Consider the following 56437-nt stretch of genomic DNA (forward strand, 5'->3'; position numbering starts at 1 on the left):
GCGGCCGGAAACCGGCGTTTGCGCTTAACCCGTGCGCCTGCCTGGGTCAATGCGCGCTATTGATCGCATTTGGGCGACAGAATATATGTCGGGTGGTGTCCAGTTCTTGGCATTGACGTCTTTTTGCCATTCTGGACCTGTCTATGGGGCTGGCTGCAAGCTTCGATGGGATAGATGGATTCGGGCTGCCGGAAGGAAAATGTCGCTGTGGACAAGCGGGTTCGCGAAGCCGGCCTGAGGCCGACGCGCCAGCGCATTGCGTTGGCCGATCTGCTTTTCGCCAAGGGCGACCGCCACCTCTCGGCCGAGGAACTGCATGAAGAGGCGATCGCCGCCGGCGTGCCGGTTTCGCTGGCGACCGTCTACAATGCGCTGCATCAGTTCACCCAGGCCGGCCTGCTTCGCATCCTGGCGGTCGAAGGGTCGAAAACCTATTTCGACACCAACACTTCGGACCACCATCACTTCTATGTCGAGGGCGAGAACCGGATCTTCGATATCGCCAGCGGCCCGGTGAGCGTCTCCAACCTGCCGGAACCTCCGGAAGGCATGGAGATCGCCAATGTGGATATCGTGGTGAGACTGCGCCCCAAGAGCCGCGGCTGATCTGCCCCGCGATGAGACCCCCCGCGATGAGACCCGTCGATCTGGCGGTCCGGCTCGAATGGGTCGCGGCCGCCGTGGCGGCCATCGTCTTCTACAAAATGACCGGCGTGTCCTGGTGGCTATTGGCGCTGCTCATCCTGGCGCCGGATCTGTCGATGCTCGGCTATCTCGCCGGGCCGCGTGTCGGCGCTGTCGCCTACAACGCCCTGCACATGCTGATCGTCCCGCTCGTCCTTGCGCTTGCCGGAGTGTTGTTTGCCGGCCCAATCACGACCGCGGTGGCGCTCATCTGGATCGCCCACATCGCCATCGACCGCGCCCTCGGCTACGGCCTGAAACTGTCAACCGGTTTTCAGGATACGCATCTCGGCCGCATCGGACGCGCTAGACCATGATCCCGAACCGAAGGACCGCGGCAGCGAAAAGTGGGCACCGGTTTTCGGATGAGATCATGGTGCACAGAAGAAAGATCAGTTCTTAACCTTTTCGCCCGGATAGGCGCCCCAGACCTGCGACTGGGCGACCCAGCCGCTATGGCCGTCGAAGGTCATCTCGCACCACTGGCCGTCGCATTTCTTGATCGAGCCCATGACGCCGGGCTCGAGGATGGCGACGACGTTGGCGTCCTTGTCGGGATCGTCGAGGAGACTGATTCGCCCGCCCTTGCCGCGCTGCCAGGGGGCGACGATCGCGGTGCGGCGGCCCGAAAGCAGCGACTGGTTGATCCAGCCCTCGGAGCCGTCGGCATCGCGGACGCGTCGCCAGGTGTCGAATTCCTGGATGATTTCCATCGGCAGGCCGGCCTTCATGTACATCCAGTCGACGGAATAGTTGGCGCCCGGGCCGACGCGCGAGTTGACGCGTCCGGATTTCAGGCTGACGAAGCGCGGCAGCGGCAGACCGCTCGGTCCCAGCGTCACCGTCTGCGCCGGCGCGGCGGCGCTTTGCGCGGACGCCTGCGGCGCGCAAAGCAGGGCGCCGAGAACGGCTGAGCTGAAAGCCAGGCGAAGCGACGCGAAACCAGACACTTTCATTCCTTTCGGCGCCGGTCCGTTGGGATGAGCGCCCCTTTTTCTTTGTCTTCGGCGGCACCGCTTGTTACAGGAGTGGGCTGATACCGCGACTGGCTTCAAGTTTCGCTTGTCTTGGTTAAAGAGGTCTCAACGAGATCGGTTTCGAGGAAGCTTCGGGGATACAATGGCAGGCAAAAAACGGCCCCTCGTAGTCATCACGCGCAAGCTGCCCGATCCGGTCGAGACCCGCATGCGCGAGCTATTCGACGCGCGCCTCAATGTCGAGGACCGGCCGATGACCCAGCCGGAACTGGTCGCGGCCGTCAAGGAGGCCGACGTGCTGGTCCCGACCATCACCGACCACATCGATGCCGCGCTGATCGCCCAGGCCGGCGAGAACCTCAAGCTGATCGCCAATTTCGGCAATGGCGTCGACAAGATCGATGTCGCGGCGGCGGCCAAGAAGGGCATCACCGTCACCAACACGCCGAATGTGCTCACCGAAGACACCGCCGACATGACCATGGCGCTGATGCTCGCCGTGCCGCGCAGGCTCGCCGAAGGCGCCAATGTGCTCACCGGCGAGAAGAAATGGGCCGGCTGGTCGCCGACCTGGATGCTCGGCCGCCGCATCTGGGGCAAGCGCCTCGGCATCGTCGGCATGGGCCGTATCGGCACGGCCGTTGCCAGGCGCGCCAAGGCGTTCGGCCTGTCCATCCACTACCACAACCGCCATCGCGTGCTGCCGGCGGTCGAGGACGAACTGGAAGCGACCTATTGGGAAAGCCTCGACCAGATGCTCGCCCGCATGGACATCATTTCGGTCAACTGCCCGTCGACTCCGGCGACCTTCCATCTCTTGTCCGCCCGGCGCCTGGCGCTGATGCAGCCGGCGGCCTACATCGTCAACACCGCGCGCGGCGACATCATCGACGAAGAGTCCCTGATCAAGCTCATTCAGGACGGCAAGATCGCCGGCGCCGGCCTCGACGTCTACGAGCATGAGCCGGCGCTGAACAGCAAGCTGTTGAAGCTCGCCCACAAGGGCAAGGTCGTGCTTTTGCCGCATATGGGCTCGGCGACGCTCGAAGGCCGCATCGACATGGGCGAGAAGGTGATCATCAACATCCGCGCCTTCTTCGACGGCCACCGCCCGCCGGACCGCGTGCTGCCACTCAGGACCTGAAAAACCACGGCTGCTCAGGCGACGACGCCAGAGCTGTTCACCGTTTCACGGAAACGCCGAACCGCTCTATCTCTTTGTTTTGACGCAATTCCGGGCGGAAGGCTACGGCGAAGTCGCCGAGCCTAACCGCTTCACAATTTTCCTGGAATTGCTCTAACGGCGCCGTCTTCGGCGACTTTCACCGTGGTTCCGCGATAGGTCTCGAACACGCCGCGCCCGAGCCGCACCGCCGTCGGCGTTTCCCAGCCCATTTCCCGCGCAACGATCAGGCCGAGCAGAAGGATGGCGTCCGGCTCGTGCAGCACCAGCGCCGCCGGCGCGCGGCCGTTGTGGACAAGCTCCATCAGCACGGCGGAAGCCGACGACGAGCCGATCGTGCCCGGCAGGAACAGCACCCGGCCGGAGATGATCTCGCCATGCTGCGGATGGCGGACATCGGCGATTCGGCCCGTCTTGGGGTCGACGCCGCCCCAGAAGCTGATCGGCGCCGTCAGCACCAGCGCTTCGCCTTCGCCAGCCTTGCCCGGAACCAGGATTTCGGCTGCGGCGCTCATGCCGCGATGTCCGTGAATCGCGGCTTTCCGGCGATCGCGCTTTCGACGCAGTCGGCGAGCGAGGCATAGAGCACTGCATAGCCAGTGTTGCCTGGAGCGTAATGCGCGAACTTCCCCGAATTGGTCATCAGCACGCCGCCCGCAAGCTCAGGCATGATCGGCGTCACCACCACGCAAGTGTCGGCGACGATGACCACCCCGCTTGCTACGAGCCTCTTGCGACGGCCGTCCTGTTCCAGCGAAGCAAGCACGTGACGGCCGGTGCAGGCATAGATCGGCACGGCCAGCCGTCTTCCGGCGATCAGCCGCTCCAGCATGTCGAGCTCGGCTTGCGACAGATGCGGACTGCCGATCGCGACCGCATCGATGGTCTTTGGCGCCGCCGCCGTCGACAGGCCGGCGCGTGCCTTCGCCGCCATCTGCGGCGTGACATGGACCACCGCCTCGGGTTCCGACCCGGCCAGAACGGTTTCGACGTTGGGGGCCTCGGGCGTCACACCGGCGATGTGGAACAGGCCGACCGCGCCGGATGAAGCGGCGGCGGCGCCGAAGGCCTTCAGCGCATCCTCGCCGGGATGGTCGCCGATGCCGGTAACGACGCCGATCGCATTGCCGACCTCGCGGCCGTAGAGGCTGCCCAGCACCGGCCAGGCGATCTCGGAAGCGAGGAAGGAAGCGGAAAGGCCCGAGACGTCGAACACCAGCCGTGCCCGCCTGTTCTCGGGGCGGTGCAGGCCGTATTCCGGCGCGCGGCCGGTGATTGCGCAGGCAATGTCGAGGAAGTCGCCATAGCGGTTGGTGCGGGCGCCCAGCACCGAGTTGCAGAACACCACCGCGTTGGACTCGCCCCAGGCGACGTCGCTGCCCTGCGCCGGCCTGTGCCCGGCCTGATAGGGCGCGCAGGTCCAGCTCTGCTCGCAGCCGAGCTTGCGGTAGGCCTCCATCATCCGCCGCGCCATGCCGCGCTGCGGCTCTTCCAGGCGAACGCGCGAGCAGCCCATCAGGTCGAGCGCCCCGACATTGAGCGTCGAGCGCACCGCCACCCTGGCGCCACCTTCGATCAGCCGCTCGGCGAACAGCGTGCCGGAATCGCCATGGTAGAGCGCCCCGTCGATATGCGCCGAGGCGATCGGGATCAGCCGCGGCGCCCCGAGCAGGCGCGCGCTCTCGGCAACGATGCGCATTGCCATCCCGGCGCCGTCCTTGCCGGCGGCGATTGCCTGTTCTTCTTGGCTGAGCGCGAGGCTCAAGACAGCACCTTGCGCATGGTGATCGAGGTCGGCCGGTCGTAGCCCTTATGCGCCGTGAACTCGGTCTCGCGAAAGCCGAGCCGGGCGAAGGCGGCGTGGTTCGCGGTGAGTTCGACGCGTGTCTGCAGCTCGATGGCGTATTTGCCGTGCCGACGGGCAAGGTCCTCCACGGCCAGCATCAGCCGTCCGCCTATCCCCCGCCCATGAAGGCTGGGCTCGACGGCAAGCTTGCCGACATAGAAATCCTTCGCCCTCTCCAGCGCGAAGACGCAACCGACGATCTGGCCGTTCTCCAAGGCCAGGAACGCCGTCTCCAGCGCTGTCTTGCTCTTGAGGTTTTCCGGCGTCAACCGATGCGCCGAGGACGGCGGGTCGATGACGCCGTCCATATAGGCGAAGGCGCGCAGGATCAGCGCCAGCAATTCGTCCCACCGCGCGAAGTCCGGCGGAAGCTCGGTGACCAAGGGAGTGGCCGGCCGGTCCATGCGCTCAGACTGCCTTGTAGCGAACTGTGTCGAAACGCGCGGTGAGCCCGTCGTAAAGCAGCAGCCGGCCGACCAGCGGCTCGCCGATACCGGCAATCAGCTTGATCGCCTCCATCGCTTCCAGCGTGCCGATGACGCCCGTCAGCGCGCCGACGATGCCGGCAACGGCGCAGGATGGCACCAGCCCTTCGGGCGGCGCTTCCGGAAAAAGGTCGCGGTAGCCTGGATTGCGCCTGCCGTCGGCGCCCGTTTCAAACGGCTTCAGCACCGTCACCGAGCCGTCGAAGCGGCCGACGGCGGCGGTGACCAGAGGCTTCTTTTCCAGGGCGCAGGCATCGGCCAGCGCATAGCGTGTCTCGAAATTGTCGGAGCCGTCGACGACGACATCGTAGCGGGCGACGAGGGCAGGGGCGTTTTGCTCCGTCAGCCTGAGGCGATGCAGTTCCACCCCGACATTGGGGTTGATTCGCATGATGGCCGCCGAGGCGCTGTCGGTCTTCGCCATGCCGATCGTGTCGCTGCCATGGATCACCTGCCGCTGCAGGTTGGACAACGAGACGGTATCGTCGTCGACGATGCCGAGCGTGCCGACGCCGGCCGCGGCAAGATATTCAAGCACAGGCGCGCCCAGTCCGCCGGCGCCGACCACTAGCACCCGCGCCCGCTTCAACTTCTGCTGGCCGGGGCCGCCGATTTCGGGCAGCACGATGTGGCGGGCATAGCGTTCGAGCTCTTCGTCGGTCAGGGCGGCATTGGTCATGGCCGGACCTTATAGCTGGTGCAAAGCCTTGTCATGCACATGCAAGGCAAAGCCTTGTCATGGGCAGATGGCTGCGACGCTCGATCCCTTCAAGAGCTAACCCGTCGGTCCGACGCTGCCGTGGTCGACCGTCAGGAATTGCGCCCGCCCGGCAAGGCTGGAAAACAACGCGGCATCGGTGCCGGTCATGAAGGCCTGGCAGTTCAGTTCCTCGAGGATGGAAAACAGCGCCGCGCGCCGGCCGCTGTCGAGATGCGCGGCGATCTCGTCGAGCAGGAGGATCGGCGTCAGGCCCGACATCTCCCCGGTCAGCCTCGCATGCGACAACACGATGCCGACCAACAGCGCCTTCTGCTCGCCTGTCGAGCACAATTCGGCCGGCATCGACTTCGGCCGGTGACGGACCAGGAGGTCCGACCGGTGCGGACCGTCCAGCGTGCGGCCGGCGGCGCGGTCGCGCTCGCGGCCATTGGCGAGGGTGGCGCGGAACCGCTCCTCGACATCGACGGCCGGCGCGACAGCGATCTCGCTCTCCAATTCGCCGGCGAGGCTGATGTCTGCCTGCGGAAATGGGCCGCTGCCGGGCAGCCTGTCGATCATCGCAGCCAGCAGCCGCACCAGTTCCGCCCGTGCCGCCGCGATCGCCACCCCGGTTTCGGCCATCTGTGTCTCGATCGCGTCGAACCAGCCGCTGTCGCGCGAGCCTTCCGTAAGCAGACGGTTACGGCCACGCATGGCCTTCTCGTAGTCGAGCGCCCGCTGCCCATGGCCGGGGTCGATCGCCAGCACAAGCCGGTCGAGGAAGCGGCGACGGTCGGCGGCCGGACCCGGAAACAGCCCGTCCATCGCCGGGGTCAGCCAGACGACCCGCAGCCATTCCAGCATATCCTCTACCGACTTCGCTGGCGCGCCGTTGATGCGAACGCGCCTGCCGCCTTCTCCGGCGGCATCGCCGCCGGAAATGCCGGTGCCGATTTCAACCTGACCTTCCGGTCCCTCGATCCGGGCGTGCAAGGCAAAGCCGCCATCGCCGCCCTCGCGCGCCACGTCGGCATAGGGCGCGCGGCGGAGCCCGCGCCCCGGCGTCAGCAGCGAGATGGCTTCGAGCAGATTGGTCTTGCCGGCGCCATTGTCGCCGGACAGCACCACGGTGCCGGGACCGAGCTCGAGCGAAAGTCCCGCATAGTTGCGGAAATTTGTAAGCGTCAACTTACTTATATAGTTTTGCTGCCGAAGCTGGTTGGCGTCCGAGGTCACGGCGACATGTCAGGCCCGCTAGAGCATTTTGCAGCCGAGTGGAACCACTTGGCGTCGCAGAAATGCGGCTAAAACAAACAGATAGAGCGGTACTGCGTGAACCGATGAACCGCTCTAAAGCAATTCCAGGAAAAGCGAGACACGGTTTTTGCGTCCGGAATTGCGTCAAGCAAAGAGAGATAGAGTGGTTCGCCGTTTCACACAAACGATGAACCGCTCTCGGGCCTAAAGCATGTCTCCCGAAAGTGTGCAGCGGTTTCGGGGCAAAGACATGCTTGAATTCAAAGACCTAAAGCAGGTGGCGTGAATCCTTTTTCACGCGACCTGCTTTAGACCCGCATCGGCATCAGCACGTAGAGCGCGGTCTCGTCGGCCAAGTCGTGGATCAGCGTCGGAGACCCGGCATCCGCCAGCATGAACTTCGCCTCCGTACCGGTGAGTTGGGCCGCGACATCGAGCAGATATTTGGCGTTGAAGCCGATCTCGATCGGGTCGGACGAGTAATCGGCCGCCAGCTCCTCGGTGGCGCTGCCCGAATCCGGATTGTTGACGGCGAGCGTGAGCAGGCCGTCGTTGATCGACAGTTTCACTGCCCGGCCGCGTTCGGACGAAATGGTCGAGACGCGGTCGACGGCGGCGGCGAAGCTCTGGCGGTCGATGATAAGCTTCTTGTCGTTGCCGGTCGGAATGACCCGCTGATAGTCCGGGAAGGTGCCGTCGATCAGCTTCGAGGTCAAAATGACGCTGCCGATGGTAAAGCGGATCTTGGTGTCCGACAGTTCCGTCGTCACCGCCACATCCGGGTCGTCGACCAGCTTCTGCAGCTCGCTCACCGTCTTGCGCGGAATGATGATGCCGGGCATGCCTTCAGAGCCTGCCGGCGCGTCGATCTCGGCGCGTGCCAGGCGATGGCCGTCGGTCGCGACCGAGCGCAGCTTCAGCTTGCCGCCCGCCTCATGCGTGTGCAGGAAGATGCCGTTGAGATAGTAGCGCGTTTCCTCGGTCGAGATGGCGAACTGCGTCTTCTCGATCAGGCCCTTGAGCGCCACCGAGTCGAGCCGGAAGATGTGCGAGAAGGAGCCGGCCGAAAGCTCCGGGAAATCGGACTGCGGCAGGCACTGCAGGCGGAAGCTGGAGCGCCCGGAAGTGACGGTCATCGCGTTGCCGTCCTCGTCGGTCTTCAGCATCACCTCGGCGCCGTCGGCGAGCTTGCGCACGATATCGTAGAGCAGATGCGCCGGCACCGTCGTCGCGCCGCCGCGCTCGACCTTGGCGGGCGTGGCTTCCGTCACTTCGAGGTCGAGGTCGGTCGCTTTCATCTCCAGGCTGGCGCCTTCGGCGCTGAGCAGCACATTCGACAGGATCGGTATGGTGTTGCGCCGCTCCACCACGCGATGAACGTGGTTGAGGGACTTCAGGAGATTGGACCGTTCCAGGATAACACGCATGACGAAACAGGCTCGCTTCAATAAATGAGCGGGTCACCGGGGAGCGGCGTCCCGCGAAAGCTCCGAAGAGCTCAGAATCTGTGTAAGCTGACAGTAAAAAGCCTGCAAGCGCAAGCCCACGGCACCGGTTCCGGCCGGTTGCCTGGGCTTTCTGGGGATAAAGCCGGCGAAGCGCGCCGACCCGATGCCTGTCGCCCAAAACTGGGTAGCGGTTTCGGGAAAACGACATGCATGAAAACAAGTGCATGTCGCCTAAAAATGCGCAGCGGTTTTGGGGCAACGACATGTATGAAAACAAACACTTAAAGCGCGTCGCTCGAATCTGTTTCGACGCGACGCGCTTTATCGATTTGCAACCGCTCAGGCCTGCTCGTTGATGAGCCTTCTGAGCAGTTCGAGCTCCTGCGCCAGCGTGTTGTCGGCACCGGAAAGATCTTCGATCTTGCGCACGGCGTGCAGCACCGTCGTGTGGTCGCGGCCGCCGAAACGCCGTCCGATCTCCGGCAGCGAGCGCGGCGTCATCACTTTCGACAGATACATCGCCACCTGTCGCGGCTTGACGATGGTGCGCGTGCGCCGGTTGGAGAGCAGCTCTGTCTTCGACACGTTGTAGTGACGCGCCACGATGCGCTGGATGTCCTCGATGCGCACCCGCTTCGGCTCGCCCGAGCGGTAGATGTGGCCGAGGATCTCGTCGATGCGGTCGATTGTGATCTGCGGCTCGAAGGACTGGCGGAACAGAAGCTGGTTGAAGGCGCCTTCGAGCTCGCGCCCGCTGCCCGTCACCGTGCGGGCGACGTGATCGAGGATCTCGTCCGAAATATCGAGCGAGGCATCGTCGACCTTGGCGGTGGCAAGGCGCAGCTTCAGCATGCCGAGGCGCATGGCGAAGTCCGGCGCCGACATTTCGAGCGCCACGCCGCCATTGAGACGCGAGCGCACGCGCGGCTCCAGCGATTCCAGTTCCGAGGGCGGCCGGTCGGCGGCGACCACCACCTGCTTGGCGCTGTCGAGCAGCATGTTGATGAGATGGCAGAACTCATGCTGGATCGACTTGCCCTGAAGGAACTGCATGTCGTCGATGATCAGAAGATCGATATCGCGCAGCTGCTCCTTGAGGGTGAGCGCATTGTTGTCGCGGATCGCGGTGGCGAAGCGCCACATGAAATATTCCGCCGTCAGATAGACCACGCGCGATTTCGGGTTTTGCCGCAGCGATTCCGCCGCGATCGCCTGCAACAGATGCGTCTTGCCCAATCCGACGGTCGCATGAAGGAAGAGCGGGTTGAAGCGCACCGCGCTCGACTGCGATTCTGCCACCGCCTTGGCCGCCGCGAAGGCCACGCGGTTCGAGGGGCCATCGATGAAAGAAGCGAAAGTGTAGCGCGGATCGAGTGGCGACCCCAGCACATTGTGGCGGAACTCGGTCTCCACCGGCGCGCCCTGGCGGGGCGCCGGCGTCCGTTCCACCCGGCCGGCGCTTGCCGTTCCGGCGGCGAGCACGGTCTGCGCCTGCTTGGTCATCTTGCGCGCAGGCGCGATCTCCGGCTCGACATGGTTGCGGCCCTGCCGCGTGGCGGTCCGCACAATGATCTCGATCTTGAGAAGGTCGGGATCCTCATGTCTCCACAGTTCGGCGATGAGATCGAGATAGTGGCCGTTGATCCACGACCGCAGGAAGGCCGTGGGCACGGAGATGCGGACAATGCCGCGCGACGCCTCGGCAACCTTCATGCGGCCAAACCAGCTCGAATAGACCTCGGCTCCCAGACGCGCCTTCAACTGGGCCTTGACCCGCTCGAACTTCTGTTCAGCGTCGCTGGATGCCGCCATGCCGTCCCCTCCGACGATAGTTGCTGGGAATGGGAGCTCGCCTGCTATCTCCCGTTCGATGCCGCTCTGCATGATCAAGTTCCTTGTCTTGTCGTACCCTTTTCCGCCGGGAGTGCGCCTCCTGCACCCTGGGTCCGGCGAGTTTCCGCTGCGCCATCGCCGCCGCCGGCGATCGTCGCAACGTTGCGCAAGGGACCGATGCCGGCTCTCGCAAGCCGGCTTGATCATGCCAGGGCAATACAACGCCGTCCGGCGAAAACGCCGGTACAATGTCGACCTGCCATGTACAATTACGCCAGTCCCCTACCCGCACCGAAGAGACAGACCAAGCCCCACGCGGAATTGCTCCACGTCATGAATTCCGCCATTTTGTGCTGGCCGATTCAGGCTGGGTCAGGGGGCTAATGCCCTTCCCTTCGATGAATGGACATTACCGAAATCGCTGTGGATAGGGCAAGGCCACGTCTAACCGATTTTTAACGAATCTGCTTAGCGGAGACATGTTCGGAGCGGCTGCCGTCCGGGCACGTTTTGACAAAGCCATTGTGATTCAAACCCTTTTCCGGCGAATATGAAAAAGGCCGGACGATCCGAAATTTTCTGAAATAATTCTCTTGACAGCTACTTGTCCCCCGCCGCTCCTCCGCGACTTGAACAAGCTGTGGATGACCGCCAGTAAGTTACTGAAAAATATATGGAATTTGTGACAGGCTAAATCGGGACCATGTCGCATCCGGCGGGTGTCGACATGACCGATTATGTATATGCCGGCAAAACATCTGCAACTTTGAAATTCGGTCCGAGCGCCGTTGTGCGAGCGTTCTTTTTAAGTACTTGCCGGCAAACGAAAAAACCCGGCCTGTGCGGCCGGGTTCAAGGATAACGGTTCTAAAGGGAAGTCGGTCAGGCCGACAGCACCTTGACCCGCTGGGCCAGCCGCGAAACCTTGCGGGAAGCCGTGTTCTTGTGGATGACACCCTTGGTTGCGGCGCGCATCAATTCCGGCTCCGCGGCCTTGAACGCTTCCAGCGCGGCGGCCTTGTCGCCGGCGGCAAGCGCCTCTTCGACCTGGCGGACGTAGGTGCGGACGCGCGACCGGCGGTTCTTGTTGATCGCCGCGCGGCGGGCGATCTTGCGCGTTGCCTTTTTGGCCGAGGACGTATTGGCCATGATGCCTCTCTTCTGATCTGGTGGGCGCCAGCGGGTGTCGCAGGGCGCAAAAAACAAACGGGCAGCCACGGGGCCGCCTCGGTTGGTGCGGCTTATAGTTCAGCTTTTCCGGCGCGTCAACGCCGCGCCGGCTTCTTTTTGGCCGATCCTAGCGGTTGCTGAAATTCGGCTTCCGCTTCTCGACGAAGGCGGCCATGCCCTCCTTCTGGTCGTCGAGCGCGAACAGCGAATGGAACAGGCGGCGCTCGAAGCGCAGCCCTTCGGCAAGCGTCGTCTCATAGGCCCGGTTGACGGCTTCCTTGGCCATCATCACTGATGGCAGTGAAAACTCGGCGATCTTCGCCGCCGCCTTCCGCGCTTCGTCGACCAGTTCGCCTATCGGCACCACCCGCGATACCAGTCCGCAGCGCTCGGCTTCGGCGGCGTCCATCATCCTCCCGGTCAGGCACATGTCCATCGCCTTCGACTTGCCGACGAAGCGGGTCAGTCGCTGCGATCCGCCCATACCCGGCATGACGCCCAGCGTGATTTCGGGTTGGCCGAATTTTGCATTGTCGGCGGCGATGATGAAATCGCACATCATGGCCAGCTCGCAGCCGCCGCCGAGCGCATAGCCGGCGACCGCCGCGATGATCGGCTTGCGTGCGCGTGTAAGTTCCTCCCAGCCGACGAAGAAGTCCTGGGTATAGGCGTCGGCGAAGGAGATTGCCTGCATTTCCTTGATGTCGGCGCCGGCCGCGAACGCCTTTTCCGAGCCTGTAAGCACCATCGCGCCGATATCGGCATCGGCGCCGAACGCGTTCACGGCCGCCACGATCTCGGCCAGCACCTGCGAATTCAGGGCGTTGAGCGCCTTCGGCCGGTTCAGCGTGATCAGCCCGACCTTGCCGCGTGTCTCCACGAGAATGGTTTCGTAGGTCATGGCATCGTCTCCTCGCTTCGATTGAAGCGACCGGTCTAGCTCACCGCTGACAGGTCCGGCAATAGAAGGTCGAACGGCCGCTCTGCACGACGCGCTCGATGTGGCCGCTGCAGCCCGGTTTCTGACACGGCTCGCCTTCGCGGTCGTAGACCGCGAAGGAATGCTGGAAATAGCCGAGCGACCCGTCTGCCTGGACATAGTCGCGCAGCGAGGATCCGCCGGCGGCGATCGCGTCGGCGATGACCGAGCGGATCGCCGCTGCCAGGCGTTCGCATTGTTGTTTCGCTTTCTTGCCCGAGCCGGCGATGGTGCCGGCTTCGCGCAGCGGCGACAGGCCGGCGCGCCATAGCGCCTCCGACACATATATATTGCCGAGTCCGGCGATCAGCCGCTGGTCGAGCAACGCCGCCTTGAGCGGCGATCTGCGGCCTTCGAGCAGCGCGGCGAGCAAGGGGCCGTCAAGCGCGTTGCCGGTCGGCTCGATGCCCAGCCCCGCCAGCATCGGATGGGTGTCCGGCGCCCCTTCGGCAAACAGCATGAAGCCGAAACGGCGCGGGTCGTTGAAGATGACGCGGGACCGCTCGCCCTTCGGCGAGACGACATCGAACACGACGTGGTCATGTGCCGCGCTCTTCGAGCGTTCGTGATGGAAGGTGCCGGGCATGTCGCCGTTCCCGGCGGTTTCGACGCGGAACGATCCCGACATGCCGAGATGGCAAATCAGCACCGGACCGTCTTCGATGTGCATCGTCAGATATTTGGCGCGCCGGCCAAGCGCCGTCACGGTCTTGCCGGTAAGCCGCTCCGAAAAGCGTTCGGGAAAAGGAAAGCGAAGGTCTGGCCTGCGCGCCTCGACGTTGGCGAGCCGCGCCCCTTCCAGAACCGGCTGCAGCCCGCGCCGGACCGTTTCGACTTCAGGCAGTTCGGGCATGGCCGCCTATCGTCGCTAGGAAGGACGTTCCGTGGCGGCCGGGCGCGAGGCCAAGATGGTCGGCGACGGTTTCGCCGATATCGGCGAAGGTCGGCCTGAGACCGATGTCGCCGCCCGTCAGTCCCGGCCCGATGCCGATCACTGGAATGCGCTCGCGCGTGTGGTCGGTGCCGCGCCAGATCGGATCATTGCCATGGTCTGCGGTGAGGATGAGCAGGTCGCCCGGCTTGATGCGCGACAGCGCTTCCGGCAGCCGGCGGTCGAAGGCCTCGAGCGCTCCGGCATAGCCGGCCACATCGCGCCTGTGGCCGAACTCGGTGTCGAAATCGACGAAATTGGCGAAGACCAGATCGCCTTCGCCGGCGTCGTCCATGGCGCCCAGCGCCTTGTCGAACATCGCCATGTTGCCGCCCGCCTTGCGCACCTCCGAGATGCCGCGATGGGCGAAGATGTCGCCGATCTTGCCGACGGCGATGACCTTGCCGCCGCGCTCCGTCAGACGGTCGAGCAGGGTTGGCTCCGGCGGCGGCACGGCATAGTCGCGGCGGTTGTGGGTGCGCTGGAAGGTGGCTTTCGTCTCGCCCACGAAGGGCCGCGCGATCACCCGTCCGATCTTGAGCGGATCGATCAGTCGGCGCACCGTCCGGCAGAGCTCATACAGTCTTTCCAGGCCGAAATGCGTCTCGTGCGCGGCGATCTGCAACACGGAGTCCACCGAGGTGTAACAGATCGGCTTGCCGGTGCGGACGTGCTCCTCGCCGAAGCGCTCGATGATCTCGGTTCCGGGCGCATGGCAATCGCCGAGGATGCCCGGCACCTTGCCTTCGCGGATGATCGCGCCGGTCAGCTCGGCCGGGAAGGCCGGCACGGTGTCGGGAAAGTAGCCCCAGTCGAAACGCACGGGCAGGCCGGCGATCTCCCAATGGCCCGACGGCGTGTCCTTGCCGCTCGAAATCTCCTGGGCGGCGCCATGGAAGGACGCGGCAAGCAGCGGCATGTCGACGTCGAGCTTCAGCCCGGTTGCCGTGTGTGCCGCGCGGACAAGTCCGAGCGAGATCATGTTGGGCACGGCGAGCGGTCCGCTGCGCAAGCCTTCGCGATCCGCGCGGCCTTCGGCGCAGGCCTGCGCGATATGCCCGAACGTGTTGGCGCCGGCATCGCCGTAGCGTTCGGCATCGGCCGCTCCGCCGACGCCGAAAGAATCGAGAACGAATAGGAAAGCCCGCGCCATTGGGTGCCATTGTTGCCAGTCCAGGCAGCCAGACATAAGGTTCCGCGGCGGCGTTGGCAAATCGGAAACCAACCCGCAACGGCCTGCGCCACAGTCCTGCAATCGGGCGCAGCGTCGGCGGAGCGCGGCAAGGGATGGGCAAGGTCGGGGGATCCGTGGCAAGCCAGGCTTTGGGGATGTGCGCGGCGGCTCTCGCGGTGCTCTGCGCGGCCTCGCCGGCGTACGCCGACTGGCGCGACGAAATCGGCACGTTTCGCATAGGCATCGTCGCCGAGCCCGGAGGCGGCAACACAGTTCCCGGCCGGGCACGCTTGACCGATGCCTATACCAACGCGCTGCATGAAGGTCGAGTTCGTGGTTGCCCGCGACTATGCGGCGTTGATCGAGGCGCAGGCGAGCGGCCGCGTCCAGTACGCGGTCTATTCGGCGCTCGCTTATGCTTCTGCTTCGGAGCGCTGCGGCTGCGTCGAGCCGCTGGTGGCGCCGGTCGATGCCGATGGGGCCGTCGGCATCCGGTCCGTGCTGGTGACGCGCGACGGCAAAGTGCCGGACCTCGCCGCCATGGCATCGCACCGGATCGCGATCGCGCCCGCGGACAATGTCGCCGGTTCTCTGCTGCCACTGACCGGTCTGGCTGGCGAAGGCGTGAAGATCGCGGAGGATTCACCCTTCCTGGCGCGCTCCCCTTCGGCCACCGCGGCCGAGACGATGCTCGGCGACGGCGAAGCCGACGGCCTGTTCGGCTGGGAGCCCGTCGGCGCCGATGGCCAGCCCATCGATACGGGCGGCACGATCATGCGGCTCGAGGCCGCCGGCGTCCCGAAGACGTCGCTTCGGGTGCTATGGACCTCGGCTCCGCTGCGATACGGCCCTCATGCCGTGCGCAGCGATCTCGATGCCGAAGCAAATCGTCGGCTGGCCGTGTTCCTGACCAATCTCAAGTCGCTGACCCCGGACGTCTACGATCTTCTGGAATCGACGCATTCCGGCGGCTTCGAGCTGGCCGTGTCAAAGGACTACGCAACGGCGCTGGCCATCGTGCAGCGGGAATCGGGCGGCCAGCAATGATTTCTCAGCAATCGGTGCAGAGTACCGTGGGGCCGCGGCGCGGCCTCAGATAGTATGTTTCGCCCATGGCTATGTTGTTGAAGGCCGAGGTCAAGCCAAGTGCCTTCGAATCGCCGGCCGACCAGGTGATGATCGGCTTGTAGCCGAGGTCGCTTTCCACCCGGACAAGGAAGGTGTTGCGGATCGTCAGCGTTGACGGAACCGTGGTGATGCTGTCCTTCACCGCGTCGACGCTATAGGTGCTGCCTACAAGCTTGCGCGACCACGCCACCTTCACCTTGGGCGTCGCTTCGTCGGTGATCTGGATCCCGGTAATGATGATCGTCGGCGTAGAGCGGTTGTAGGGCTGCAGCGTCGAGGTGCCGATCCTCATGATCGCATCGAGAGCGGCTTTGTCTACGCTCGTCTGCTGCGTGACGAGGTCCGCCACCATGCTGCCGATGCGGCTGACCTTCTTGCTGGTCTCGATCGCCTGCGAGGCTTCCATCGTGATGAAGTACATGATGAGCAGCACCGGCACGATGAACGCGAACTCGATTGCCGCGATGCCGCGGCGATCGCGGCAAAACCGCGCTGCCTTCGCCACAATAGCCGAATTTCCCCAGTGTGCCCCCGCACGGTACATATCTTACCCCTACGCCGCCGCAGTCCCGGCCGACCGCAATCTCAGTTGTCGAATGGTTCGTTCTGCCAGGTCACCGATGCGAAGTGCAATGTCTTGCCGTCTTTCAGATTGGCCATCTGCTTGGCCAGGAAATCGGTCATGACCGGCCATTTATAGAAAACCCGCAGCATATTTTTCGATTCCGCCAGCCCGGGAGAAACCGTGAAGCTTGTCGAGCCGGCGCCTTGCGTCAGCACGATGTCGCGGTCCACGATCTTGAAGCCCGCCGCAGCGGCGTCGGCGAAGGTGGCATATTCGCGCAGGTCCACCAGCAGTGAAGCGTTTGACCCGGACCCGAGGCAGTTCGTGGCGACCATGATCTCCAGCCTGTCGCAGATCAGCGTCTTGATCGAGGCTTCGGTGACGTCGGCTTTCCTGATCTGGCCCGTTCGCAACTGGCGCGCGATATCGTCGGTGGCGTTGGCCATCACTTCCTGGCCGGCGAACGAGATGCAGCTTTCGAGGATGGCGAAAACGAGCAGCGCGAACGGCATGGCCAGCATCGCGAATTCCAACGCCGTGCTGCCGCGCCTGTCGCTGAAGAAGCCATGGCGGGGCTTTGCCCGTGCCTTGCCGTCCATGCCACCCTCGGATGCCGGATCCTTGCTCATGTCCCGTTCCTGCCGATCCCTTGCAATGTCGGCGGCAACATAGCGAAAACCCATTGAGGTCCGGTTTGGACGAGCGTTAAATTCGCCGGGCGACCTTTAACCCGCCATTAACGTCGCGGGCGCTTCCCGGCATCAGCCTCAGCGGGCTGCGTTCATTTCGGTTTCGGAAGTTCTCTCCGCTTCGCTCTTGAACGAGCTTTCGCAATAGGGCGTGCAGGACATGGTCTGGACGTCGGCGCGCCGGTAGATGCGCACCGAGGATGCGGCTTGGCGGACGACCGTCACCTGCTCATCGATGATCGGGCTGCCATCAGAATCGAGCACGACCAGATTGGTGACGCCGAACCCCTTGCCGGTGAGGACGACCGTCGAGGCATCTTGCACGGCGGCGTCGGCGATTGCCGGATTGCCGATGACGATCGTATCGGCGGCGCGCGACAGTTTGACGATCTTTGCCTGATTCATGGTGACCTCGATGCCGGTGCCGGCGCTGGCCGGCATGAGGAAAGCGGCAACTGCCAGCAGCGCGACGACTGGAAATGGCGATCTCGACAAGGTCATTGAAGCGCTCCGGGCGGCAGACTGTTCAACGGAAGATGAACGAAATTGGTGAACCGACGGTTAAACGCTGCATGGCTGCGATAAGGATTGGTCGCATCGAGGGTCATGAGCCAGCAGCATGCGCTGTTTTAGCAAAATCGCGGGTGGGCCGGATCTCCGCGCTTTTCCTGCCCGCCATGCCGCCTTTCGATATTTAGGCCACGGTTAACCAAGCAACGGGTTCGCCGCCGGAAAGGAATCGGTAAGGGTATTTATTAAGCCGATTGAAAGGGCTTCTCCCTAGATTTGCGGCATCCGATCAACCGCCAAACAGAAGTTGACGGAAGTGCTGTAACACGTGGAGTAGGAGCTCTCGAATGTCTAACCTCATCGCACGTTTCGTGAAGGACGAATCCGGCGCGACCGCCATCGAATACGGCCTGATCGCCGCTCTCATCGCGCTCGCCATCATGGTTGGCGCCGGCCAGCTCGGCACCGCCCTGAACGAGAAGTTCACGGCGATTGCCAGTGCGGTCAAAAACTCCAACTAGTAACAAACCGAGTGACGACGAAGTCGCTCTCGACGGGAAGGGCCGCCTCAAGGCGGCCCTTGTTCGTTGCCGCATCTGGTTGCGCGCGATTTTGATCGCTCGGCACTGACTGACCGTTAATGGGCGTGTTATTTTTGGCATTGTGTTGTCCCATGCTTGAAGCCGTGATCTTCGTTGTCTTTCCTTTCTGCATGCTGTTCGCGGCGATCTCTGACATGCTTTCGATGACGATCGCCAACCGGGTGCCGGTGCTGCTCCTGGCGACGTTTGCCCTGGTAGCTCCCTTGACCGGGATGGACTGGGCAACCTATGGCTGGCACTTCGCGGCTGGTGCCCTGGTGCTGGCGGTGACCTTCGGCCTGTTCGCGCTCGGCGGCATGGGCGGCGGCGATGCCAAGCTCCTGGCGGCGACCGCGGTATGGATGGGGCTCAACATCAATCTCATCGGCTATCTGGTAACCTCGACATTGATCGGTGGCCTGCTGACGATTGCCATTCTGGCCTACCGGAAATCGCCATTCGCGGTCTATACCGGCCATAACCGCTTTCTGCGCCATTTCGCCGACGAGAGCGTGGGCATTCCTTACGGCGTCGCGCTTGGGCTCGGCGGGCTTATCACCTTTCCGGATTCGCCGCTGATGGTCTGGGCGCTGGACAGGCTCACCACCTAGCTGTTTCGCAAGAGAGTTTCTCGAGGCGGCCTGGCCGCCTTTTTCGTTAACGACAAGCGGGTCCATCCAATTTAAGTAAACCTTAAATTAATCACGATCGTAAGCATTACATTAACCTTGTTTTGACGATTGCAGCTGCAAAGTCCGGCCTGGCGAGGTTGTTTGCCTTGAGGGCGAAGGGTTCGGACGAATGCCAGCATCCCGATTGATCATTCTGGGCGTGGCGGTGGCCGCAGCGGGCGGCGCAGGCTATGTCGCAAAGAACATGGTCGTGGCGCCAGCGCCTCGGGTCGTCGTCGACGCCAAGTCGCCGGCGATAGCGCTGCAGGACGTCTTGGTGCTTTCCGGCGATGTCGCGATGGGCAACCAGCTCGGTGACAGCATCAGCTGGGAGCAGTGGCCGGCCAGCGGCGTCAACGCCAATTTCATCACTCGTGCTGCCGAACCGGACGCGGTCGAAAAGCTCAAGGGCTCTGTGGCCCGTGTGGCCATGTATACCGGCGAGCCGTTGCGGCGCTCCAAGCTGGTCGGCGAGGGGCAGAGCTTCATGTCGTCGATCCTGCCGTCCGGCATGCGCGCGGTCGCGACCGCCATATCGGCCGACACATCGGCAGGCGGCTTTATCCTGCCCAATGATTTCGTCGACGTCATCATGACCCGGCGCGCCGACGCCGGTAACGGCGGCAGCGGCTTCAGCACCGAGACCATCCTCAAGAACATCCGTGTCCTGGCCATCGACCAGACCATCCAGGAGGACGAGGAAGGCAAGAAGACCAGGGTCGGCCAGACCGCGACGCTGGAGCTGACGCCGCAGCAAGCGGAGATCATCACCGTGGCGCAGCAGATGGCGGACCGTCTGACCCTGGCGCTGCGTTCGATCACCGACACGAATGAGAAGAATCTGGGCGAGGCCGATTATCTGGTGAACGGCAATGGCCGGCGCGGCACGGTGCGATTGATCAAGTCGGGCGAAGTTTCCGAAGTGGGAGCAAGGAAATGAGGCTAAATGGTAAACTGCCGGGCATCGCGGCGGCAATCGGCCTTTTCCTGCTCGGCACCAATGCGCCCGGCGTCGTCGAGGCCAAGGCCGCGAACAGGGCGGCGGGTGTGACGGCCTCGGTCGCCTCGCAGCGCGTCAAGCTCGGTCTCAACAAGTCGGTGGTCATCGATCTGCCGAGCGACGCCTACGACATCCTCGTCGCCAATCCGGCGGTCGCCGACGCGGTGACGCGCACGGCGCGCCGCATCTATCTGTTCGGCAAGGCGGTCGGCGAGACCAACATCTTCGTCTTCGGTCCCAACGGCGAGCAGATTGCCAGCCTCGACCTGGCGGTCGAACGCGACGTCGCCGGACTGGAAGACTATCTCAAGCGCTTCCTCCCGACGTCGCAGATCAAGGTCGAGCTGCTGAACGACAACGTGATTCTCACCGGCGATGTGGACACTCCGCTCGACGCCAAGCGCGCGGTCGACCTGGCGACCATCTTCGTCACGGGCGGTGAAGCGACGACCGGCCAATATTCCCAGACAGCCGCCGGCGGCTCGGCCAATGGCGGCGTCGACATCAACAATCCCGACCAGGAGCGCCGGGTCTCCAAGATCGTCAATCTGTTGCAGATCATCGGCGACGATCAGGTGACGCTGAAGGTGACGGTGGCGGAAGTCAGCCGCTCGGTGATGAAGCAGCTCGGCGTCAACATGATCGGCAACGGCGGCAGCAACGGCATTTCCTGGGGCGCGCTCAGCGACAATTTCACCGGCCTCGGCAAGCAGCTGTCCAATTCGGGCTTCAATGTCGGGACGTCGTCGATCCAAGCCTACATCAATGCCATGGAATCGGCCGGCGTCATGAAGACGCTGGCTGAGCCGACGCTCACTGCGGTGTCCGGCGAGAAGGCGACCTTCAAGGTCGGCGGCGAATACAACATGGTGAACAGCGTTTCCGCCAACGTCTCGACTGACAACCAGACAGGGCTGAAGACCTATTCGATCGAGAAGATCGAATACGGCATCGGATTGGAGTTCCAGCCGGTGGTGCTGTCACCCGGCCGGATTAGCCTGAAAGTCAGGACCTCCGTCTCCGAGCCGACAACCGAGGCATCGGTTTCGCTCTCCGAGGGCGTCACGAGTCCCGGCATGAACGCCTTGTCGCTGCGCAAGCGCCTGGCCGATACGACGGTGGAGCTGCCTTCCGGTGGTTCGATGATGATCGCAGGCCTCGTGCGCGACGACGTCAGGCAGGCTGTCAACGGATTGCCCGGGCTGACCAAGATCCCCGTGCTCGGCGCGCTCTTCCGCAGCCGCGACTTCGTGCGCAACGAGAGCGAGCTCGTCATCATCATCACGCCCTATCTGGCGCGGCCGGTGGCGCGCAACGAATTGGCCAAGCCCGACGACAATTTCAACGCGCCGAGCGACGGCGCAGGCATGTTCCTTGGCCGCGTCAATCGCGTCTACGGCACCATGCAGACCGACAGGCCACCCGGCCGTTATCACGGCGTCGTTGGCTTCATCTACAAGTGAGCGGGGAAGCGGATATGTCTCAGTCAGCATCAAAGGCCATGACGATCGCGGTGGCAGGATCGGGCCGCGAACGTATCCGCCGGGCTGTCGCTCCCGCCCTGGCGATCATGCTTGCGACGTCGCTCGCCGGCTGCTCCAGCTGGCACCGCGACAGCGTTACGGTTGGCGCCATCCCGGACGACTATCGCACCAATCATCCGATCGTCATCGCCGAGAAGAACCAGAAGATCGACCTTCCGGTCGGCGCCGGTGATCGCGGCATGACGGGCTCGCAGCGCGACACACTGCTCGGCTTCCTCGACGGTTACGACAGGAGCGCTGCGCCGGCGCTGACCATTGCGACGCCGGTCGGTTCCGCGAACCAGGCCGCCGCCCAGGCCGCCAGCCGTGACTTCGCCAGGCTTGCCATGGCGGCCGGCGTCAAGCGCGACCGGATCGTCATGACGTCTTACCAGTCCGCCGTGCCTGAAGCCTCGGCGCCGGTCCGCGTCGCCTTCGTTACCGTGAAGGCCCAGACCGACAAATGCGGGCGCTGGCCGGAAGACCTGCTGCAGACATCGGAAAACAGGCACTACGCAGATTTCGGGTGTTCATATCAGAACAACCTTGCCGCCCAGATGTCCAATCCCAACGATCTACTCGGGCCGCGCAAGCAGTCCGACATCGACGCCGAAAATCGCGGCAGGGTGATCGATGTCTATCGCGGCAGAGGCATTTCGGACGAGTTCCTCGGCAATTCGGAAGTGACTTACTGAGCCGCGCCGGATCACGGAAAGAGCATGACGATGAGCAATCTTGCCTACGACACGCCCTCGGATACCGGCGATCTCTCGCAGCAGGACGTCGCCGCCATGCAGGCGGTGCGCCCGGTGCCGCGCATCTCGATCCAGGCTTTCTGTGAGACCGAGGGCGTCGCCAACCCAATTGAGCGCGCCGGCGAGGATCGCCGTATGGCCAAGGCCCATCTGAAGGTCCATATGGGCGGCATCGCCACCGCGATCGAATTCTACCAGTCGGCGCCGACACCAAACCTGATCCTGCTGGAATCGCGCAGCGAGCCTAAACAGCTGCTGGAGCAGCTCACCCAGCTCGCGGAATATTGCGATCCGACCTCGAAGGTCGTGGTCATCGGCCATTACAACGATGTCGGCCTCTACCGGGAGCTTATCCGTTCGGGCATTTCCGAATATGTCATCGCGCCGGTCTCGATGACCGATATCGTGAGCGTCGTGTCGTCGATCTTTGTCGACCCCGAGTCCGATCCGATCGGCCGCTCCATCGCCTTCATCGGCGCCAAGGGCGGTGTCGGCTCCTCGACGATCGCCCACAACGTCGCCTGGGCGATGTCGTCATTGTTCAAGTCTGAAGTCGTCGTGGCCGATCTCGATCTCGCCTTCGGCACCGCCAACATCAACTTCGACCAGGACCCCGCGCAGGGCATCGCCGAGGCGGTGTTTTCGCCCGAGCGCGTCGACGAGGTCTATCTCGACCGGCTGCTGGCGCAGTGCGCCGAGCATTTGTCGCTGCTGGCGGCACCTTCCACGCTCGAGCGCGTTTATGATTTCGATCCGGACGCCTTCTCCCAGGTCATCGAAACGGCGCAGCGCAGCGCGCCTTTGCTAGTGCTCGATCTCCCTCATATCTGGAGCGGTTGGACCAAGAGCACGCTGATCAAGGCCGATGAGATCGTCATTACGGCCACGCCCGAACTCGCCAATCTGCGCAACACCAAGAATATGGTGGACATGCTGAAGCGGCTGCGTCCGAACGACCCGCCGCCGAAGCTCATCATCAACCAGGCGGGCGTTCCGAAACGGCCGGAGATCGCGGCATCGGATTTTTCCGAACCGCTCGGCATCACGCCCATGGCGGTGATCAATTTCGAGCCGCTGCTGTTCGGCAACGCGGCCAACAACGGCCGCATGCTTGGCGAGATGGACGCCAAGAGTCCGGTCGTCGGCATGATCAACGAAATCGCGCATGTGTTGACCGGGCGCAGCGAAATCAAGGCGAAGAAGAAGGCAGGCCTGGGCTCCATCCTCGGCAAGCTTTCACGAAACAAGAAATGACGCTCGCGCAGCGGCATCGGGTAGTCGATCATGTTTGGTAAAAGAGGCACAGACGACGGCAGCCGGGCAGCTCCCGAATTCCGTCCGCCGGCACCTCCTCCGGCCGCTCCCGCTTCGGCCGGGACGATGGCTGTCGATCGGCCGGCCGCGCCGGCGCCGAGCATGCCCGCCGCGTCGCCCGTTCGCCGTCCGGTGGAGCCGCCGCCGATGGCGCCCGAGCCGCCGAGAAGGGTCCAACGCGAGCGCAGCGAAACCTACTACGACACCAAGAGCCAGGTGTTTTCCGCGCTGATCGACACGATCGACCTGTCGCAGCTCGCCAAGCTCGATCCGGAAAGCGCGCGCGAGGAAATCCGCGACATCGTCAACGACATCATCGCGATCAAGAATTTCGTGATGTCGATCTCCGAGCAGGAAGAGCTGCTGGAGGACATCTGCAACGACGTGCTCGGCTATGGGCCGCTGGAGCCGCTGCTTGCGCGCGACGACATCGCCGACATCATGGTCAACGGGTCCAAGAACGTTTACATCGAGGTCAACGGCAAGGTCGAGCAGACCGGCATCCGCTTCCGCGACAACCAGCAGCTGCTCAACATCTGCCAGCGCATCGTCAGCCAGGTCGGCCGCCGCGTCGACGAATCGAGCCCGATCTGCGACGCGCGTCTTCCCGACGGCTCGCGCGTCAACGTGATCGCGCCGCCGCTTTCCCTTGACGGCACCGCGCTCACCATCCGCAAGTTCAAGAAGGACAAGCTGACGCTCGACCAGCTGGTCAAGTTCGGCGCCATCTCGCCGCAAGGCGCAGAGATCCTCAAGATCATCGGCCGCGTCCGCTGCAATGTCGTCATCTCGGGCGGTACCGGCTCGGGCAAGACGACGCTGCTCAACTGCCTGACCAACTACATCGATCGCGAGGAACGGGTCATCACCTGCGAGGACTCGGCCGAGCTGCAGCTGCAGCAGCCGCATGTGGTGCGTCTCGAAACCAGGCCGCCCAACCTCGAAGGCGAGGGCGAGGTGACCATGCGCGACCTCGTCAAGAACTGCCTGCGCATGCGGCCCGAACGGATCATCGTCGGCGAGGTGCGCGGGCCGGAAGTGTTCGACCTTCTCCAGGCGATGAACACCGGCCATGACGGTTCGATGGGAACGATCCACTCCAACAGCCCGCGCGAATGCCTGAACCGTATTGAATCGATGATAGCCATGGGCGGCTACTCGCTGCCGCAGAGAACGGTGCGCGAGATCGTCGTCGGCTCGGTCGATGTGATCATCCAGGCGGCTCGCCTGCGCGACGGCTCGCGCCGCATCACCCACATCACCGAGGTGATCGGCATGGAAGGCGACGTCGTCATCACCCAGGATCTCGTCCTCTACAACATCAAGGGCGAAGACGCGAACGGCCGGCTGATCGGCGAGCATGTTTCTACCGGCATCGGCCGGCCGCATTTCTGGGATCGTGCCCGCTACTACGGCGAGGAGCAGCGTCTCGCCAACGCGCTCGAGGCCATGGAGAAACGCGCTGACTGATGCATCTGGAGATGTAGGGGCCCCGGTCGATGTTCGGAATTGACACCACGGTTCTGGCTTTCGTCGTGCTTGCCGGCCTCAGCGCCGGCGCGGTGGCCTATGCTTTCCTGTTCACGCGCATCGACATTGAAAAGCAGGCCGGCAAGCGGCTTGAAACAATCAAGACGGCCGAAACCGACCGGTCGGTGGTGAAGGCTACGCGCGACCGCGCCGCGGAAGCGGTCAGGCGGCGTAAAACCGTCCAGGACACGCTCAAGCAGCTCGATGAGAAGCAGAAAGCCAGCGACCGCAACATCAAGAAGCCGCCGCTGAGGGCCCAGATCCGCCAGGCCGGCATGACTGTCTCCATCGAGCGCTTCTACATCTACTCGGCGATCTGCGGCGTCGTGCTTACGGTCCTCGCCTATCTCGCCGGCGCGCCGTTGCTGGCACTGCCTGGCGCTCTCTTGGCCGGGGCATTGGGCCTGCCGCGCTGGTTCGTGTCGTTTCGCCGCACGCGCCGGGTGAAGGCTTTCCTCGAGGAATTCCCGAATGCCCTCGACATCATCGTGCGCGCGGTCAAGTCCGGCCTGCCGTTGAACGATGCGATCCGCCTGATCGCCAACGAATCTCCCGAGCCGGTCCGCGCCGAGTTCCGCCGCATCGTCGATTCCCAGCAGATGGGCCTGTCGATCCCCGATGCGACGCTGCGCATGTCCGAGACCATGCCATGCACCGAGGCCGGCTTCTTCGGCATCGTCATCCAGATCCAGTCGCAGGCCGGTGGCAATCTCTCCGAGGCGCTTGGCAACCTTTCGCGCGTGCTGCGCGACCGCAAGAAGATGAAAGCCAAGGTGCAGGCGCTGTCGATGGAAGCCAAGGCATCCGCCGTCATCATCGGCGCCTTGCCGTTCGTCGTCGCCTTTCTCGTCTATCTGACGAGTCCGAACTACATCATGCCGCTGTTCACGACCAGCGTCGGCAACCTGATCCTCGGTTGTTCCGGCGTCTGGATGTCGATCGGCATCCTGGTGATGCGCAAGATGATGAATTTCGAAGTGTAGGGACGCGGACCCAATGACAGACCAGGTCGTCAAGACGCTAACCGATCCTTCCTTCCTTATCGCGCTCCTGGTCGGCATCGCGGTTTTTGCGACCGTCTTCACGCTCCTGCCGGCGCTTGGCGGCGATCAGCTCAAGGCGCGTATGAAAAGCGTGGCGCTCGAGCGCGACGAGCTGCGCTCAAAGCAGCGAGCGCGCCTAGCCAGCGAAGCCGACCGCCGCCGCAAGGGCCTGCGCGAGGAGCAGTCGATCGGCATGCGCAACATCGTCGAACGGCTCGACCTCAAGCGCGCGCTTGCCGACGAAGGCACGCTGCAGAAGCTCAAGGTGGCGGGCTTCCGCGGCCAGAATCCGCTGACGCGCTTCCTGTTCTTTCGCCTGATCCTGCCATTCATCGGATTCGCGCTCGCCGCGATCTACCTGTTCGTTCTGGGCGGCCTGCCGCAGCAGCCGGCTTTCATCAAGCTGTTCGTCTGCATTCTTGTCGCCTATGGCGGTTTCTATGCGCCGATCCTCTACGTCAACAACCGCGCGACCAAGCGCAAGCAGTCGATCCAGCTGGCATGGCCGGACGCGCTCGACCTGATGCTGATCTGCGTCGAATCCGGCATGTCGGTGGAGGCGGCGCTTCGCAAGGTCGCCGACGAGATCGGCACCCAGTCCGTGGCGCTCGCCGAGGAATTCGTGCTCACCAATGCCGAGCTCTCCTATCTGCAGGACCGCAAGGTCGCCTATGAGAACCTGGCAAGCCGCACCGGCCTGGAATCGGTGAAGTCGGTGTCCCAGGCCCTGGTTCAGGCGGAGCGCTACGGCACGCCGGTGGCGCATGCGCTGCGCGTGCTGGCGTCGGAAAGCCGCGACATGCGCATGAACGCGGCCGAGAAGAAGGCCGCAGCACTTCCGCCCAAGCTCACCGTGCCGATGATCCTGTTCTTCCTGCCGGTTCTGTTCGCCATCATTCTGGGGCCGGCCGGCATCCAGGTCAGCCAGCGCGGCATCTTCGGCGACCAGCACAATTCCAGCAGCCAGTAAGCGAGGCGGTCGAGGTCATGACAAAGGCCGCGCGGCGAGTGCCGCGCGGCTTTTGCTTGTCCGGCATAGCTTTGAATGCCGCGCAGCCGTCCGGAAATTGCGTCAAAACAAGGCTCTAGTTCGTCGCGGCCTTCGCCTTGTCCTTGTCCTGATCCTTGAGCTGGCTCCAGGCGTTTTGCTGGGCAAGCATCTGGCGCAGATAAGCGATGTTGGCCTGCGCCTGCTCCTGCGAAAGCTCCTGCGAGGCAATCTTCTCGGCCTCGTCGAAGCGGCCCTGCAGGCCGACGACCAGCGCCAGGTTCTGCCGCACGCGGCTGTCGGCGCTCGGCTGCTGCGCGGCCGAGCGCATATATGTCTCGGCTGTGCGCAGATCGCCCTCCAGCACATAGGACATGCCGAGATTGGAGAGGATCGAAGGTTCGTTCGGCTTGAGCTCCAGCGCCTTCCGGTAGTCCTGACGTGCCTCGTTCCGATGCCCCATCTGGTCGAGGATGGCGGCTTCCGCCGACACCAGGCGCCAGTCCGGATATTCCGGCGTCTGGGCGCGGCGCACGGCATCGAGCGCCTGCTCGAACTGCCCGTTGGCGGCAAGCGCCTTGCCGTAGGCGGCGAGCACGTCTCGGTCCTTGGGGTAGGCGATCGCAAGCTTGCGCATCACCGCCAGCGACTGGTCGGCGTCGCCATCCATCTGCAGTGCCGCGGCGTAATTCGTGGCGACACGTTTGTCGTTCGGGTTCCTGGCGTAGGATTCGCCAAGCCTGGCCGTGGCGCTGTGCAGTTCGTTGGCCGACATCGTTTCCAGCGGCTGGTTGTCGGATCGGGAAATGGAGCCCGTCGTGAGCTTGCTGGTGCTGCCGCACCCCGCGACGCTGGCGGCCAGCACCGCCATGAATGCCGTTGCGATCAGACGTTTGCTTTTGACGTTCGGCGCTTTGATCGGCATCTGCACCTGGTCTCCATTCCTGCGCGGCCATTGTCTGACCGTCTTCCCTCTCGAAGAAATATTCTGTTAACCCTAACGGATCGTTAAAAAGCCGACTCGCTGTGCCGTCCGGAGACCGTCGAATGCCCGTCGAACTCGTTGACCAGAAACCGGAAGCTGCCTTGCCAATCTATCTGGTGGGAAAGGACGGCCTCGACGCCTCGGGCCTCCCGCCTTCGGCCATTGCCTGGGCAGGGGCCAACGGCTTTTCGGGCGAGGCGGGCCGGACACTCGTTCTGCCCGCCGACGGTGGCGCGCTCGCCGGCGCGCTGTTCGGCACCGGCGACGGCGGGAGCCAGCTTGCCGTCGGCGCCCTGGCGAGATCGCTGCCCGCGGGCGAATGGCATTTTGCCCAGGATTTGCCTGCGCCCGATCTCGCTGCGCTGGCGCTCGTCCTCGGCGGCTACGTTTTCACCCGCTACGGCAAGAAGCCCGGTAAGGCGTTGCGCTTCGTGCTGCCGTCCGGTGCCGACGAGGCGCATGTGCGCCGCATCGCCGAGGGTATTTTCCTGACGCGCGACCTCGTCAACACGCCGACCAGCGACATGGGGCCGGATGAGTTGGAGGAGGCCGTCCAGATATTGGCCGCCACGCACGGCGCCGACATCTTCGTCATCAAGGGCGACGATCTCCTGGCGCGGAATTTCCCGATGATCCATGCCGTCGGCCGCGCCTCGGCCGACGCGCCGCGGCTGATCGACATGACATGGGGACCGGGCGACGCGCCGAAGGTGACGCTGGTCGGCAAGGGTGTCTGCTTCGACACCGGCGGTCTCGACGTCAAGCCGTCGTCGGGCATGCTGTTGATGAAGAAGGACATGGGCGGCGCCGCCAACGTGCTGGGTCTCGCCTCCATCATCATGGCGGCGCAACTGAATGTGCGATTGCGGGTGCTGATCCCCGCGGTCGAGAATTCGATCGCCGGCAACGCCTTCCGGCCAGGCGACGTTCTGAGAAGCCGCAAGGGCATCACGGTCGAGATCGGCAACACCGACGCCGAAGGCCGGCTGGTTCTGGCCGACGCGCTGGCGCTTGCCGACGAGGAAAGGCCGGCCCTGCTGTTCGACATGGCGACGCTGACCGGAGCCGCCCGTGTCGCGCTCGGCCCCGATCTGTCGCCCTTCTACACCGGCGACGAGGCTCTGGCGGCCGATCTGGCCGCGGCTTCGCTCGCTGTCGAGGATCCGCTGTGGCGCATGCCGCTGTGGCGTCCCTATGACGCGAAGCTTTCATCGAAGATCGCCGACATCAACAACGTCACGACGGACGGCTTTGCCGGATCGATCACCGCGGCTCTGTTCCTTAAGCGTTTCGTCGAGAAGACGCCCGGCTGGGCACATTTCGACATTTTTGCCTGGAACCCGAGTGATCGTCCGTACGGACTGACCGGCGGCGAGGCGCAAGGCATTCGCGCGCTGGAGCGGATCATCGCGAAACGGTTCGGATAGAGCGATTCCAGGAAAAGCGATTCCAGGAAAAGTGCGCAGCGGTTTTCCGCCTGGAATTGCGTGAAACGAACACTCGTCGGAAAGCCGGCAAAACGCCGGGGACTGAAACGGAAGCGAAACAATTTGCCGTCATGCTGTGCGGATGTCGATCTCGATGCGCCCGAGCCAGGCCTTGCGACTGTGGCAGCAGGTGTTGCTGTCGCAGGTGCGCGACGGCGAGCCCGATCTCACCATGCGCCAGACGGCAATCCTGCTCACCATCTACCTCGATCCGCCGCCGCATACGGTACGCGGGTTGGCCGCCAGGCTCAACGTCACCAAGCCGGTCATCACCAGGGCGCTCGACACGATGGGGGCGCTGAAGCTGGTCTCGCGCCACCGCGACGAGTTAGACAAGCGCAATGTGCTGATCCGGCGCACGGTGGAAGGCGCGCTCTTTGTCGAGCGCTTCGGCGATGGTATCGTTGCCAGGGCGCATGAATTGCCAATCTAGAGCATGATCCCAAAAAGTGGGAACCGGTTTTCGGACAAGATCATGCTCAATCAAGCTGAGTTACCGATTTGACCGCCAGGGATGCCCGCCTTCACGCCTTTCGTTCCGACCTCGCCGATGCCAGGCTGAAAGGCGAGGTCGCTGCCGAGCGCTTCGTCGCCGGCCGCCCGGCGCGGATCGCGGCTTCCGTCGCCGACCTGCGCAAGGCGCCGCGCCCCGACGCCGGCGTGAACACACAGGCCCTGTTCGGCGACGAGGTGCTGGTCTTCGAGGAAGCGGAAGGCTGGGCCTGGGTGCAGGCCGAACGCGACGGTTATGTCGGCTATGTCGCCGACAAAGTGCTCGGCGCACGTGAGCACGCGCCCACTCAAATCGTCTCCGTGCCACGCACCTTCCTCTATCCGGGACCGGATTTGCGCTTCCCGATAGACGGACAATTGTCGATGGGCTCGACGGTGACGGTGACGGGCTCCGCCGAAACGCGCGGCACGCATTACGCGTTGCTGCCCTCCGGCCAGGCGATCATCGCCCGTCATCTGCGGCCGATCGCCGAGGTTGCCGGCGACTATGTCACGGTCGCGGAGAGCTTCCTCGGCACGCCCTATCTCTGGGGTGGCGTCTCCGGCTTCGGCATCGACTGCTCAGGTCTCGTGCAGCTTTCGATGCGCATGACGGGCAAGGAGGTGCTGCGCGACTCCGACATGCAGGCGGCATCGATCGGCACGCCGCTCGAGCCAGGCCCCGGCTTTTCCCGGCTCCAGCGTGGCGATCTCGTCTTCTGGAAAGGCCATGTCGCGATCATGACCGACGCGAAAGACATGATCCATGCCAACGGCCACACGATGCTGGTCTCGCGCGAAGGGCTGAAGGAGGCCGTCGAGCGCATCGGCTATCTCTATGGCGGCCCGACGGGGTTCAGGAGGCCGTGATCTTTCCTTCTCCCCGTTCACGGGGAGAAGGTGCCCGAAGGGCGGATGAGGGGCGGCGCGAACCTCCGACAGTTGGCGCTGCCCCTCACCTGCCTGCCGGCATCCTCTCCCCGTAAACGGGGCGAGGGGGCGCTCTCCTCGAAGATTTCGCCAATCTCGCATGGTGCAGAAGGGTGCCGCGATCCCCTTTTGTTCCGATTTTTCTTGGCGATCGCACGCGCTCGCGCTACCTCTTGCGCGTGACAGAGCAGCCGCGCCTTGCCGAACAGAATGCCGCCGTCCTGCTGCCCGAGCCATTCGTCAAATGGTTCGGTGAAAAAGGCTGGTCGCCGCGTGTCCATCAGCTTGAGTTGCTGGCGAAGGCGCAAGCCCGACAATCGGTGCTGCTGATCGCGCCGACCGGCGCCGGCAAGACGCTGGCCGGCTTTCTGCCGTCGCTCACCGAGCTTGCCAACCGCCCCAAACGAAAGCCGGGCGAAGCGCATCGCGGCATCCACACGCTCTACATCTCGCCGCTCAAGGCGCTGGCCGTCGACATCGAGCGCAACCTCGGCAAGCCGGTGGAGGAGATCGGCCTGCCGGTCACCATCGAGACCCGCACCGGCGACACCCCCTCGCACAAGCGCCAGCGGCAGAAGCTGGTGCCGCCCGACATTCTGCTCACCACGCCCGAGCAGCTCGCCCTGCTGATCGCCTCGAATGACGCCAGGCGCTTCTTCGAGGACCTGCGCTATGTCGTGCTCGACGAACTGCATTCGCTCGTCACCTCGAAGCGCGGGCACCTGCTGGCGCTCGGCCTGGCGCGGCTGCGCGCCTTTGTCCCCCAACTGCAAACCATAGGCCTGTCGGCAACCGTCGCCGAGCCGGACGAGTTGCGGCGCTGGCTGGTCGCGCAGAACCCGCCCAAGAACTCGAAGAACACCGAGATGGCCGGGCTGATTACCGTCGCCGGCGGCGCCAAGCCTGACATCTCCATCCTCGACTCGCGCGAGCGCGTGCCGTGGTCCGGCCATTCGGCCCGCTATGCCATCCCCGAAATCTACGAGGCGATAAAGCAGCACCGAACGACGCTTCTCTTCGTCAACACCCGGAGCCAGGCGGAGCTGCTGTTCCAGGAGCTGTGGCGGGCGAACGAAGACTCGCTCCCCATAGCGCTGCATCACGGCTCGCTCGACGTCGGCCAGCGCCGCCGCGTCGAGAAGGCGATGGCCGACAATGCGCTGCGTGCTATCGTCGCCACCTCCACGTTGGATCTCGGCATCGACTGGGGCGACGTCGATCTGGTCGTGCATGTCGGCGCGCCGAAAGGCGCCAGCCGTCTGGCCCAGCGCATCGGCCGCGCCAACCACCGCATGGACGAACCGTCGAAAGCGATCCTGATCCCGGCCAATCGCTTCGAGGTGCTGGAATGCCGGGCGGCGCTCGACGCCAACTATCTCGGCGCGCAGGACACGCCGCCGCTGATCAAGGGCGCGCTGGATGTGCTGGCGCAGCATGTGCTGGGCGTCGCCTGCGGCGGACCGTTCGATGCCGACCTGCTGTTCGAGGAGGTGCGCGGCGCGGCCCCTTATGCCGCGTTGGAGCGCGAGACCTTCGACCGCGTCATCGATTTCGTCGCCACCGGCGGTTATGCGCTGAAGAACTATGAGCGCTATGCCCGCATCCGCCAGACCAAAGAGGGGCTGTGGCGCATCGCGCATCCCCGCGTCGCGCAGCAGTACCGGCTGAATGTCGGCACCATCGTCGAGATGCCTGAACTCAATATCCGCTATGTCCGACAGGGGCGAGGCATGGCCGGGCGCGGTGGGCCGGTGCTCGGCAAGATCGAGGAATACTTCGCCGAGCAGTTGCGGCCCGGCGACAACTTCCTGTTCGCCGGCAAGGTGCTGCGCTTCGAAGGCATTCGCGAGAACGAATGCGTCGTCTCCAACGGGGCCGGCGCCAACATCATCGTGCCCTCCTATGCGGGCGGCAAGTTCCCGCTCTCGACCTATCTTGCCGAGCAGGTGCGCGGCATGCTGGCCGACAGCGACCGATGGAAAACCTTGCCGGAGCAGGTCGCCGACTGGCTGCGGCTGCAGAAGGAGAAATCGGTGCTGCCGAAGCGCGGCGATCTTCTGGTCGAGACCTTTCCGCGCGGGAACCGCCACTACATGGTCGCCTATCCTTTCGAGGGCCGGCTGGCGCACCAGACGCTCGGCATGCTGCTGACGCGCCGGCTGGAGCGCGCGCATGCCAGGCCGCTCGGCTTCGTCGCCACCGACTATTCGCTCGCCGTCTGGGCGCTGGACGACATGGCGGCGCTCTTCAAGGCGAAGAAGCCGTCGCTGGCCGCACTTTTCGACGAGGACATGCTGGGCGATGATCTCGAGGCCTGGCTGAACGACAGCTGGATGCTGAAGCGCACCTTCCGCACCTGCGCGGTCATCGCCGGACTGATCGAGAAGCGCTATCCCGGACAGGAAAAGAGCGGGCGGCAGGTAACGGTCTCCGCCGATCTGATCTACGATGTGCTGCGCAGCCACGAGCCTGACCACATACTACTGCAGGCGACGCGCACCGACGCCTCGGCCGGATTGCTCGATGTCAGCAGACTTGGCGAGATGCTCTCGCGCGTGCGCGGTCGAATCATGCATAAGCATCTCGACCAGATATCGCCGCTGGCGGTGCCGGTGATGCTGGAGATCGGCAAGGAATCGGTCAATGGCGGCGCCAACGACACGCTTTTGATGGAAGCCGCCGACCTGGTCGAGGAGGCCATGGGCCGATAGAGGGCTGGAAGCAATTCCAGGAAAAGTGTGTCACGGTTTCTGTTCGGAATTGGGTAGAACAAGGAACGGAGAGGGGATGAATTTTTCGCTGGCGCGCGCAACGCTGATCGCCGAGGCCGATCTGGTCGGCATCGCCGGCGAGCGCGCGGTCTGCGACCGGCGCGGCGTGCTCTATTTCCCCGATCTGCGGCTGCTCTGCGTCTCCGACCTGCATCTCGAAAAAGGGTCTTCTTTCGCAAGGCGGGGCGCGCTGATCCCGCCCTATGATACGGGCGCCACTTTGCTTAGGCTGCAGGCGGTGATCGCCGACTATCAGCCACGCATAGTCATCAGCCTTGGCGACTCCTTCCACGACGGCGGTGGCGCCGGGCGCATGCATCTGAGCTTCCGTGAACGGCTGGAAGCGCTGATGGCCGGCCGCGACTGGTTCTGGGTCGCCGGCAACCACGATCCGGATGCCCCGGCCGACCTGCCTGGCGAGATGGTGAAGGAGCTCGCCGTCGGCTCGCTGCTCTTCCGGCACGAACCTTCGAAGCTGCTGCGGGTGGAAGGCGAGATCGCCGGCCACCTCCACCCTTGCGCGCGCATCGTCCAGCGCGGCCGTTCGGTGCGGCGGCGCTGTTTCGCGGGCGATGGCGGCCGCATGATCATGCCGGCCTTCGGTGCCTATACCGGCTCGCTCAACGTACTCGACCGCGCCTATCTGGGACTGTTCAACCGCGACACGCTGATGGCCTACATGCTGGGCGCGGAACGTGTCTTCGCCATCTCCGGCGCCATGCTCCGGCCGGGCTAGCTCAAGCGAGCCGGCCTGCAAATCCCGGCTTTCTACGCTTCCTCTCGACCTTCCGGCCCTGACGGCCCACCTCCCCCCAGCGGCGGGGCTTGCGGCCCTATCCCATCCCCTGATTCAGGGATTTGTTCGGCGGGCGAAATGTTCATATGTGACTTGCCAGGGGTCGCTCTCTGAAGCTCTTTCCTCGCCGATCCAATGGAAGCTGTTGGCGGTGATCTCGGTGAAACGCCATCGCGTTTTCAGACCGCGCGAGTCCTCACCGATCTGGACAATGTCCTTACCCTCGGCTCGCCCGATCTGGCGCGAATAATCTTGGTTGAGCGGGTCAGCCCAAATGATATGCCAGCCACCGATCCCAGGATCGAAGATGCGCAGGGTCGTGCCATACATAGTGGACGGCGCCGGGCGCCTGGGCCTGATCCAGATGTCCTGAATCGCGCGACCTTCGAGCACCCAGCCGAAATGGATTTCTCCAGGCCATTTTTGGATCGTGCCGTCATTGAGGTGATGGACCGTGTCCATTTCCCAGCTTCCGATCAGCCACCCGTAAAGGTCCATGTCTTTCGCCCGGTCGGCGGGCGGACCTTCGGACCCGAGAGCAGTGAGAAACGGAGAAATCGTCACAGGCATCGTCACAAGCCCTTCCGGCCCCCGGCAGTAAGGAAAGACCCCCGGCAATAAGGGAAGAGAAGTGTCGCACAGTCTTCCTGACAGCGGTCCTTCAGGAGCCGCTCAGTTTTCCCTCGCCGCCACCGCATGATTGGCGGAGGTCCGCCTTCGGCGCCCATACCGGCTCGCTCAACGCATCTCTGCGGTTTCCGGCTCGGTGCTGCGGCCGGGCTGAAGCCGCCCCTATCTGCCATAGTCCCCTATCTGCCATAGTCCCCTATCTGCCATAGTAGAGCGTGACCGTGTGCTTCGCCTCGGCGAAGAACAGCCAGCGCTCGACCAGCATGCCGGCAAACTGCAACAGCGCTGCAAGCACTGATGCGGCCGCTGCGAAAGGCCATGGCAAGGCGAAGGCGATCATGAGTAAGGCGGCGGGCAGGGCGAAGGCCAGCACCTGCGCAATCCGCCTCAGCTTGGCGCTGTGCTTGCGCGCAATGCGGAAGCCCATTTCCTTGAGCAGATAGTTTTCTTCCGTATGCGGCCATTCGATCGACCGCACGGTGCCACCGGCCAGACCGGTCGCGGTGTTCGCGGTTGTCGTGATCTCCAGCCGGTCGTTGTAGCGCCAGGTCGCAAGCTTCCAGCCCCAGCCGAGCAAGGTGAGGAGCAGCGCGACAATCAGGACGCCTTTGGAACCTATGCCGAAGACCTGCAGCAGCACATTGAAAAGCACGCTGCCCGTCATTGCCGCGAAGATCAGATAAGCCGGCAAAGTATAGCGGCTGTGCCATTGGGCGATCGGCTTCAGCGAGGCATAGATCATGCCTGTCGTGCAGACGGTGGCGACCGCGCCGGCCGCCGCCAGCAGCCCGGCGACCGCCACCCAGCCGCCACTGCCGCCAAGCAGCACCCAGCCGATGCCGAACAGCCCGGCTGGAATGAAGGTGGCGACCGATGCCACGCCTTCGCGCGACAGCCAGGAACTGCTCCATTGCGAGAAGGCCCGCCAGGCCCGCTCCGGCCGGCCGAGATGGCCGGTGGAGGAGAGCAGGCCGGCGCCGATCAGTCCGAGCGCAAGCGCCATGCCGACAAGGCCGAACCAGATCTCTGGCTGGACAAAGCCCAAGCCGCCAAGCACACCGAGCAACGCCAGCAGGCCGTAGCCGGCGCCGGTGGCGGTGGTGAAGAAGACGACGGAGAAGGCGGGATGCATGGCTGAGGCGGCGCGAATTCAGTTCGAAAGCATGCGATCGATCCAGCCGAGGAAGCCGCCCTCGGCCCGGATCGGCTCCAGCGCCGGCGCGTCAACCTTCGCCGCGCGTTCGGTATGGGCACGCGGCGGCAGATATTTGTTGGTCGGCTTGTAGCCGAGTTCCGGCATCAGGTCGACGCCGCCGCGCGCCGTCACCAACTGCGATACCGCTGACGCTGGATCGCCGAGATCGCCGAAATGCCGGGCGCTCGTCGGGCAGGCCGCCACGCAGGCCGGCACGCGGTCTTCTTCGGCCAGATTGTCGTTGTAGATGCGGTCGACGCAGAGCGTGCACTTCTTCATCACGCCGACATCCGTGTCGAGCTCGCGCGCGCCATAGGGGCAGGCCCAACTGCACAGCTTGCAGCCGATGCATTTGTCTTCGTCGACCAGCACGATGCCGTCCGAGGCGCGCTTGTAGGAGGCGCCCGTCGGGCAAACTGTGACGCAGGCGGGCGTCTCGCAATGCAGGCAGGAGCGCGGGAAGTTCACCGTACGGCCGCCTCGTTCGGTCGTGTGCTCATAAGCGTGCACGCGGTTGAACCAGACGCCGTCGGCATTGCCGCCATAGGGGTCGATGTCGGTCAGCGGCGCCATATGGCCGCCGGTGTTCCATTCCTTGCAGGCGGTGACGCAGGCCTGGCAGCCGACGCAGGTGTCGAGGTCGATGACGAGGCCGAGCTTCTTCTCGGTCTGGGCGGGAAGGCAGGTCATTCGGCGGCTTCCCTCTTCGTGCGGAACGCGGCGCCGAAGCGAAGCACATCCGGCGACGGCTGGACATTTGGCGGCTGCCGGAAGCGTTCGAACTGCGGCTCGGTGAAGCCGGCTTCTTGCCGAGCGCATTTGACGATGCGAACGCGCACGTCGAACCACGCCGCCTGTCCGGTGACCGGATCGGAATTCGAATAGCGCTTGCCGTTGGCGTCGGCCGCGGTCTGGTCGCCGATGATGTGGTTGAGCAGGAAGCCGCGATTGCTTTCGGCCGCATCGTCCTTCAGGCCCCAGCTGCCCCGCCGCTTGCCGATCGCGTTCCAGGTCCAGACCGTGTCCGGGTTGACGCCGTCGACCAGCTTGATCTGACCCTTCACACGGCCGTTGATGCTCTCGATCCACACCCAGTCGTCATCGGCAAGGTCGAGCCCGGCAGCGGTCTTCTGGTGCACGAACAGCCGGTTCTGGCTGGTGATCTGCCTCAGCCACGCATTCTGCGAGCCCCAGGAATGGTACATGTGCATCGGCCGCTGCGTCAGCGCATGCAGCGGATATTTTTGGAGATCGACGGTGTCGTCCTCGAAGGGCGCGTACCAGAAGGGCAGCGGATCCATATAGGTCTCGATGCGGGCGCGCTCGGCCTTCGGCGGCTGCAGCTTGCCGTGGCCGCGTGCGGCGAGCCGGAAGCGCTGCATCGGCTCCGAATAAAGCTGGAAGACGATCGGCTCAGCTTTCGCGATGAAGCCCATCTCGACCGCGAAGTCGAGATAGGCGCGGTTGCCCATCTTGTAGTAGCGCTGGTCGGCGGAAAAATCGCGGTGCCAGAAGCCGCCATTGTCGATGTAGCGCTGCAGCTGGTCGGGGTTGGCCTCGCCTTTGCCAAATGAGCCACCATCCCTGCCGCGCCAGCCAGCGAGCGGGCCGATCCCCGGCGTGCGCTCGTGGTTGACGATGTAGTCGGCATAGTCGCGGTATTTCGCCGAGCCGTCCTCGTTGGCGAAGCCGGGCAAGCCGAGCCTCGCGCCGAGCTCGATCAGCACCGACTGGAACGGCCGCACATCGCGGTCGAGCTCGACGACGGGATGGCGGATGGCGTCGCCCGGCCCGTCCGCATGGCTGATCGGCCGGTCGAGCAGGCTGATGCAGTCATGCCGCTCGAGATAGGTGGTGTCGGGCAGCACCAGATCGGCGTACGGCACGGTCTCGGAATAGTAGGCGTCGGAATAGATGATGAAGGGTATTTTGTAAGCGCCCGACGCGTCCTTGTCGGTCAGCATGGCGATGGTCTCGGCCGTGTTCATGGACGAGTTCCACGCCATGTTCGACATGTACATCATCAGCGTGTCGATCGGATAAGGATCGCCGGCCCAGGCGTTGCGGATGACGCTGTGCATCAGGCCATGCGCAGCCAAAGGCGCCTCCCAGGAATAGGCCTTGTCGATGCGGGTGGGGGTGCCGGCCTCGTCGACCAAGAGATCGTCGGGCCCTGAGACGAAGCCGAGCGGCATGCCTTCCAGCGGCGCCATAGGCTTCACGTCCTTGCCCGCCGGCCTCGGCCCCGGCGGCGCGCAGCGGGGATAGGGCGGCTTGAAGCGGAAGCCGCCGGGCACGTCCACTGTGCCCAGCAGCACCTGCAGCAGATGGATGGCGCGGCAGGTATGGAACCCGTTGGAATGGGCCGAGATGCCGCGCATGGCATGCATCGAGACAGGCCGGCCCTTGATCGTCTCGTGGCGGCGTCCGGCCCAGTCGGTCCAGGCGACCGGCAGCTCGATCGTCTGCTCGAAGGCGACATGCGCCAGCTCCGCCGCGATGCGTCGGATCGTGTCGGCATCGACCCCGCAGCGCCCTGCCGCCGCATCCGGCGAATAGCTCTCGTCCAGATAGCGGTCTGCGATCAACTGGAACACCGGCACGCAGCAGCGGCCATTGACCGTACAGCTGCCGGTCAGCGCTGGCTTGGCTTCGGGATCGGCCGCCTTGACCGGAGCCTTCGCCACCCTGTGCCAAGCCATCGGATCGCCGTCAGCGTCGCGGGCGAACAGTCCGTCATCGGCCGTACCCGGCTCCTGGATCACGAGCACAGCGGCGTTGGTGTAGCGCAGCAGATAATCGAGATCGACGCGGCCGGCCTTCAGCAATTCGTGCACGAGGGCGAGCACGAACAGTCCGTCCGTCCCTGGCCGGATGCCGATCCAGTCGTCGGCGATCGCGTTGTAGCCGGTGCGGCACGGGTTGACCGACACCACCTTGGCGCCGCGCGCCTTGAGCTTGCCGAGGCCGATCTTGATCGGATTGGAATCATGGTCCTCGGCGACGCCGAACAACATGAAGTATTTCGTGTTGTCCCAGTCGGGCTCGCCGAACTCCCAGAACGAGCCGCCGATCGTGTAGAGGCCGCCTGCCGCCATGTTGACCGAGCAGAAGCCGCCATGGGCGGCGAAGTTCGGTGTGCCGAACCGGCTCGCCCACCAGCCGGTCAGCGATTGCGACTGGTCGCGTCCGGTGAAGAAGGCGAGTTTCTTCGGGTCGGTGCGGCGGATCGCCGACAGCCGCTCGGTGGCGATGGTGAGCGCTTCGCCCCATTCGATCTCGCTGAATTCGCCGGTGCCGCGCGGACCGGTGCGCAGGAGCGGCTTGCTCAGCCGCGCCGGGCTGTAATGCTGCATGATGCCGGCGCTGCCCTTGCCGCAGATCACGCCGCGGTTCACCGGGTGGTCCTTGTTGCCGTTGATGTAGCGCACCTTGCCGTCCTTGATGTGGACGTCGATGCCGCAGCGGCAGGCGCACATGTAGCAGGTGGTCTTGGCGATGCTGTCGAAGACGCTTGGCGAGGTGTCGACGCCGTCGCCTTCGTCCGGCGCTTGGCTGTCGGCCAGTGGCCGCTGGGAGGGTGCGGAGTTGGCGCCGCGCGGCTCAGTTGAGCTCATGATCCGCGAACGCTCTTGCTGACCGCCATCCTGGCTTTCGTCTTCGGTCCCGGGCCGCGCATATAGTGGAGCTCGGGATGGTAGCGCTCGCCGGCCAACTGGCGCCTCAGCCGGCGGCTCCAATGCGCGAAAAGGGATTTAAAGCGCCCGATCATTTCCAACCTTGGCGGTGAAGAAGCCAAATTTTTCCAACTTCCGGTAAAAACTTAGAACAAAGCAATTGATCCGTCTAACAAGCGGCTCTTGTAATTCCGATCGATTTTGCTTCTTAGTTGGCCATGACCCTCGACCAGTTGCGCATCTTCGTCGCCGTCGCCGAGCACGGCCACATGACCAAGGCGGCCGAGCTGCTCGGCATCTCGCAATCCGCCGCCTCGGCCGCCATCCGCGCGCTCGAAAGCCAGCATGGCGTGCGCCTGTTCAACCGGGTCGGGCGCAACATCGAGCTTGCGCAGACCGGCCATCGGTTCCTGCCCGAGGCCAAGGCGGTGCTGGAGCGGGCGGCTGCCGCCCACAATGTGCTGGAGCATGTCTCGCAGACCGTCACCGGCAGTCTGTCGATCGCGGCGAGCCAGACCATCGCCAGCTATTGGCTGCCGCGGCGCCTGGCATCCTTCCACGAGGCCTATCCGGCGGTGCGGCTCAGCGTGACGATCGGCAACACAAGGCAGGTGGAGACCAATGTGCTGGACGGCCGGGCCGATTTCGGGCTGGTCGAGGGGCGCACCGAGTCCGACATCTTGCGGCGCGCCACGGTCGACGAGGATCGCATGATGCTGGTCGTGGCGCGCTCGCACCCCGAGCTTCCGATGACCCCGGCGGCAAATCTCGACATCAGGGCATTGCGCTGGATCATCAGGGAAGGCGGGTCGGGCACACGCGAGGCGCTGGAGGATTTCGCGCGCGGTGAAGGCGTTTCGCCGGGGGAGCTGCAGATATTCCTGGTCCTGCCAAGCAACGAGGCCGTGCGTCAGGCGGTGGAGGCCGGCGCCGGCGCCACCATCATCTCGGAGCTCGTCGTCGCGCGCTCCCTGGCGGAGGGCAGCCTGAGGTCCGTGCCGGTCGATCTGCCGAAGCGCGATTTCGCCATGATCACCCATCGCGACCGGCAGGCGAGCCTCGCCCAGATGGCGCTCAAGGCGCATCTCACAGGCAAGGCGGATGCTGGAAAGGGCTAGGGAAACGGCCTCAGGCGAATTTGCGCCGCGCATCCAGCGCCAGGCCGAGCCCGACCGAGCCGAACATGTCGCCTTCGATGACGGAGGCCTGCGGCACCAGTGAGAGGATCCGCCGCTTTGCCAGCGGGATCGCCGTCGAACCGCCGGTGAGGAACACGGCGGTGATGGCGGAAGCGGAAACGCCGGCGTCGGCGATCGTCTGCTTGACCGTCGCGGTCACCCGTTCGATGTCTGCACTAATCGTGTCCTCGAGGCCCGCGCGCGTGATCGCGGCCGCGAAGCGCGCGCCCGGCAGCGACACTTTCACCTCGGCCGAAGACTGGTCGGTCAGCGCGATCTTGGCCCGTTCGACCAGGCCGGCCATCGCATGCCCGTAACGATGCTCGACGATGTGGATGAAGCGGTCGACGAGGTCGGCGCGCTCGGCCTCGAAGCGGATCTGCTTCAGATCCGACATCGCCTTGGCGGTGTAGACGAGGTTGATGCGCTGCCAGGTCGCCAGATCGATGAAATAGCTTGCCGGCAGATTGCGCTTGCCGTCCTTGGTCGGCGTCAGGTAGCCGAGCTCGGGCATGACATGGGCGATGCTGAGCAGCCGGTCGAAGTCCGTGCCGCCGATATGGATGCCGCGATTGGCGAGGATATCGCCCTTGCGGTCGTCCGAGCGGGCGCGCTCCGGCGAGACGCGCACGACCGAGAAGTCGGAGGTGCCGCCCCGCCCATGTCGACGATCAGCGCCAGCTCTTCGCGGGCGACGTTCTGTTCGTAGTCGAGCGCCGCCGCGATCGGCTCGAACTGGAAGGCGATATGCTTGAAGCCTTGCGCGCGGGCGGCCTTTTCGAGCTCGCCCTCGGCTTTCGCGTCGGCTTCGGCATCATCATCGACAAATTGCACGGGACGGCCAAGGACGACACGTTCGACCGAGCCGCCGGCATCCTCTTCCAGCCGCTTCTTCAAATGGCTGATGAAGAACCCGATGATGTCGACGAAGCCGATCAGGCGCGCTTTGATGCGCGTCTTCTCGTTCGCGAGCGAACTGCCGAGCACGCTTTTCAGCGAACGCATCAGCCGGCCTTCGACGCTGTCTGTGTAGTCGGCGATCGCGCGCCTGCCGAAATAGGTATGGCCGTCCTCGAAGTTGAAGAAAACGGCGCTTGGCAAGGTGGGCTGCTCGCCCTCCAGCGCCACCAGTCGGGCGCGGCCGTTGCGGATCACGCCCACCGTGGAATTGGACGTGCCGAAATCGATGCCGCCGAATGCTGATTGCATCGCAGCCTCCTGTCATTGCTTCGCGGCAGCGGATCGCCGGCGTCGGAAAAACGCGCCGTCATCCGGATGGCCGGACCGCTCTGCCGAAATGATTGTGCGTTGGTTGCCCGTGAGGCGGGAAGCGGCGGTCTACCGCAAGATTGCGGAGAGGGGAACCCCTCTTGTCCTCAATCCCTGCGGAAGACGAGCCGCCCGAGCCAGCCGGTGAGCATGGCGAGCGACACGGCGAACACGCCGTAGAGGAAGGAATAGTCGTGCGCGACACGGAAGATCGACTGCTCGAAGCCGGACTTGCGGATTTCGAGCTGGGCCGAGCTTTCCTTCACGAACATGCCGCTCTTGAACAGGAAGGCGCGCGCCTTGTGCGTGCCGACCGGGATGTTGGGCGCGAGGCGGACGGTAGCGCGGAACAGGTTCTGCGACAGGAACTGCACGCCGCCGACATTCTCGCTGTAGAGGCCGGTCGCGGCCTTGCGCTCGCGAAGCGCCGCGGTGAATTCCTCGATCGTCGCCGGGCTGTCGCCGGGCTCGGCCGGTTGCATGTAAAGGTTGGAAGCGCCGAGCGACAGCTGCTTGTAGCTGTTCGGCTCGGTGATGTCCTGCAGCGGGCGGGTCGTCGCCACCGAATAGGACACCGGCACGTTCTCGAATGTCTCCGATTCCAGATTGACCCAGACGCCGAGCACCCTGTCCTTGCGGCGCACGACGACGGGGCGGTCGGGACCCTCCAGCACGACGATGACATCGTAGCGTCCCTGGCGCGCAACCAGCGGATCGGGATTTTCCAGCGAGCCGAAGATGGTGAGGTCGGCGCCGGAAAAACCGGCGGTAATCGAAATGGCGTCGGTCGACAGGCCGATCTGGATGCTTTCGGCCGCCGGCGGCGTCTGTGCCGCCGCCGGCAGTGCTGCGGCAGCGAGCGACAGGAAGGAGATGGCTGCGAACGCTCTCAATCCCGCCATCAGTTCAGGCCCGCAGCGGAGAGCGAGTAGAGATTGGGCGGGGTGACGAAAAGGTCGATGGCCAGGCGGATGGCGACCGATAGCACCAGCAGCGCCAGCAGCGCCCGCAACTGCTCGCCGCGCAGCCTCTGGCCGGCCTTGGCGCCGTATTGCGCGCCGGCGACGCCGCCGGCCATCAAGAGGAAGGCGAGGATAACATCGACGGTCTGGTTGGTCGTGGCATGCACCAGCGTGGTGTAGGCCGAGGTGAAGATGATCTGGAACAGCGAGGTACCGATAACGACATTGGTCGGCACCTTGAGCAGGTAGATCAGGGCCGGCACCATGATGAAGCCGCCGCCGACGCCCATGATCGAGGACAGGAAGCCGATGGCGGCGCCGAGGCCGAGCACCGGGATGACGCTGACGAACAGCTTCGAGGCGCGGAAGCGCATCTTGAACGGCAGCCGGTGGATCCAGTTGTGCTGGCCGGATTTCTTCAGCACAGGCGCGGCGCCGCTGCGCGTGGCGCGCAGCGCGTTGACGCTTTCGACCAGCATCAGCCCGCCGACGGTGCCGAGCAGCGCAACATAGAGCAGCGAGATGAAGAGATCCAACTGCCCGAGCCGGCGCAACAGCGCAAACACAAAGATGCCGGCGGTCGAGCCGACGATGCCGCCGGCCAGAAGCACGCCGCCAAGCTTGAAGTCGAGCGTGCCGCGCTTGAAGTGCGACAGCGCGCCGGAGAAGGAGGAGGCTATCACCTGGTTGGCCCCGGTGGCCACCGCGATCGCCGGCGGGATGTTGTAGAAGATCAAGAGCGGCGTGATCAGGAAGCCGCCGCCGACGCCGAACATGCCCGACAGGAAACCCACCGCCGCGCCCATCGCCAGCAGCACGAAGACGTTGACGGAAATTTCCGCGATCGGGAGATAGATGCCCACCCGTCTGTCTCGATTGGTTTGCCTGTCGGCGAATGCCGCCGTCCCCGGCAGTTTCGCACCGAAAAGCCAATTTTTTCTTGCGCCGACGCGGCGGCGGGGTCAACCCCGCCACCGCGCCGAAACAAAAACCATCTCAATCAGTTAACAGGCAAATCTGTGGCAAGGCGTCGCGGAAGCGACGCGCCTGCCGTTATTTGCGCGCGAGCAGTGCCTTGACGAGCGGTGCGTCGATCTCGCCGGTCGGCTTCATCTTGTTGTCGGTCTGGAAGGCCATGATGGCGTTCTTGGTCTTGTCGCCCATCACGCCGTCGGCGCCGCCGGCATCATAGCCGTTCTTGTTGAGGATCAGCTGGATGTTCTTCACCGCCTTCTTCATGTCGATGCTGGCGGTGGTCTGCGGCGTGCTATCCTGCCAGGATTCCGGGATGTCGGCCGAGTTGATGGCGGCATTTAGCGGCTTTGCTTTCCACAGTTCCGTGGCGGCGCGGGCCTGCTCGAGCTGCTCGGGCCTGAGCGCATTGGCGATCTCGTCGCGCTTGGCCGCGGCATCCTTGTCGCCGGTCTTGGCGACGAGGGCGAACCATTTGTAGGATTCCTCCAGGTTCTGCTTCATGCCGACGCCCTTGGCCGAAAGGATGCCGAGATTGAACTGGCTGTCCTTGACGCCGAGGTCGGCGGCCTCCTGGAACCAGTGCGCCGCCGATTCATTGTCGGTCACGCCGTCCGCCGCCATGGCGAACAGCACAGCCAGATTGTGCATGGCGCTGGCGTTGCCCTGTTCCGCCGCGAGCTGGTAGTAGGTCTTGGCCTTCTTGATGTCGCGCGCGACGCCGATGCCCTTCTCATAAAAATTGCCGATGCGGTATTCGGCCGGCGCGAAGCCCAGCTCGGCGGCCTTCTCGTACCATTTGGCGGCCGCCGTCATGTCTTCCTTGACGCCGCGCGATTCCGCATAGCGCGAACCGATCTCGAACAGCGCTTTTGCCTCGCCATTGGCGGCCGCGTCGCGCAGCGCCACCGGGCCGATATCGGTCGGGATATCGATCTTGACGGCCGACATCGCGGTCTGGCTGCCGGCCGGCGGGACGGTGCCCGTCGTGTCGGCAGACGTGGTTGCCGCCGTGCTGGCCGCCGGCATTCCGGCAGCCGGCACGCTGGGCACAGGCTGCGCATCCGCGTCCGTGTGCATGGCCGGCGCGTTCACGGCCGGACCTGCCGGCTCGGACGGCATGGTCGAAGCCATCGGCGCAGGCTGGGCTGGCGCGGAAAGAGCCGCCAGAGCAGGCGCCGGTTCGGCTGGCGCGGCGGCGGGAATCTCGGGACCGGACGGTCGAGCGGCGGCTTGTGGCGCCGGATCGTCCTTCGATGGCGCGGCCGGCCTGACGACACGCTCCGGCCCGCTCTCGGACTTCGCCGCGTTCGCGCCGGCCTTGGGCGCGCCGGCATTGAGCGACGCGGTATCGACCGACTGCGTGGAGGTGATCGGCGCGACGTCGTTGCTGGCGACCGGCGCTGGATCGGAGAAGAAGGCCTTGCCGAGTTGCAGGCCGGCCAGCGCCATCATGATCGCGGCGGCCGCCATCAGGATCGGCTTGCGCCGCGCCTTGAGCAGATCGCCGATTCTGAGTGCCTTCACCGGACCGGTCATCGTCGACTGCCGCTTCAGCGCGTCGGCTTCCGCCGCAGCCGCCTGCGCCGCGCGGCGGGCGGCCGCGATGAAATCGGACTTGGCGGCGTCGGTCTCGCCGCGCTTGGCCGGCTGGCCGCCGCGCTCGTCGCGCACACGCTTCATGATGGCGTTGAGGTCCGGCGCACCGGAGCCCGGCTCCAGCGGCCGGTTGGCCGCTCTGGGATCGAGCGGTTCGTCGATGTCGACCGTCGGAACGTCGCCGGCCGGCGCCGAGCCGGCAAGCGGTGGCGTGTCCTCGTCCTTCTTACCCCTGATGGCGCGCGCCAGTCCGCTGAACACCGACTTCTTGCGGCCGGTCTGCTCCGTCTTCTCGCCAACCGCGTCCGACCCGAGCGCGGCCATGGCGGCGGCAGCCGCGGCCTCGGCGGGCGTGCGAGAGGCAGGTTCGCCACGCGTAACAGGTTCGCTTCTCGTAACAGGTTCTCCCCGTGCAAACAGCTCGCTTCTCGCAACCGGCTCGTTGCGCAGGATGGAAGCGGCGCGCACGTCGAGATCGGCGATGTCTCCGGCCAAGGGCAGCGGCTGGTCGATATCCATCGACGGCGCGTCCTGCACAGCGATCTTGCCGGCACGGGCGGCCCGCTTGCCGCCAGGCTGCGGATCGATAAGTTCGCTGACCGCTTCGCTGGGCTCGTCGGCCTCCAGGGAGCCGAGCCGGTCGACGATCTTGAGCAGCGTGTCGTGTATCGCCTCGAAGGTCCGCGAATTGCGCTCGTCGGAACGGCGGGTGAGCGCTTCGAGCGTCTTCAGGTCCTGGGCGAGGCCGCTCACGGCGACGGCGTTGGCGGCAGCCGTGCTGGAACTCGACTCGGCCAGCGACCTGACGGCATTTTCCGCCGCTTCTCGCGCAACGCTGAGGATGGAATCGCGCGTGCCGGCAAGCGACTTCTCGATCTCGTTGAGGCGCGGGCTGATGTCCTCGAAGTCGGGCAGCCGCGCGCTCGGCTTCGACAGATGCGCCGAAAGGGCCGTCACTTGCGACTCCAGGCTGCGGATCAGTGCCGGATCGATGCCGGCGACCTGCGCCGCGGACGATTCCAGCCGGCTGGAGATGTCCTCGAGCCGGCTTTCCAGGCCGCGGATCGCCAATTCGTTGGCGGGATCGGGCGCGCGTGTCTCGATGCGCTTGGCAAGCGCGGTGAAGCGGGCGTCGATCGCCTCCATAATGCCGGCGCCGTCGTCCTGCCGCATGCGCTGGTCGAGCCTGTCGGCGACTTCGTCCAGCCGCCGCTCGAGGTCGCGGAACAGTATGTTGCCCTGCTCGATCGCATCGCCCTGGCGGCGCTCGAGCAGCGTGGACAGCGCGTCGAAGCGCTGTTCCAGGCCCTGGAAGATATGGTCGGCGTCGGGCATCACCGGCGCGCGGTCTATTTTGTCGGTGATTAAAGCGATCTGCCTGCCCAGACGCTCCATCGCCTGCTCCGGCAGGTTGGTGCGTCCGGCGAGCTCGTCCACCCGGCTGGACAGAAGGTTGAGGCGGTCGATGACCTCGGCGCCGGGACGCGACTGCGCGACCTCCTCGATCTGCTGCGCCAGCGAGGCGATCCGCTTCTCGATGCGGCCGAAGGTTTCCGGATCGAAGGCATTGGCCTGCACGGCCACCGTCGAGGCGACGATGGCGCGCGATATCTCGTCCAGCCGCTCGTCGATCATGGCAAGCGTCTCGCCGCCGCGCATCGTCTGCTGGCTGGCAAAACGTTCGACCGCGCCGGCAAGGGTGCGCAACTTTTCCTCCAGCGAGGCGAGCGAAAGCGACTGCGGCAGGTTGTTGACCGCGCTGCTGATCTGTTCGAGCCGGTCGGTGAGTGCCGAAAGGTTGGGCCCTTCGGCGCGCTGGCGCTGGTCGGCGTCGACGCGATCCTCGAAGGCGCTCCAGCGGCGGTCGAAATCGTCCCAGCGGCGGTCGACGGCCCGCACGCTTTTATCGACGGCCTGCACGCTTTCCTCGCGCGCCAGCGTGTCGAGCGCTGCCTTGACCTGTTCCAGCTCGAGCCGCAGCAGGTTGACGCTGCGGTCGTCGCTCTTTTCGGCAAGCGTGTGGATGGCGCCGGAAAGCCGCTCGACCTCAAGGCCGAGCTCGGCGCTGCTCTTGTCGGCGGGGGCGCCATGCTGGCTGCCCGCCTGCATGGCGCGATCGATATCCTGGCGCAGCGCGTCGAATTCGCGCTGCAGGCCGGCGGTCATCTGATGGCGCAACTCCTCGCGCAGCCCGCGCAATTCGACCGCGATCTTGCCCACCATCGCGACGCCATCCTCCTGTCCGCGCACCCGATCGATGTCGCGGGCAATGGCCTGATAGTTGGGGCCGAAGTCGGAAGCGGCCGGCGGGTTTTGCGGCCCCCGGCTTTGCGATCCCCGATTTTGTTCCCTCTGCGTGGCGTAGGGGTCCTCGTACCAGCGGGGCGAACCATAAGGTTGCGCGGCGGCATAGCGCGGCTCGGCGGCGGGCCGACGCGGATCGGGGCGCTCGGGCATGTCGGTGTGGGTCCGTTCCAGCCGCTGCTCCAGCGTTTCGAGCGAGCGGTTCAGATCCTCCAGCGAGGTGTGCGGCCGGCGTTGCCTGCCGGCGTTGAGTGTATCGAGATAGGACCGCTTGCTGTTCATCGATGCGCCCGTGTTCAGAATGACCGGCCGAGGCCGGTTTCCCAAAGTCCTGCCGGGAACGAAGGCGTCCGCGCGGTTTAGCTGCGGAGGAAGACGGGCTTCCCGGGTTCTTACCCGCGCTTCGAAAAACCGTGAAAAATTCGCTACAGGATAAACACGGGTGACCGACATGCGCACATTTCGCCCAACGTGGTAAACAACGCGTTAACCTTTCTACCTTTTTTAAGTTTTTAGTGCGCAAGCAGCTCAAATGCCAAGTGCTTGAAATGACTACATTTTTTGCTTGCAGGCCCCGCTGAGCGGCGTTAACTTTTTTGCGATCCGGTAGCTGGAATACCCGTTTCTGGATCCATGAAGTTTATTCGTTCGTGAAAGGTTCACATCACCATGGGGTCCTCACAACCGCGTACCCGCAGCCAATTCGGTCCGAAGGCTGACAAGAACAAAATCAAACTCAGCCAGAAGGTGGTCGATGCTCTTGCCGCGCCCGATCCATCGGGCAAGCAGAGGCTCTATTAGGACAGCGAAACGCACGGGCTAGCGGTCCAGGTATCGGGGACGACAACCGACAAACGCTACGTCGTCAGGATGAAAATGCCGTGGCTTGAACAGGTCAATATCGTGCTCGGCAAATGCGCGCTGCTGTCATACGAGAAAGCCCGCATCGATGCCCTGGAGCGGATGGCCGAACTCGCCAGGGGGCAGGTCCCGGCCAAGAGCAAGCGAATTGGCAACGTCGTCATGGCTGTTCGGGGCGTGATCGATGGAATCTTTGCCGCTTCTCGTTGTCCGGCGCTCTAGGTTCTGCAGTTGGAGCAGGAGGCGCGTGTGCTTCAGCAGTTCCACCTGACGGCTGTTCACAAGCGGCAGAAGGCGCTGGTAGAGCTCGGACTTGGGTCGCGCAGCTTGCAGGTAGGTGATGCCGAACTTTTTGAACATTTCAACCGGCCAGATGCCGGCGTAATGGTCGCCTTGCTTGGCGGTGTCTGCCTGCCTGTGTGATGGCGGAAGACCGCAAGCTGCTCATCATTCAAGGGGAGCGCGAAGAAAGCGGCGAGGAAGATCAGCCAGCGTTGCCAAGTCGCCATATCCCGAAACCATTGGGCGAAAAGCTTGGTGTCGTGGACCGCTTCAAGAATATTCACAATGTAGGCTCCGCGAACAGCAAGTATAACGCGCTAAGCGGATGACGTAAAACGCCACGAATATTGGTTTAAGGTGTGTCGTGAATATCAGGGGTGCTTCTGCAATGCCGCCCCGGTGGGAACTTCATCCGCCGTCCAAGGTGGTCGGAGGCGGCGGAACCATTCCACCACCTGCGGGTTTCGGTCTTGAGGGCCAATGCGAGCTTGAAAGGGGAAACCCTAATTGTGCCCGAGTTTCACAAAAAAGAGCAGGTACCAGCCAGAGCCTTCCGCTGGCTGATCCGCAGGGACGAAAATCGCACGCAATTGCGCCAGCTCTTGCACCTGAAAGTCGATTCAGAGCTGCCGGCTTCGCATGCTGCATTGCTGGACGAACTCGACCGGCGAGAGCGCGAGGACGCCGGCAGTCGTCGCTAGGCGGTGGTGGTCAGTTGTTGGGCAGCAGCATGCCCGCTTCCTCAGCGGCGGCTTCAAAGGCTGCTCGGACTTCTTTCGGCGGGGTTTTGCCCTCCATCGCCGCGATGCAGAGTTCGACCGCGGCTTGCCACTTTTCTCCGCCACGCCTGGGCCATTTCAGCAGTTGCTCGGCTGCTCCCTCGACGTGGTTGACGCCATACCGCATGCCGACCTGATCTGTCTTGACGTAGACCGGCGGATCGAACCAGTGGAGCGCCATCTATTCGTGGCTGTCGAAGCAGACGAATAACCCACGGCCCGTCGCGACTTCCACGATGTCGGCAGTCAGTTCCTCGTCGGTAACGCTTGGATAGGGGTCAAGATCGCGTATCGACTGGATCGCCGACTTGACCGATATGATGTCACCGGATCGCGCATTCTGGAGAATAGATTCCAGAAGCTGCTCAGCCGAGGCGGGTCTTGCCGCCCACTTGGCCACACTCATTGAAGTGCCTCCCAACGCTGGCACTTGTGAGCTTACGCTTGTCGCGACACAAGGGGAAAGAATCGGCGGCCGATGGGGATCAGCGGTGGGGATTCACCGTCCACGTATTAAGCCCGACGCGATGAGGGTCCGCGCCGGGCTCGTTGCGAAAGACGGTCCTTGGACCGGTCCAACTAGAGACAATACTCCAGGTAGAGATTGGTTCCCTGCCGGTTGCAGAGAGCGGTGTCCGTGAAATCTCTGGGTCGTGTCCCATCAGGTGGTGTAGCTCGGCGGTTACGAAGCCGCTCGCGAGCGCGCCGTTAGTAGCGCTGTAGCGAGTGAGCGGTGTGTCGGTGGTCATCGGCGCTTTCCGGTAGGGTTTGTGTCCCAGTAGGTCACAGTGCCCATTTCTGATGCTGCCGCGCCGCCTTCACCAGCGTGTTCCATCGCGACCCGTTCTTGATCCAGATGTCGCCTCCGATGACGCCGCCGTGCCACTTGATGCCGCTGCTAAAGGGCTCACCGTGGTATTGGATCAAGCCGATGTCGCGGATGAGGACTTCCTCTGTATCTTGCCTCATGACCGCTACTCCGCAGCTTCAACCTTGTCGGCCCAAGCAGCTTCTGCCACCTTCGCATTCTGTTCAGCGGTCTCGATGGCTTCACGCTCTGCAGCAATGTCGTCGGGATCAACGGTATGTTCGGCAATCCATTCGCGCAGGAGCGCAACCGGATACCGGATCAGTCCGTTGTCCTTCACAAATTTCGCGCCGTATCCATAGAGCCGGCCGCAATCGAGCCAATTGTCGGAACAGCCAAATCACGCGCCCTGCTTCCGAGATGCGTAAGCTCATCTCATCAGGCATCGGCGCGAGGAGCGCCTTGATTGTTTCTGCTCGGAGTAGGATGTGATGATAGGTGCGAGGTTTCCGCATTCGCTGCTCCTGGATTGGGTGGGAAGCAGCGCGCACAGGAAGAAAGGGGCATCGCTGCTTTTTCCTTTCGGCCGATTGCGAGTATTTTAAACGCAAAACTATCGCAGCCGCAAGCGTTAAAATTGCTGTTCGTATAACCCATTGAAGTGGCTAGGAGCCTGTAAAGCAGAAAAATGGGTCGCGTAGAATAATATTCTAATGGATTATGCGAAACACCATGAAGTTTATTGACGCGGGTTTATTCGCTGCAACCCTTGGAGTCCTGAGGTTTCTACTTGGAGCTTACTAAACAAGGCGTTAACCAAGCTTAAGAAGTCGCGCATAAATCCCGAGCCGCCTGACGGGTGTGACATCCGGGTGCGGCATTAAGTTCCGTTCCGACAACGCCCTTGCGTCAGGTGCCGGCTGTCGTTATAGAATTGACGTAAACGTAAAAGGTGCGAAGCCGTGCCTCTTGCGATTGATTTGTCGAAACCACGATTGGAAGCACGCCCCCGCTTCCACTCAGGCGACGCTCGGTCCGTGACCGCGACGCCATCAGGGGAAAGCCAGTGACCATGAAACTTGTTTCGCCCGGCGAAGCCGCAGCCAATAGCAACGACATACCGGCCGAGGCCGGTGAAGAACTCGTCCGCATCGGCGAGATGGCCAAGAAATATGGCGTGACCTTGCGCACGCTGCGTTTCTATGAGGACAAGGGCCTGCTCAATCCGAAGCGCGACGGCTCGACCCGTCTCTATACGCGCCGCGACAAGGCCCGGCTGAAGCTGATCCTGCTCGGCCGCAAGGTCGGGTTCTCGCTGCGCGACGTCAAGCAGATGATGGACCTTTATGATCCGAGCGGCTCCAATACCAAGCAGTTGCGGCTGGCGCTCGACAAGTCGGAGAAGCAGCTCGCCCGCCTGCAGAAGCAGCGGGCGCTGATCGAGGACGCTATCAACGAGCTGAGCAATTCGATGACGGTCGTTCGCCAGATGCTGACCGAGCGGGCCGCGCCGCAGGCAAGCGCCGCCGGCTGATCGCTGAATCGCTCTAGCGGGGACGATCCCAGACACAGAGCCGCGTGGCCATGGCCGCGCGGCTTTTTTGTTGCCCCTGGTACCCTGCGCTCACCAAAATTTCCCGGCTGCGACAAGATTTGACGTTTACGCAAACGTCAACTTTTGCTATCGGGGCATCGACATTGGCTCGGCCTCCCGTCCGGACCTGGATCGGGAACTTGCCGGCTGGCCAGGACCGCAAGGGTGGAGGAAGGCATGACGATCTACAGGGCGCCCGTCCAGGACACGCTGTTCGTGCTCAACGACGTGCTCGGCTATCAGCGCTATTCCAATCTTCCAGGCTTCTCGGACGCCACGCCCGACGTGGTCGAGGCGATCCTCGCCGAAGGCGCCAAGCTTGCCGAAAACGTCATGCATCCGCTGAACCGTATCGGCGACATGGAAGGCTGCATGCGCCATGACGACGGTTCGGTGACCACGCCCAAGGGCTTCAAGGAGGCTTTCGACCAGTATCGCGAAGGCGGCTGGATGGGGCTGGCGGCGCCCGCCGAGTTCGGCGGCCAAGGCCTGCCCTACACGGTCCACCAGGCCGTTTCCGAATACATGGTCTCAGCCAACATGGCGCTCATGATGTATCCCGGCCTGACGCAGGGCGCGATCGCCGCCATCATCACCCATGGCACCGACGGGCAGAAGGCGGCCTGGCTACCCAAAATGGTCGAGGGCGTCTGGACCGGCACCATGAACCTCACCGAGCCGCATTGCGGCACCGATCTCGGCCTGCTGCGCACCAAGGCGGTGCCCAACGGCGACGGCAGCTACAAGATTTCCGGCCAGAAGATCTTCATCTCCGCTGGCGAGCACGACATGGCCGACAACATCGTCCATCTGGTGCTGGCCCGCGTCGAGGGCGCGCCGGAAGGCGTGAAGGGCATCTCGCTGTTCATCGTGCCGAAGTTCAAGCTCGATGCGTCGGGCAATGTCGGCGAGCGCAACACCGTCTCCTGCGGCTCGATCGAGGAGAAGATGGGCATCCACGGCAACTCGACCTGCGTCATGAACTATGACGAGGCCGAGGGCGCCCTGCTCGGCGAGTTGAACGGCGGCCTGAAGGCTATGTTCACGATGATGAACGAAGCCCGCCTGGGCGTCGGCCTGCAGGGGCTTTCGCTCTCCGAGATTGCCTACCAGAACGCGGTCGCCTACGCCAAGGACCGCCTTCAGGGACGGTCGCTGTCGGGCGTCAAGGCGCCGGACAGGAAGGCCGACCCGATCATCGTCCATCCCGACATCCGCCGCTCGCTGATGACCATGAAGGCGTTCAACGAGGGCGGCCGCGCGCTGGCGCTGTGGACGGCGATCAAGTCGGACGTCGCGCATCGCGCGAGCGACGACAAGGACCGCCAGGCGGCCGACGACTACACCGGCCTGATGACGCCGGTGGTCAAGGGCGTGCTCACCGACAAGGGCTTCGACCACGCGGTGATGGCGCAGCAGGTGTTCGGCGGCCACGGCTACATTGAAGAGCACGGCATGAGCCAGTTCGTGCGCGATGCCCGCATCGCCATGATCTATGAGGGCGCCAACGGCATCCAGGCGCTCGACCTCGTCGGCCGCAAGCTGGCGCAGAATGGCGGCCGCGCCGTGCAGGCTTTCTTCAAGGAAGTCGGCGAGTTCTGCGAGGAGAACCGTGCCAACGAGAAGATGGCGCCCTTCACCAAGGCGCTGAAGAAGGGCCTCAACGATCTGCAGGCGGCGACGATGTGGCTCGTGCAGAACGGCATGGCCAAGCCCGACAATGCGGGCGCGGCCTCGACCGACTATATGCATCTCTTCGGCCTCGTGGCGCTAGGCTACATGTGGGGCGAGATGGCCAAGGCCGCGCAAACGAAGCTCGCGGAAGGCGCCGATGGGGCCGCGTCGTTCTACGACGGCAAGCTGGTGACGGCGCGCTTCTTCATGGAGCGGATCATGCCGGAAACGGCGACGCGGCTTGCCCGCATCTCCAGTGGCGCGGATACGCTAATGGCGCTGCCGGCGGAAGCGTTCTAGGTTTGGCGGGCCGGCAAAGCCGGCCCACAATTGTCGGAACGCGGAGGAAATCGTGGCGACCAATCCAGCCGAAGTTCTTGGCCTGCCGAAGCCCGCCTGGGCGGCGGACGAGGTCGGCATGCTCTACGACATGGCGACCCGCTTCATGTCGGAGGAGATCGCGCCGCGCTACGACGAATTCGAGAAGAACGAGATGTTCGACCGTGAGAGCTGGCTGAAGGCGGGCGCCGCCGGTTTGCTTTGCGCGTCCATGCCGGAAAAATACGGCGGCTCGGGCGGCACCTTCGCGCATGAGAGCGCCATCATCGAGGCGATCGGCCATGTCGGCGTCGACGGCTTCGGCATCGGCCTGCACAATTCGATCGTCGCCCCTTACATCCTGCATTACGGCTCCGAGGAGCAGAAAGAGAAGTGGCTGCCGAAGCTGGCGACCGGCGAGCTGATCGGCGCCATCGCCATGACCGAGCCCGGCGCCGGTTCCGACCTGCAGGGCGTCAAGACGCGCGCCGAGAAGGACGGCAACCATTACAAGATCAACGGCTCCAAGACCTTCATCACCAACGGCCAGCTCGCCAATCTGATCATCGTCGTCACCAAGACCGATCCTGAAAAGGGCGCCAAGGGCACCTCGCTGATCGTCGTCGAGACCGACGAGGTCGAAGGCTTCGAGCGCGGCCGCAACCTCGACAAGATCGGCCTCAAGGCCAACGACACGTCCGAGCTGTTCTTCAACGACGTGCGCGTGCCGACCTCGAACCTGCTTGGTCACGAGGAAGGCAAGGGCTTCGTCCAACTGATGCAGCAATTGCCGCAGGAGCGGCTGCAGATCGGCACCGGGGCGATCGCCATGATCGAGCGGGCACTGGCTCTCACCATCGATTACGTCAAGGAGCGCAAGGCCTTCGGCAAGGCGATCATCGATTTCCAGAACACCCAGTTCAAGCTCGCCGAGCTGAAGACTGAAGCAACCATCGGCCGCGTCTTCTACAACGACTGCGTCGCCCGCCACATCAATGGCGGCCTCGACCCGGTCACGGCCTCGATGGCCAAGTACTGGCTCAGCGACCTGCAGGGCAAAGTCGTCGACGAATGCCTTCAACTGCATGGCGGCTATGGCTACATGAATGAATATCCGATCGCCCGCATGTACCGCGACGCCCGCGTCCAGCGCATCTACGGCGGCACCAACGAGATCATGAAATTGCTGATCGGGCGCTCTCTCTGAGCGGCGCGACCGGCAAACCCAAGGAGCAGAAAAATGGCCGAAGCTTACGTCTATGACGCCGTGCGCACGCCGCGCGGCAGGGGCAAGAAGGATGGCTCGCTGCACGAGGTACCGGCGGTGCGGCTCGCGGCGAAGGCGCTCGAGGCCTTGCGCGACCGCAACGGGCTCGACACCGGCAATGTCGACGACATCATCTTCGGCTGCGTCGATCCGGTCGGCGAGGCGGGCTCGGTCATTCCGCGCGCCGCCGCCTTCGAGGCCGGCTACGACACCAAAGCGCCGGGCATGCAGATCTCGCGCTTCTGCGCCTCGGGTCTCGACGCCATCAATTTCGGCGCCGCCAAGATCGCGCAAGGCGCCGACGAGATCGTCATCGCCGGCGGCGTCGAATCCATGTCGCGCGTCGGCATGGGCATGTCCGGCGGTTCATGGTTCATGGACCCGTCCGTCGGCCTGCCCGGCTGGTTCGTACCGCAGGGCATCTCGGCCGACCTGATCGCCACCAAGTACGGCTTCAGCCGCGACGATGTCGATGCCTACGCCGTCGAGAGCCAGAAGCGCGCCTTCAAGGCTTGGGACGAGGGCCGCTTCAAGAATTCGGTGATCCCGATCAAGGACCAGAACGGCCTCACCATCCTCGATCATGACGAGCACATGCGGCCTTCGACAGACATGCAGTCGCTGGCCTCGCTCAACCCGTCCT

At 64.1% G+C, this 56437-nt stretch carries 53 protein-coding genes and 2 pseudogenes (1 of these 55 running past the window's edge); 27 read left to right on the forward strand and 28 right to left on the reverse strand.

Going from position 1 to position 56437, the window contains the following annotated elements:
- The first annotated feature begins 174 nt into the window (after positions 1 to 174).
- Both irrA and EH240_RS03485 read left to right on the forward strand, forming a co-directional pair.
- Entirely contained in the window at positions 175 to 606 is a 432-nt protein-coding gene (gene irrA / locus EH240_RS03480) for an iron response transcriptional regulator IrrA (protein ID WP_124996028.1), read from the forward strand.
- A 26-nt stretch (positions 607 to 632) separates the two neighbouring features.
- Positions 633 to 1001: a DUF4260 domain-containing protein gene (locus EH240_RS03485; protein WP_124996029.1), complete on the forward strand. Its 369-nt coding sequence runs from the start codon at positions 633 to 635 to the stop codon at positions 999 to 1001.
- A gap of 75 nt (positions 1002 to 1076) precedes the next feature.
- On the opposite strand, the gene EH240_RS03490 is transcribed toward EH240_RS03485, so the two are convergent.
- Positions 1077 to 1634, reverse strand: a complete 558-nt coding sequence (locus EH240_RS03490; RefSeq protein ID WP_124996030.1) for an SH3 domain-containing protein — start codon at positions 1632 to 1634, stop codon at positions 1077 to 1079.
- A 169-nt stretch (positions 1635 to 1803) separates the two neighbouring features.
- Between EH240_RS03490 and EH240_RS03495 the strand changes: the two genes are divergently transcribed.
- On the forward strand, positions 1804 to 2805 hold the full coding sequence (locus EH240_RS03495) for a 2-hydroxyacid dehydrogenase (RefSeq protein ID WP_124996031.1): 1002 nt from the start codon (positions 1804 to 1806) through the stop codon (positions 2803 to 2805).
- 131 nt (positions 2806 to 2936) lie between these two features.
- Here the strand turns inward: EH240_RS03495 and EH240_RS03500 are convergent, their stop codons facing one another.
- The 11 genes from EH240_RS03500 to EH240_RS03550 form a co-directional block, all read right to left on the reverse strand.
- Positions 2937 to 3359 (reverse strand): aconitase X swivel domain-containing protein, encoded by a 423-nt coding sequence (locus EH240_RS03500; protein ID WP_124996032.1) that lies wholly within the window; start codon positions 3357 to 3359, stop codon positions 2937 to 2939.
- Complete coding sequence (locus EH240_RS03505; RefSeq protein WP_124996033.1) at positions 3356 to 4609, reverse strand: aconitase X; 1254 nt, start codon at positions 4607 to 4609, stop codon at positions 3356 to 3358. The genes EH240_RS03500 and EH240_RS03505 overlap by 4 nt, the downstream gene beginning before the upstream one ends.
- A complete protein-coding gene (locus tag EH240_RS03510) occupies positions 4606 to 5094 on the reverse strand; it encodes a GNAT family N-acetyltransferase (protein WP_124996034.1) in 489 nt (162 codons plus the stop codon). The genes EH240_RS03505 and EH240_RS03510 overlap by 4 nt, the downstream gene beginning before the upstream one ends.
- 4 nt (positions 5095 to 5098) lie before the next feature.
- On the reverse strand, positions 5099 to 5854 hold the full coding sequence (locus EH240_RS03515; protein WP_124996035.1) for a molybdopterin-synthase adenylyltransferase MoeB: 756 nt from the start codon (positions 5852 to 5854) through the stop codon (positions 5099 to 5101).
- A 96-nt stretch (positions 5855 to 5950) separates the two neighbouring features.
- Complete coding sequence (gene recF / locus EH240_RS03520; RefSeq protein ID WP_124996036.1) at positions 5951 to 7111, reverse strand: DNA replication/repair protein RecF; 1161 nt, start codon at positions 7109 to 7111, stop codon at positions 5951 to 5953.
- Positions 7112 to 7440: 329 nt separating this feature from the next.
- Complete coding sequence (gene dnaN, locus EH240_RS03525) at positions 7441 to 8559, reverse strand: DNA polymerase III subunit beta (RefSeq protein WP_124996037.1); 1119 nt, start codon at positions 8557 to 8559, stop codon at positions 7441 to 7443.
- Positions 8560 to 8919: 360 nt separating this feature from the next.
- Positions 8920 to 10392, reverse strand: a complete 1473-nt coding sequence (gene dnaA, locus EH240_RS03530; RefSeq protein ID WP_245435815.1) for a chromosomal replication initiator protein DnaA — start codon at positions 10390 to 10392, stop codon at positions 8920 to 8922.
- 903 nt (positions 10393 to 11295) lie between these two features.
- Positions 11296 to 11562 carry a 30S ribosomal protein S20 gene (gene rpsT / locus EH240_RS03535; RefSeq protein ID WP_124996039.1) on the reverse strand — a complete coding sequence of 89 codons (267 nt, stop codon included), beginning with the start codon at positions 11560 to 11562 and terminating at the stop codon, positions 11296 to 11298.
- A gap of 148 nt (positions 11563 to 11710) precedes the next feature.
- Complete coding sequence (locus EH240_RS03540; protein WP_124996040.1) at positions 11711 to 12484, reverse strand: enoyl-CoA hydratase; 774 nt, start codon at positions 12482 to 12484, stop codon at positions 11711 to 11713.
- Between the two features lie 40 nt (positions 12485 to 12524).
- Complete coding sequence (gene mutM, locus EH240_RS03545; protein ID WP_124996041.1) at positions 12525 to 13415, reverse strand: bifunctional DNA-formamidopyrimidine glycosylase/DNA-(apurinic or apyrimidinic site) lyase; 891 nt, start codon at positions 13413 to 13415, stop codon at positions 12525 to 12527.
- Positions 13399 to 14646 (reverse strand): phosphopentomutase, encoded by a 1248-nt coding sequence (locus EH240_RS03550; RefSeq protein WP_124996042.1) that lies wholly within the window; start codon positions 14644 to 14646, stop codon positions 13399 to 13401. The genes mutM and EH240_RS03550 overlap by 17 nt, the downstream gene beginning before the upstream one ends.
- 176 nt (positions 14647 to 14822) lie before the next feature.
- Between EH240_RS03550 and EH240_RS03555 the strand changes: the two are divergent.
- A pseudogene (locus EH240_RS03555) lies at positions 14823 to 15714 on the forward strand (phosphate/phosphite/phosphonate ABC transporter substrate-binding protein).
- Between the two features lie 4 nt (positions 15715 to 15718).
- Here the strand turns inward: EH240_RS03555 and EH240_RS03560 are convergent.
- The 3 genes from EH240_RS03560 to EH240_RS03570 all read right to left on the reverse strand — a co-directional run bounded on the left by EH240_RS03560 (position 15719) and on the right by EH240_RS03570 (position 17550).
- Complete coding sequence (locus EH240_RS03560) at positions 15719 to 16339, reverse strand: TadE/TadG family type IV pilus assembly protein (protein ID WP_124996043.1); 621 nt, start codon at positions 16337 to 16339, stop codon at positions 15719 to 15721.
- Between the two features lie 41 nt (positions 16340 to 16380).
- A complete protein-coding gene (locus EH240_RS03565; protein ID WP_124996044.1) occupies positions 16381 to 16989 on the reverse strand; it encodes a TadE/TadG family type IV pilus assembly protein in 609 nt (202 codons plus the stop codon).
- Positions 16990 to 17127: 138 nt separating this feature from the next.
- A complete protein-coding gene (locus EH240_RS03570; RefSeq protein ID WP_124996045.1) occupies positions 17128 to 17550 on the reverse strand; it encodes a pilus assembly protein N-terminal domain-containing protein in 423 nt (140 codons plus the stop codon).
- A 356-nt stretch (positions 17551 to 17906) separates the two neighbouring features.
- Here EH240_RS03570 and EH240_RS03575 point away from each other — a divergent pair, with 356 nt between their 5' ends.
- The 9 genes from EH240_RS03575 to EH240_RS03615 all read left to right on the forward strand — a co-directional run bounded on the left by EH240_RS03575 (position 17907) and on the right by EH240_RS03615 (position 26946).
- Complete coding sequence (locus tag EH240_RS03575) at positions 17907 to 18080, forward strand: Flp family type IVb pilin (RefSeq protein WP_124996046.1); 174 nt, start codon at positions 17907 to 17909, stop codon at positions 18078 to 18080.
- Positions 18081 to 18232: 152 nt separating this feature from the next.
- On the forward strand, positions 18233 to 18751 hold the full coding sequence (locus EH240_RS03580) for an A24 family peptidase (protein WP_124996047.1): 519 nt from the start codon (positions 18233 to 18235) through the stop codon (positions 18749 to 18751).
- A gap of 190 nt (positions 18752 to 18941) precedes the next feature.
- Positions 18942 to 19751 carry a Flp pilus assembly protein CpaB gene (gene cpaB / locus EH240_RS03585; RefSeq protein WP_124996048.1) on the forward strand — a complete coding sequence of 270 codons (810 nt, stop codon included), beginning with the start codon at positions 18942 to 18944 and terminating at the stop codon, positions 19749 to 19751.
- Complete coding sequence (locus EH240_RS03590) at positions 19748 to 21274, forward strand: type II and III secretion system protein family protein (RefSeq protein WP_124996049.1); 1527 nt, start codon at positions 19748 to 19750, stop codon at positions 21272 to 21274. The genes cpaB and EH240_RS03590 overlap by 4 nt, the downstream gene beginning before the upstream one ends.
- 14 nt (positions 21275 to 21288) lie before the next feature.
- Entirely contained in the window at positions 21289 to 22029 is a 741-nt protein-coding gene (locus tag EH240_RS03595; protein WP_124996050.1) for a CpaD family pilus assembly protein, read from the forward strand.
- Between the two features lie 30 nt (positions 22030 to 22059).
- Positions 22060 to 23343, forward strand: coding sequence for a CpaE/TadZ family protein (locus EH240_RS03600; protein ID WP_206075220.1), 1284 nt, complete (start codon positions 22060 to 22062; stop codon positions 23341 to 23343).
- 30 nt (positions 23344 to 23373) lie between these two features.
- Positions 23374 to 24873, forward strand: coding sequence for a TadA family conjugal transfer-associated ATPase (locus tag EH240_RS03605; protein ID WP_124996052.1), 1500 nt, complete (start codon positions 23374 to 23376; stop codon positions 24871 to 24873).
- Positions 24874 to 24902: 29 nt separating this feature from the next.
- Entirely contained in the window at positions 24903 to 25916 is a 1014-nt protein-coding gene (locus EH240_RS03610; RefSeq protein ID WP_124996053.1) for a type II secretion system F family protein, read from the forward strand.
- Positions 25917 to 25929: 13 nt separating this feature from the next.
- Positions 25930 to 26946, forward strand: coding sequence for a type II secretion system F family protein (locus EH240_RS03615; protein ID WP_124996054.1), 1017 nt, complete (start codon positions 25930 to 25932; stop codon positions 26944 to 26946).
- Between the two features lie 115 nt (positions 26947 to 27061).
- Here the strand turns inward: EH240_RS03615 and EH240_RS03620 are convergent, their stop codons facing one another.
- Positions 27062 to 27889, reverse strand: a complete 828-nt coding sequence (locus EH240_RS03620) for a tetratricopeptide repeat protein (protein WP_124996055.1) — start codon at positions 27887 to 27889, stop codon at positions 27062 to 27064.
- 122 nt (positions 27890 to 28011) lie between these two features.
- Between EH240_RS03620 and EH240_RS03625 the strand changes: the two genes are divergently transcribed.
- From EH240_RS03625 to pdeM, 5 genes are all read left to right on the forward strand, one after another.
- The gene (locus tag EH240_RS03625) at positions 28012 to 29376 is read left to right on the forward strand and encodes a leucyl aminopeptidase family protein (protein ID WP_124996056.1); all 1365 of its coding nucleotides are present in this window, start codon (positions 28012 to 28014) and stop codon (positions 29374 to 29376) included.
- 142 nt (positions 29377 to 29518) lie between these two features.
- On the forward strand, positions 29519 to 29869 hold the full coding sequence (locus tag EH240_RS03630) for a MarR family winged helix-turn-helix transcriptional regulator (RefSeq protein WP_124996057.1): 351 nt from the start codon (positions 29519 to 29521) through the stop codon (positions 29867 to 29869).
- Positions 29870 to 29937: 68 nt separating this feature from the next.
- Positions 29938 to 30798 carry a C40 family peptidase gene (locus EH240_RS03635; RefSeq protein ID WP_124996058.1) on the forward strand — a complete coding sequence of 287 codons (861 nt, stop codon included), beginning with the start codon at positions 29938 to 29940 and terminating at the stop codon, positions 30796 to 30798.
- Positions 30799 to 31037: 239 nt separating this feature from the next.
- Positions 31038 to 33569 carry a ligase-associated DNA damage response DEXH box helicase gene (locus tag EH240_RS03640; protein ID WP_124996203.1) on the forward strand — a complete coding sequence of 844 codons (2532 nt, stop codon included), beginning with the start codon at positions 31038 to 31040 and terminating at the stop codon, positions 33567 to 33569.
- 76 nt (positions 33570 to 33645) lie between these two features.
- Positions 33646 to 34365: a ligase-associated DNA damage response endonuclease PdeM gene (gene pdeM, locus EH240_RS03645; protein WP_124996059.1), complete on the forward strand. Its 720-nt coding sequence runs from the start codon at positions 33646 to 33648 to the stop codon at positions 34363 to 34365.
- Positions 34366 to 34479: 114 nt separating this feature from the next.
- Here the strand turns inward: pdeM and EH240_RS03650 are convergent, their stop codons facing one another.
- The 4 genes from EH240_RS03650 to EH240_RS03665 form a co-directional block, all read right to left on the reverse strand.
- Positions 34480 to 34995, reverse strand: coding sequence for a hypothetical protein (locus tag EH240_RS03650; protein ID WP_124996204.1), 516 nt, complete (start codon positions 34993 to 34995; stop codon positions 34480 to 34482).
- A gap of 256 nt (positions 34996 to 35251) precedes the next feature.
- Positions 35252 to 36187: a dimethyl sulfoxide reductase anchor subunit family protein gene (locus EH240_RS03655; RefSeq protein WP_124996060.1), complete on the reverse strand. Its 936-nt coding sequence runs from the start codon at positions 36185 to 36187 to the stop codon at positions 35252 to 35254.
- A gap of 18 nt (positions 36188 to 36205) precedes the next feature.
- Complete coding sequence (locus tag EH240_RS03660) at positions 36206 to 36940, reverse strand: 4Fe-4S dicluster domain-containing protein (RefSeq protein WP_124996061.1); 735 nt, start codon at positions 36938 to 36940, stop codon at positions 36206 to 36208.
- Positions 36937 to 39867 (reverse strand): molybdopterin oxidoreductase family protein, encoded by a 2931-nt coding sequence (locus EH240_RS03665; protein WP_124996062.1) that lies wholly within the window; start codon positions 39865 to 39867, stop codon positions 36937 to 36939. Before EH240_RS03665 ends, EH240_RS03660 begins: the two co-directional genes overlap by 4 nt.
- 278 nt (positions 39868 to 40145) lie before the next feature.
- Here EH240_RS03665 and EH240_RS03670 point away from each other — a divergent pair, with 278 nt between their 5' ends.
- Positions 40146 to 41045: a LysR family transcriptional regulator gene (locus tag EH240_RS03670; RefSeq protein ID WP_124996205.1), complete on the forward strand. Its 900-nt coding sequence runs from the start codon at positions 40146 to 40148 to the stop codon at positions 41043 to 41045.
- Positions 41046 to 41055: 10 nt separating this feature from the next.
- On the opposite strand, the pseudogene EH240_RS03675 reads toward EH240_RS03670, so the two are convergent.
- The 4 genes and pseudogenes from EH240_RS03675 to EH240_RS03690 all read right to left on the reverse strand — a co-directional run bounded on the left by EH240_RS03675 (position 41056) and on the right by EH240_RS03690 (position 48493).
- Positions 41056 to 42314: pseudogene (locus EH240_RS03675) on the reverse strand (Hsp70 family protein).
- 167 nt (positions 42315 to 42481) lie between these two features.
- Positions 42482 to 43276 (reverse strand): TIGR02186 family protein, encoded by a 795-nt coding sequence (locus EH240_RS03680; RefSeq protein ID WP_124996063.1) that lies wholly within the window; start codon positions 43274 to 43276, stop codon positions 42482 to 42484.
- Positions 43276 to 44199, reverse strand: a complete 924-nt coding sequence (locus tag EH240_RS03685; protein ID WP_124996064.1) for a sulfite exporter TauE/SafE family protein — start codon at positions 44197 to 44199, stop codon at positions 43276 to 43278. Before EH240_RS03685 ends, EH240_RS03680 begins: the two co-directional genes overlap by 1 nt.
- Positions 44200 to 44389: 190 nt before the next feature.
- Positions 44390 to 48493 (reverse strand): peptidoglycan-binding protein, encoded by a 4104-nt coding sequence (locus EH240_RS03690; RefSeq protein WP_124996065.1) that lies wholly within the window; start codon positions 48491 to 48493, stop codon positions 44390 to 44392.
- Positions 48494 to 49087: 594 nt separating this feature from the next.
- On the opposite strand from EH240_RS03690, the gene EH240_RS03695 reads away from it, so the two are divergent.
- From EH240_RS03695 to EH240_RS03705, 4 genes are all read left to right on the forward strand, one after another.
- Positions 49088 to 49294, forward strand: a complete 207-nt coding sequence (locus EH240_RS03695; protein ID WP_124996066.1) for a hypothetical protein — start codon at positions 49088 to 49090, stop codon at positions 49292 to 49294.
- 27 nt (positions 49295 to 49321) lie between these two features.
- The gene (locus EH240_RS37805) at positions 49322 to 49495 is read left to right on the forward strand and encodes a hypothetical protein (RefSeq protein ID WP_167483906.1); all 174 of its coding nucleotides are present in this window, start codon (positions 49322 to 49324) and stop codon (positions 49493 to 49495) included.
- Positions 49495 to 49683: a hypothetical protein gene (locus EH240_RS03700; protein ID WP_124996067.1), complete on the forward strand. Its 189-nt coding sequence runs from the start codon at positions 49495 to 49497 to the stop codon at positions 49681 to 49683. Before EH240_RS37805 ends, EH240_RS03700 begins: the two co-directional genes overlap by 1 nt.
- Positions 49684 to 49842: 159 nt before the next feature.
- Positions 49843 to 50055, forward strand: coding sequence for a hypothetical protein (locus EH240_RS03705; protein ID WP_124996068.1), 213 nt, complete (start codon positions 49843 to 49845; stop codon positions 50053 to 50055).
- Between the two features lie 10 nt (positions 50056 to 50065).
- On the opposite strand, the gene EH240_RS03710 is transcribed toward EH240_RS03705, so the two are convergent.
- The 4 genes from EH240_RS03710 to EH240_RS37810 all read right to left on the reverse strand — a co-directional run bounded on the left by EH240_RS03710 (position 50066) and on the right by EH240_RS37810 (position 51281).
- The gene (locus EH240_RS03710) at positions 50066 to 50314 is read right to left on the reverse strand and encodes a DUF982 domain-containing protein (RefSeq protein ID WP_124996069.1); all 249 of its coding nucleotides are present in this window, start codon (positions 50312 to 50314) and stop codon (positions 50066 to 50068) included.
- Entirely contained in the window at positions 50315 to 50539 is a 225-nt protein-coding gene (locus EH240_RS03715) for a hypothetical protein (protein ID WP_124996070.1), read from the reverse strand. It lies immediately after the preceding gene.
- A gap of 377 nt (positions 50540 to 50916) precedes the next feature.
- On the reverse strand, positions 50917 to 51102 hold the full coding sequence (locus tag EH240_RS03725) for a hypothetical protein (protein ID WP_124996072.1): 186 nt from the start codon (positions 51100 to 51102) through the stop codon (positions 50917 to 50919).
- 5 nt (positions 51103 to 51107) lie between these two features.
- Positions 51108 to 51281, reverse strand: coding sequence for a hypothetical protein (locus tag EH240_RS37810; RefSeq protein WP_167483907.1), 174 nt, complete (start codon positions 51279 to 51281; stop codon positions 51108 to 51110).
- Between the two features lie 732 nt (positions 51282 to 52013).
- Between EH240_RS37810 and EH240_RS03730 the strand changes: the two genes are divergently transcribed.
- The 4 genes from EH240_RS03730 to EH240_RS03745 all read left to right on the forward strand — a co-directional run.
- A complete protein-coding gene (locus tag EH240_RS03730) occupies positions 52014 to 52475 on the forward strand; it encodes a MerR family transcriptional regulator (RefSeq protein WP_124996206.1) in 462 nt (153 codons plus the stop codon).
- 237 nt (positions 52476 to 52712) lie between these two features.
- The gene (locus tag EH240_RS03735; protein ID WP_124996073.1) at positions 52713 to 54509 is read left to right on the forward strand and encodes an acyl-CoA dehydrogenase; all 1797 of its coding nucleotides are present in this window, start codon (positions 52713 to 52715) and stop codon (positions 54507 to 54509) included.
- Positions 54510 to 54561: 52 nt separating this feature from the next.
- Entirely contained in the window at positions 54562 to 55734 is a 1173-nt protein-coding gene (locus EH240_RS03740) for an acyl-CoA dehydrogenase family protein (RefSeq protein WP_124996074.1), read from the forward strand.
- Positions 55735 to 55767: 33 nt separating this feature from the next.
- Positions 55768 to 56437, forward strand: partial view of an acetyl-CoA C-acetyltransferase gene (locus EH240_RS03745; protein WP_124996075.1) — the 5' portion only. Its footprint extends 539 nt past the window's final position; 670 of the gene's 1209 nt are visible here — the first part of the coding sequence; its start codon is at positions 55768 to 55770; its stop codon lies beyond the right edge, outside the window.

The organism is Mesorhizobium tamadayense (genome assembly GCF_003863365.1).
Lineage (GTDB): Bacteria > Pseudomonadota > Alphaproteobacteria > Rhizobiales > Rhizobiaceae > Mesorhizobium > Mesorhizobium tamadayense.

What these genes read in the sequence shown, in the direction of transcription:
- irrA (WP_124996028.1), top strand. Translation starts at nt 175, where the DNA reads ATGGATTCGGGCTGCCGGAAGGAAAATGTCGCTGTGGACAAGCGGGTT.
- EH240_RS03485 (WP_124996029.1), top strand. Translation starts at nt 633, where the DNA reads ATGAGACCCGTCGATCTGGCGGTCCGGCTCGAATGGGTCGCGGCCGCC.
- EH240_RS03495 (WP_124996031.1), top strand. Translation starts at nt 1,804, where the DNA reads ATGGCAGGCAAAAAACGGCCCCTCGTAGTCATCACGCGCAAGCTGCCC.
- EH240_RS03500 (WP_124996032.1), bottom strand. Translation starts at nt 3,359, where the DNA reads ATGAGCGCCGCAGCCGAAATCCTGGTTCCGGGCAAGGCTGGCGAAGGC.
- EH240_RS03510 (WP_124996034.1), bottom strand. Translation starts at nt 5,094, where the DNA reads ATGGACCGGCCGGCCACTCCCTTGGTCACCGAGCTTCCGCCGGACTTC.
- EH240_RS03515 (WP_124996035.1), bottom strand. Translation starts at nt 5,854, where the DNA reads ATGACCAATGCCGCCCTGACCGACGAAGAGCTCGAACGCTATGCCCGC.
- dnaN (WP_124996037.1), bottom strand. Translation starts at nt 8,559, where the DNA reads ATGCGTGTTATCCTGGAACGGTCCAATCTCCTGAAGTCCCTCAACCAC.
- dnaA (WP_245435815.1), bottom strand. Translation starts at nt 10,392, where the DNA reads ATGGCGGCATCCAGCGACGCTGAACAGAAGTTCGAGCGGGTCAAGGCC.
- rpsT (WP_124996039.1), bottom strand. Translation starts at nt 11,562, where the DNA reads ATGGCCAATACGTCCTCGGCCAAAAAGGCAACGCGCAAGATCGCCCGC.
- EH240_RS03540 (WP_124996040.1), bottom strand. Translation starts at nt 12,484, where the DNA reads ATGACCTACGAAACCATTCTCGTGGAGACACGCGGCAAGGTCGGGCTG.
- mutM (WP_124996041.1), bottom strand. Translation starts at nt 13,415, where the DNA reads ATGCCCGAACTGCCTGAAGTCGAAACGGTCCGGCGCGGGCTGCAGCCG.
- EH240_RS03550 (WP_124996042.1), bottom strand. Translation starts at nt 14,646, where the DNA reads ATGGCGCGGGCTTTCCTATTCGTTCTCGATTCTTTCGGCGTCGGCGGA.
- EH240_RS03560 (WP_124996043.1), bottom strand. Translation starts at nt 16,339, where the DNA reads ATGTACCGTGCGGGGGCACACTGGGGAAATTCGGCTATTGTGGCGAAG.
- EH240_RS03565 (WP_124996044.1), bottom strand. Translation starts at nt 16,989, where the DNA reads ATGAGCAAGGATCCGGCATCCGAGGGTGGCATGGACGGCAAGGCACGG.
- EH240_RS03570 (WP_124996045.1), bottom strand. Translation starts at nt 17,550, where the DNA reads ATGACCTTGTCGAGATCGCCATTTCCAGTCGTCGCGCTGCTGGCAGTT.
- EH240_RS03575 (WP_124996046.1), top strand. Translation starts at nt 17,907, where the DNA reads ATGTCTAACCTCATCGCACGTTTCGTGAAGGACGAATCCGGCGCGACC.
- EH240_RS03580 (WP_124996047.1), top strand. Translation starts at nt 18,233, where the DNA reads ATGCTTGAAGCCGTGATCTTCGTTGTCTTTCCTTTCTGCATGCTGTTC.
- cpaB (WP_124996048.1), top strand. Translation starts at nt 18,942, where the DNA reads ATGCCAGCATCCCGATTGATCATTCTGGGCGTGGCGGTGGCCGCAGCG.
- EH240_RS03590 (WP_124996049.1), top strand. Translation starts at nt 19,748, where the DNA reads ATGAGGCTAAATGGTAAACTGCCGGGCATCGCGGCGGCAATCGGCCTT.
- EH240_RS03595 (WP_124996050.1), top strand. Translation starts at nt 21,289, where the DNA reads ATGTCTCAGTCAGCATCAAAGGCCATGACGATCGCGGTGGCAGGATCG.
- EH240_RS03600 (WP_206075220.1), top strand. Translation starts at nt 22,060, where the DNA reads ATGAGCAATCTTGCCTACGACACGCCCTCGGATACCGGCGATCTCTCG.
- EH240_RS03605 (WP_124996052.1), top strand. Translation starts at nt 23,374, where the DNA reads ATGTTTGGTAAAAGAGGCACAGACGACGGCAGCCGGGCAGCTCCCGAA.
- EH240_RS03610 (WP_124996053.1), top strand. Translation starts at nt 24,903, where the DNA reads ATGTTCGGAATTGACACCACGGTTCTGGCTTTCGTCGTGCTTGCCGGC.
- EH240_RS03615 (WP_124996054.1), top strand. Translation starts at nt 25,930, where the DNA reads ATGACAGACCAGGTCGTCAAGACGCTAACCGATCCTTCCTTCCTTATC.
- EH240_RS03620 (WP_124996055.1), bottom strand. Translation starts at nt 27,889, where the DNA reads ATGCCGATCAAAGCGCCGAACGTCAAAAGCAAACGTCTGATCGCAACG.
- EH240_RS03625 (WP_124996056.1), top strand. Translation starts at nt 28,012, where the DNA reads ATGCCCGTCGAACTCGTTGACCAGAAACCGGAAGCTGCCTTGCCAATC.
- EH240_RS03630 (WP_124996057.1), top strand. Translation starts at nt 29,519, where the DNA reads ATGTCGATCTCGATGCGCCCGAGCCAGGCCTTGCGACTGTGGCAGCAG.
- pdeM (WP_124996059.1), top strand. Translation starts at nt 33,646, where the DNA reads ATGAATTTTTCGCTGGCGCGCGCAACGCTGATCGCCGAGGCCGATCTG.
- EH240_RS03650 (WP_124996204.1), bottom strand. Translation starts at nt 34,995, where the DNA reads ATGCCTGTGACGATTTCTCCGTTTCTCACTGCTCTCGGGTCCGAAGGT.
- EH240_RS03655 (WP_124996060.1), bottom strand. Translation starts at nt 36,187, where the DNA reads ATGCATCCCGCCTTCTCCGTCGTCTTCTTCACCACCGCCACCGGCGCC.
- EH240_RS03660 (WP_124996061.1), bottom strand. Translation starts at nt 36,940, where the DNA reads ATGACCTGCCTTCCCGCCCAGACCGAGAAGAAGCTCGGCCTCGTCATC.
- EH240_RS03665 (WP_124996062.1), bottom strand. Translation starts at nt 39,867, where the DNA reads ATGAGCTCAACTGAGCCGCGCGGCGCCAACTCCGCACCCTCCCAGCGG.
- EH240_RS03670 (WP_124996205.1), top strand. Translation starts at nt 40,146, where the DNA reads ATGACCCTCGACCAGTTGCGCATCTTCGTCGCCGTCGCCGAGCACGGC.
- EH240_RS03680 (WP_124996063.1), bottom strand. Translation starts at nt 43,276, where the DNA reads ATGGCGGGATTGAGAGCGTTCGCAGCCATCTCCTTCCTGTCGCTCGCT.
- EH240_RS03690 (WP_124996065.1), bottom strand. Translation starts at nt 48,493, where the DNA reads ATGAACAGCAAGCGGTCCTATCTCGATACACTCAACGCCGGCAGGCAA.
- EH240_RS03695 (WP_124996066.1), top strand. Translation starts at nt 49,088, where the DNA reads ATGCCGTGGCTTGAACAGGTCAATATCGTGCTCGGCAAATGCGCGCTG.
- EH240_RS03700 (WP_124996067.1), top strand. Translation starts at nt 49,495, where the DNA reads ATGGCGGAAGACCGCAAGCTGCTCATCATTCAAGGGGAGCGCGAAGAA.
- EH240_RS03710 (WP_124996069.1), bottom strand. Translation starts at nt 50,314, where the DNA reads ATGGCGCTCCACTGGTTCGATCCGCCGGTCTACGTCAAGACAGATCAG.
- EH240_RS03715 (WP_124996070.1), bottom strand. Translation starts at nt 50,539, where the DNA reads ATGAGTGTGGCCAAGTGGGCGGCAAGACCCGCCTCGGCTGAGCAGCTT.
- EH240_RS03725 (WP_124996072.1), bottom strand. Translation starts at nt 51,102, where the DNA reads ATGAGGCAAGATACAGAGGAAGTCCTCATCCGCGACATCGGCTTGATC.
- EH240_RS03730 (WP_124996206.1), top strand. Translation starts at nt 52,014, where the DNA reads ATGAAACTTGTTTCGCCCGGCGAAGCCGCAGCCAATAGCAACGACATA.
- EH240_RS03735 (WP_124996073.1), top strand. Translation starts at nt 52,713, where the DNA reads ATGACGATCTACAGGGCGCCCGTCCAGGACACGCTGTTCGTGCTCAAC.